Source organism: Bradyrhizobium genomosp. I (2014), from assembly GCF_000261685.1.
GTDB lineage: Bacteria > Pseudomonadota > Alphaproteobacteria > Rhizobiales > Xanthobacteraceae > Bradyrhizobium.
In genome coordinates, this window is the sequence record NZ_AJQE01000026.1 from 1 (window position 1) to 56,332 (window position 56,332).

55 protein-coding genes and 2 pseudogenes (1 of these 57 cut by a window edge) are annotated in these 56,332 nt (G+C 65.1%); 32 read left to right on the plus strand and 25 right to left on the minus strand.

The genetic code is table 11. From position 1 onward, the window contains the following. The 6 genes and pseudogenes from IC50_RS02060 to IC50_RS02085 all read left to right on the plus strand — a co-directional run. A pseudogene (locus IC50_RS02060) lies at positions 1-707 on the plus strand (AAA family ATPase); the annotation flags it as partial. A 112-nt stretch (positions 708-819) separates the two neighbouring features. Further along, positions 820-1,797, plus strand: coding sequence for a small ribosomal subunit Rsm22 family protein (locus tag IC50_RS02065; protein WP_035699865.1), 978 nt, complete (start codon positions 820-822; stop codon positions 1,795-1,797). Positions 1,798-1,935: 138 nt separating this feature from the next. Next, positions 1,936-2,496: a LemA family protein gene (locus IC50_RS02070; protein ID WP_035699866.1), complete on the plus strand. Its 561-nt coding sequence runs from the start codon at positions 1,936-1,938 to the stop codon at positions 2,494-2,496. 129 nt (positions 2,497-2,625) lie between these two features. Further along, complete coding sequence (locus IC50_RS02075) at positions 2,626-3,849, plus strand: M48 family metallopeptidase (protein ID WP_035699868.1); 1,224 nt, start codon at positions 2,626-2,628, stop codon at positions 3,847-3,849. Between the two features lie 208 nt (positions 3,850-4,057). Further along, positions 4,058-4,810 (plus strand): hypothetical protein, encoded by a 753-nt coding sequence (locus tag IC50_RS02080; RefSeq protein ID WP_035699870.1) that lies wholly within the window; start codon positions 4,058-4,060, stop codon positions 4,808-4,810. Between the two features lie 60 nt (positions 4,811-4,870). Beyond that, entirely contained in the window at positions 4,871-5,539 is a 669-nt protein-coding gene (locus IC50_RS02085) for a hypothetical protein (RefSeq protein ID WP_035699876.1), read from the plus strand. A gap of 40 nt (positions 5,540-5,579) precedes the next feature. Here the strand turns inward: IC50_RS02085 and IC50_RS02090 are convergent, their stop codons facing one another. From IC50_RS02090 to petA, 5 genes are all read right to left on the minus strand, one after another. Beyond that, positions 5,580-6,119 carry an adenine phosphoribosyltransferase gene (locus IC50_RS02090; protein WP_018323310.1) on the minus strand — a complete coding sequence of 180 codons (540 nt, stop codon included), beginning with the start codon at positions 6,117-6,119 and terminating at the stop codon, positions 5,580-5,582. Between the two features lie 139 nt (positions 6,120-6,258). Beyond that, on the minus strand, positions 6,259-8,424 hold the full coding sequence (locus IC50_RS02095; RefSeq protein ID WP_035699878.1) for an anthranilate synthase component I: 2,166 nt from the start codon (positions 8,422-8,424) through the stop codon (positions 6,259-6,261). A 386-nt stretch (positions 8,425-8,810) separates the two neighbouring features. Next, the gene (locus tag IC50_RS02100; protein ID WP_035699879.1) at positions 8,811-9,485 is read right to left on the minus strand and encodes a dienelactone hydrolase family protein; all 675 of its coding nucleotides are present in this window, start codon (positions 9,483-9,485) and stop codon (positions 8,811-8,813) included. Positions 9,486-9,712: 227 nt separating this feature from the next. Continuing rightward, positions 9,713-11,785, minus strand: coding sequence for a cytochrome b/c1 (gene fbcH / locus IC50_RS02105; protein ID WP_035699880.1), 2,073 nt, complete (start codon positions 11,783-11,785; stop codon positions 9,713-9,715). 62 nt (positions 11,786-11,847) lie between these two features. Continuing rightward, a complete protein-coding gene (gene petA, locus IC50_RS02110; RefSeq protein ID WP_035699881.1) occupies positions 11,848-12,378 on the minus strand; it encodes a ubiquinol-cytochrome c reductase iron-sulfur subunit in 531 nt (176 codons plus the stop codon). A gap of 290 nt (positions 12,379-12,668) precedes the next feature. Here petA and IC50_RS02115 point away from each other — a divergent pair, with 290 nt between their 5' ends. The 5 genes from IC50_RS02115 to IC50_RS02135 all read left to right on the plus strand — a co-directional run bounded on the left by IC50_RS02115 (position 12,669) and on the right by IC50_RS02135 (position 16,013). Continuing rightward, positions 12,669-13,127: a tRNA (cytidine(34)-2'-O)-methyltransferase gene (locus IC50_RS02115; RefSeq protein ID WP_035699882.1), complete on the plus strand. Its 459-nt coding sequence runs from the start codon at positions 12,669-12,671 to the stop codon at positions 13,125-13,127. A 46-nt stretch (positions 13,128-13,173) separates the two neighbouring features. Beyond that, positions 13,174-13,806: a 7-carboxy-7-deazaguanine synthase gene (queE, locus tag IC50_RS02120; RefSeq protein WP_035699884.1), complete on the plus strand. Its 633-nt coding sequence runs from the start codon at positions 13,174-13,176 to the stop codon at positions 13,804-13,806. A 19-nt stretch (positions 13,807-13,825) separates the two neighbouring features. Continuing rightward, complete coding sequence (gene hemF / locus IC50_RS02125; protein ID WP_035699886.1) at positions 13,826-14,713, plus strand: oxygen-dependent coproporphyrinogen oxidase; 888 nt, start codon at positions 13,826-13,828, stop codon at positions 14,711-14,713. 2 nt (positions 14,714-14,715) lie between these two features. After that, positions 14,716-15,459 (plus strand): HAD family hydrolase, encoded by a 744-nt coding sequence (locus IC50_RS02130; protein WP_440588130.1) that lies wholly within the window; start codon positions 14,716-14,718, stop codon positions 15,457-15,459. 329 nt (positions 15,460-15,788) lie between these two features. After that, a complete protein-coding gene (locus tag IC50_RS02135) occupies positions 15,789-16,013 on the plus strand; it encodes a DUF2158 domain-containing protein (RefSeq protein WP_035699893.1) in 225 nt (74 codons plus the stop codon). A 137-nt stretch (positions 16,014-16,150) separates the two neighbouring features. On the opposite strand, the gene IC50_RS41005 is transcribed toward IC50_RS02135, so the two are convergent. Continuing rightward, entirely contained in the window at positions 16,151-16,405 is a 255-nt protein-coding gene (locus IC50_RS41005) for a hypothetical protein (protein WP_157460791.1), read from the minus strand. 315 nt (positions 16,406-16,720) lie between these two features. On the opposite strand from IC50_RS41005, the gene IC50_RS02140 reads away from it, so the two are divergent. From IC50_RS02140 to IC50_RS02155, 5 genes are all read left to right on the plus strand, one after another. Next, a complete protein-coding gene (locus IC50_RS02140; protein ID WP_035699963.1) occupies positions 16,721-16,936 on the plus strand; it encodes a dodecin family protein in 216 nt (71 codons plus the stop codon). Between the two features lie 153 nt (positions 16,937-17,089). Then, positions 17,090-17,401, plus strand: a complete 312-nt coding sequence (locus IC50_RS02145) for a hypothetical protein (protein WP_035699895.1) — start codon at positions 17,090-17,092, stop codon at positions 17,399-17,401. 140 nt (positions 17,402-17,541) lie between these two features. Beyond that, positions 17,542-17,718, plus strand: coding sequence for a hypothetical protein (locus tag IC50_RS42320; RefSeq protein ID WP_193374079.1), 177 nt, complete (start codon positions 17,542-17,544; stop codon positions 17,716-17,718). A 38-nt stretch (positions 17,719-17,756) separates the two neighbouring features. Then, positions 17,757-18,086 carry a GcrA family cell cycle regulator gene (locus tag IC50_RS02150; protein ID WP_035699897.1) on the plus strand — a complete coding sequence of 110 codons (330 nt, stop codon included), beginning with the start codon at positions 17,757-17,759 and terminating at the stop codon, positions 18,084-18,086. A 189-nt stretch (positions 18,087-18,275) separates the two neighbouring features. Further along, positions 18,276-18,839, plus strand: coding sequence for a hemerythrin domain-containing protein (locus tag IC50_RS02155; protein ID WP_035699898.1), 564 nt, complete (start codon positions 18,276-18,278; stop codon positions 18,837-18,839). A gap of 84 nt (positions 18,840-18,923) precedes the next feature. Here the strand turns inward: IC50_RS02155 and IC50_RS02160 are convergent, their stop codons facing one another. Genes IC50_RS02160 through IC50_RS02165 form a run of 3 tightly spaced genes read right to left on the minus strand, consistent with a single transcriptional unit; the run spans position 18,924 to position 20,766 of the window. After that, on the minus strand, positions 18,924-19,703 hold the full coding sequence (locus IC50_RS02160; RefSeq protein WP_035699901.1) for a sulfite exporter TauE/SafE family protein: 780 nt from the start codon (positions 19,701-19,703) through the stop codon (positions 18,924-18,926). Continuing rightward, a complete protein-coding gene (locus IC50_RS42325; RefSeq protein ID WP_157460793.1) occupies positions 19,700-19,840 on the minus strand; it encodes a hypothetical protein in 141 nt (46 codons plus the stop codon). The genes IC50_RS02160 and IC50_RS42325 overlap by 4 nt, the downstream gene beginning before the upstream one ends. 47 nt (positions 19,841-19,887) lie before the next feature. Next, positions 19,888-20,766, minus strand: coding sequence for an outer membrane protein (locus tag IC50_RS02165; protein ID WP_162131511.1), 879 nt, complete (start codon positions 20,764-20,766; stop codon positions 19,888-19,890). Positions 20,767-21,066: 300 nt separating this feature from the next. On the opposite strand from IC50_RS02165, the gene IC50_RS38295 reads away from it, so the two are divergent. Then, entirely contained in the window at positions 21,067-22,050 is a 984-nt protein-coding gene (locus tag IC50_RS38295; RefSeq protein WP_162131512.1) for an AraC family transcriptional regulator, read from the plus strand. Positions 22,051-22,161: 111 nt separating this feature from the next. Here the strand turns inward: IC50_RS38295 and IC50_RS02175 are convergent, their stop codons facing one another. From IC50_RS02175 to IC50_RS02190, 4 genes are read right to left on the minus strand one after another with little or no spacing between them, the layout of a single operon-like run. Continuing rightward, entirely contained in the window at positions 22,162-23,418 is a 1,257-nt protein-coding gene (locus IC50_RS02175) for a CCA tRNA nucleotidyltransferase (RefSeq protein ID WP_035699904.1), read from the minus strand. A gap of 10 nt (positions 23,419-23,428) precedes the next feature. Further along, on the minus strand, positions 23,429-23,692 hold the full coding sequence (locus IC50_RS02180; RefSeq protein WP_035699907.1) for a DUF6111 family protein: 264 nt from the start codon (positions 23,690-23,692) through the stop codon (positions 23,429-23,431). Beyond that, positions 23,689-24,360, minus strand: coding sequence for a CoA pyrophosphatase (locus IC50_RS02185; RefSeq protein WP_035699908.1), 672 nt, complete (start codon positions 24,358-24,360; stop codon positions 23,689-23,691). The genes IC50_RS02180 and IC50_RS02185 overlap by 4 nt, the downstream gene beginning before the upstream one ends. Positions 24,361-24,362: 2 nt before the next feature. After that, positions 24,363-24,974: a DUF1285 domain-containing protein gene (locus IC50_RS02190; RefSeq protein ID WP_035699910.1), complete on the minus strand. Its 612-nt coding sequence runs from the start codon at positions 24,972-24,974 to the stop codon at positions 24,363-24,365. 266 nt (positions 24,975-25,240) lie between these two features. On the opposite strand from IC50_RS02190, the gene IC50_RS02195 reads away from it, so the two are divergent. The 6 genes from IC50_RS02195 to IC50_RS02220 all read left to right on the plus strand — a co-directional run bounded on the left by IC50_RS02195 (position 25,241) and on the right by IC50_RS02220 (position 35,400). Continuing rightward, on the plus strand, positions 25,241-26,239 hold the full coding sequence (locus tag IC50_RS02195) for an AAA family ATPase (protein ID WP_035699913.1): 999 nt from the start codon (positions 25,241-25,243) through the stop codon (positions 26,237-26,239). After that, positions 26,239-27,183, plus strand: coding sequence for a DUF58 domain-containing protein (locus tag IC50_RS02200; protein WP_035699915.1), 945 nt, complete (start codon positions 26,239-26,241; stop codon positions 27,181-27,183). Before IC50_RS02195 ends, IC50_RS02200 begins: the two co-directional genes overlap by 1 nt. Beyond that, positions 27,180-29,990 (plus strand): DUF4159 domain-containing protein, encoded by a 2,811-nt coding sequence (locus IC50_RS02205; RefSeq protein WP_035699917.1) that lies wholly within the window; start codon positions 27,180-27,182, stop codon positions 29,988-29,990. The genes IC50_RS02200 and IC50_RS02205 overlap by 4 nt, the downstream gene beginning before the upstream one ends. 142 nt (positions 29,991-30,132) lie before the next feature. Next, positions 30,133-32,196: a membrane protein gene (locus IC50_RS02210; RefSeq protein WP_035699918.1), complete on the plus strand. Its 2,064-nt coding sequence runs from the start codon at positions 30,133-30,135 to the stop codon at positions 32,194-32,196. Between the two features lie 272 nt (positions 32,197-32,468). Next, entirely contained in the window at positions 32,469-32,885 is a 417-nt protein-coding gene (locus tag IC50_RS02215; RefSeq protein WP_035699920.1) for a DUF2946 family protein, read from the plus strand. Positions 32,886-33,030: 145 nt separating this feature from the next. Continuing rightward, positions 33,031-35,400 carry a TonB-dependent receptor gene (locus IC50_RS02220; RefSeq protein ID WP_035699923.1) on the plus strand — a complete coding sequence of 790 codons (2,370 nt, stop codon included), beginning with the start codon at positions 33,031-33,033 and terminating at the stop codon, positions 35,398-35,400. A gap of 152 nt (positions 35,401-35,552) precedes the next feature. Here the strand turns inward: IC50_RS02220 and IC50_RS02225 are convergent, their stop codons facing one another. Together IC50_RS02225 and IC50_RS02230 are read right to left on the minus strand one after the other, a co-directional pair. Further along, positions 35,553-36,068, minus strand: a complete 516-nt coding sequence (locus IC50_RS02225) for a GNAT family N-acetyltransferase (protein WP_035699924.1) — start codon at positions 36,066-36,068, stop codon at positions 35,553-35,555. A gap of 242 nt (positions 36,069-36,310) precedes the next feature. Beyond that, positions 36,311-36,802, minus strand: coding sequence for an NUDIX domain-containing protein (locus IC50_RS02230; RefSeq protein ID WP_035699928.1), 492 nt, complete (start codon positions 36,800-36,802; stop codon positions 36,311-36,313). A gap of 92 nt (positions 36,803-36,894) precedes the next feature. Between IC50_RS02230 and IC50_RS02235 the strand changes: the two genes are divergently transcribed. Continuing rightward, positions 36,895-37,776, plus strand: a complete 882-nt coding sequence (locus IC50_RS02235) for a metallophosphoesterase family protein (protein WP_035699930.1) — start codon at positions 36,895-36,897, stop codon at positions 37,774-37,776. A gap of 119 nt (positions 37,777-37,895) precedes the next feature. On the opposite strand, the gene IC50_RS02240 is transcribed toward IC50_RS02235, so the two are convergent. From IC50_RS02240 to IC50_RS02250, 3 genes are all read right to left on the minus strand, one after another. Further along, positions 37,896-38,450, minus strand: coding sequence for a hypothetical protein (locus IC50_RS02240; protein WP_035699931.1), 555 nt, complete (start codon positions 38,448-38,450; stop codon positions 37,896-37,898). A gap of 197 nt (positions 38,451-38,647) precedes the next feature. Then, entirely contained in the window at positions 38,648-38,860 is a 213-nt protein-coding gene (locus tag IC50_RS02245) for a DUF4170 domain-containing protein (protein ID WP_027575539.1), read from the minus strand. Between the two features lie 32 nt (positions 38,861-38,892). Further along, entirely contained in the window at positions 38,893-40,527 is a 1,635-nt protein-coding gene (locus tag IC50_RS02250) for an isocitrate lyase (RefSeq protein WP_035699934.1), read from the minus strand. A 230-nt stretch (positions 40,528-40,757) separates the two neighbouring features. Here IC50_RS02250 and IC50_RS02255 point away from each other — a divergent pair, with 230 nt between their 5' ends. After that, a complete protein-coding gene (locus tag IC50_RS02255; RefSeq protein ID WP_035699936.1) occupies positions 40,758-42,203 on the plus strand; it encodes a helix-turn-helix domain-containing protein in 1,446 nt (481 codons plus the stop codon). Positions 42,204-42,363: 160 nt separating this feature from the next. On the opposite strand, the gene IC50_RS41910 is transcribed toward IC50_RS02255, so the two are convergent. Continuing rightward, positions 42,364-42,657, minus strand: coding sequence for an antibiotic biosynthesis monooxygenase (locus tag IC50_RS41910; protein WP_035699938.1), 294 nt, complete (start codon positions 42,655-42,657; stop codon positions 42,364-42,366). Between the two features lie 229 nt (positions 42,658-42,886). Here IC50_RS41910 and IC50_RS02265 point away from each other — a divergent pair, with 229 nt between their 5' ends. Both IC50_RS02265 and IC50_RS02270 read left to right on the plus strand, forming a co-directional pair. Next, positions 42,887-43,687: a hypothetical protein gene (locus tag IC50_RS02265; protein WP_035699941.1), complete on the plus strand. Its 801-nt coding sequence runs from the start codon at positions 42,887-42,889 to the stop codon at positions 43,685-43,687. Between the two features lie 174 nt (positions 43,688-43,861). After that, on the plus strand, positions 43,862-44,212 hold the full coding sequence (locus IC50_RS02270) for a hypothetical protein (protein WP_035699942.1): 351 nt from the start codon (positions 43,862-43,864) through the stop codon (positions 44,210-44,212). Between the two features lie 5 nt (positions 44,213-44,217). Here the strand turns inward: IC50_RS02270 and IC50_RS02275 are convergent. Continuing rightward, positions 44,218-44,827: pseudogene (locus IC50_RS02275) on the minus strand (tetratricopeptide repeat protein). A gap of 135 nt (positions 44,828-44,962) precedes the next feature. Next, positions 44,963-45,922 (minus strand): zinc metalloprotease HtpX, encoded by a 960-nt coding sequence (gene htpX / locus IC50_RS02280; protein ID WP_035699943.1) that lies wholly within the window; start codon positions 45,920-45,922, stop codon positions 44,963-44,965. Between the two features lie 279 nt (positions 45,923-46,201). On the opposite strand from htpX, the gene IC50_RS02285 reads away from it, so the two are divergent. The 5 genes from IC50_RS02285 (at position 46,202) to IC50_RS02305 (ending at position 52,936) form a co-directional block, all read left to right on the plus strand. Beyond that, on the plus strand, positions 46,202-47,548 hold the full coding sequence (locus tag IC50_RS02285) for an HlyD family secretion protein (protein ID WP_035699966.1): 1,347 nt from the start codon (positions 46,202-46,204) through the stop codon (positions 47,546-47,548). Beyond that, positions 47,545-49,485 carry a glycosyltransferase gene (locus IC50_RS02290; protein WP_035699944.1) on the plus strand — a complete coding sequence of 647 codons (1,941 nt, stop codon included), beginning with the start codon at positions 47,545-47,547 and terminating at the stop codon, positions 49,483-49,485. The genes IC50_RS02285 and IC50_RS02290 overlap by 4 nt, the downstream gene beginning before the upstream one ends. Positions 49,486-49,608: 123 nt before the next feature. Then, positions 49,609-50,907, plus strand: a complete 1,299-nt coding sequence (locus IC50_RS02295) for a lytic murein transglycosylase (RefSeq protein ID WP_035699945.1) — start codon at positions 49,609-49,611, stop codon at positions 50,905-50,907. A 245-nt stretch (positions 50,908-51,152) separates the two neighbouring features. After that, positions 51,153-51,656, plus strand: a complete 504-nt coding sequence (locus tag IC50_RS02300; RefSeq protein WP_035699948.1) for a DUF1993 domain-containing protein — start codon at positions 51,153-51,155, stop codon at positions 51,654-51,656. Positions 51,657-51,835: 179 nt separating this feature from the next. Next, positions 51,836-52,936 carry an alkene reductase gene (locus tag IC50_RS02305; protein ID WP_035699950.1) on the plus strand — a complete coding sequence of 367 codons (1,101 nt, stop codon included), beginning with the start codon at positions 51,836-51,838 and terminating at the stop codon, positions 52,934-52,936. A gap of 324 nt (positions 52,937-53,260) precedes the next feature. Here the strand turns inward: IC50_RS02305 and IC50_RS02310 are convergent, their stop codons facing one another. The 4 genes from IC50_RS02310 to IC50_RS02325 form a co-directional block, all read right to left on the minus strand. Next, a complete protein-coding gene (locus IC50_RS02310) occupies positions 53,261-55,003 on the minus strand; it encodes an ABC transporter substrate-binding protein (protein WP_035699952.1) in 1,743 nt (580 codons plus the stop codon). Positions 55,004-55,134: 131 nt separating this feature from the next. Further along, positions 55,135-55,464 (minus strand): DUF2160 domain-containing protein, encoded by a 330-nt coding sequence (locus IC50_RS02315; protein ID WP_035699953.1) that lies wholly within the window; start codon positions 55,462-55,464, stop codon positions 55,135-55,137. 10 nt (positions 55,465-55,474) lie between these two features. Beyond that, a complete protein-coding gene (locus IC50_RS02320) occupies positions 55,475-56,281 on the minus strand; it encodes a carbohydrate ABC transporter permease (protein WP_035699955.1) in 807 nt (268 codons plus the stop codon). After that, positions 56,281-56,332: the end of a carbohydrate ABC transporter permease gene (locus IC50_RS02325; RefSeq protein WP_035699957.1), read on the minus strand. It continues 923 nt past the right edge of the window; 52 of the gene's 975 nt are visible here — the last part of the coding sequence; its start codon lies off the right edge, out of view; it ends in the stop codon at positions 56,281-56,283. Before IC50_RS02325 ends, IC50_RS02320 begins: the two co-directional genes overlap by 1 nt.

Here is a 56,332-nt window from a genome sequence, read left to right on the forward strand (position 1 = left end):
AGCCCGGCGCCGAGCTGCCGCCGCTGCACGACATCGAGGAAGACCTCGAAAAGATGCGCCGCGACCGCGAGCGCCTCGGCGCGGTGAACCTGCGCGCCGAGGAAGAGCTGCGCGAGGTCGAGACCCAGCACACCGGCCTCGTCACCGAGCGCGACGACCTGGTCGAAGCCATCAAGCGGCTCCGCCAGGGCATCCAGAGCCTCAACAAGGAGGCGCGCGAACGGCTGCTGACCTCGTTCGAGGTCGTCAACAACCACTTCAAGCGCCTGTTCGTCGAGCTGTTCGGCGGCGGCGAGGCCGCGCTGCACCTGATCGAGAGCGACGACCCGCTGGAAGCCGGTCTCGAAATCATCGCCAAGCCGCCGGGCAAGAAGCCGCAGACGCTGTCGTTGCTCTCGGGCGGCGAGCAGGCGCTGACCGCGATGGCGCTGATCTTCGCGGTGTTCCTCACCAACCCCTCGCCGATCTGCGTGCTGGACGAAGTCGACGCGCCGCTCGACGACCACAACGTCGAACGGTACTGCAACCTGCTGCACGAGATGACCGGCTCGACCGACACGCGCTTCATTATCATCACCCACAACCCGATCACGATGGCGCGGATGAACCGCCTGTTCGGCGTCACCATGGCCGAGCGCGGCGTCTCGCAGCTGGTGTCGGTCAGCCTGCAAGAGGCGGTGGAGATCCTCGACCAGAACGTGGCGTGATATCTCCGGCGTCATTCCGGGGCTCGCGCAGCGAGAACCCGGAATCTCGCGCTGCAATCTCGAACTCCCGGGTTCGCGACTTCGTCGCGCCCCGGCATGACGGTGGGCCAACATGATCTCACCCACCCTCCCGGCCGAACTGAAAGCCGTCCTCGACGGCAAGCTCCAGGGCTTCTCGCGTACCGACGCGGCACAGCGCTCCGAGAAGATCTCGACCACCTATCGCGCCGGCGGCGGCTCCGGCACGATCAAGTCCGAAGCTGATGCCCTCGCCTACGCACTTGCGCGCATGCCGGCGACCTACGCGGCCGTGGCCGCGAGCCTGAACGCACTCACCGAGATCGCACCAAGCCTCGCCCCGGAGACGCTGCTCGACGTCGGCGCCGGTCCGGGGACCGCGAGCTGGGCCGCCGCGGAGGCGTTTCCGTCGCTGCAGGACTTTACCCTGCTCGACGCCAACGCCACCCTGAGCCGGCTCGCGCTCGATCTGGCACGCGGCAGCTCGCGCCTCGCGGAGTGCCGCTATCTGCCGGGGGATGCCGGCGGAAATCTCGCCGAGGTGTCACAGGCCGATCTCGTCGTTGCGAGCTACGTCATCGGCGAGCTCAGCGAGGCCGATCAGCGCAAGCTCATAGATGCCATGTGGGCGAAGGCCCGCCACGCGCTGGTCGTGATCGAGCCCGGCACGCCCGCCGGCTACGCCCGCATCATCGCACTGCGCCAGCAGCTGATCGCGGCCGGCGCCTACGTCGCCGCGCCCTGCCCGCATGAGAAGCCCTGCCCGCTCGTCGCGCCCGACTGGTGCCATTTCAGCCAGCGCCTGCCGCGCTCGCAGGCGCACCGCCAGATCAAGGGCGCCGAGGTACCATTCGAGGACGAGCGCTTCATCTACGTCGCCCTGACCCGTACCCCGCCTGCCACGCGCGCGGCGCGCGTGCTGGCGCCGCCCGATATCGGCAAGGCCGAGATCACGGCAAAGCTCTGCACCGAGGAAGGTGTCGCGCTGACGAAGATCCCGCGACGCGACAAGGCCGCCTATGCAAGCGCGCGGCGTTGGCGCTGGGGCGACGCCGTCATTGCCGAAAGTTAACCTCGTCACCCGCTTTTGCCTTGAACTCGGGCAGCTTCCCATTTGACCAAGTCCTACCTCCCCTCTGCGCCGGGCTCTCGCTTCGCGCCAATTTGGTCTACCCTAGCGCCCGCCTTCTTCCCTCTTCAGGAGTCCTCCATGTCGACCGGCTGGATCGTTCTCGGCGTCATCGTCGTCCTCGTGCTGTTCGCCTTCAGCGCCTACAACCGCCTTGTGGCGCTGAGCCAGCGCGTCGGCCAGGCCTTTGCCGATATCGACGTGCAGCTCAAGCAGCGCCACGATCTGGTCCCGAACCTGGTCGAGACCGTGAAGGGCTATGCTTCGCATGAGCGCGGCACGCTCGACGACGTCATCAAGGCACGCAATTCGGCGATGTCGGCACAGGGACCGGCGCAGGTGTCCGCGGCCGAGAACCAGTTGTCCGGCGCGCTCGGCCGGCTGATCGCGTTGTCGGAGGCCTATCCGGATCTCAAGGCCAACGCCAATTTCCAGCAGCTCGCATCCGAGCTCTCCGACCTCGAGAACAAGATCGCGGCGAGCCGCCGTTTCTTCAACAACGCGGTCCAGGAATACAACACCGGCATCCAGCAGATGCCCGCCGCCCTGTTCGCCGGCATGTTCGGCTTCACCAGGAAGGACTTCTTCGATCTCGGCGCCAGCCGTACCGAGGTCGAGGCGGCGCCGCAGGTGAAGTTCTGATTGCTTGACATGCCCATTGTTTTTTTCCGTCATTCCGGGGCGTCGCAAAGCGACGAAACCGGAATCTCGAGGTTCCGGGTTCACGCCTTCGGCGTGCTCCGGAACGACGGACTTTGACGAAGACGCGTCATGGCCGCGTATGGTCTCTACACGCACATCGCCTCGAACAAGTTTCGTTCGATGCTGCTGCTCGCCGGCCTTTTCATGTTGGTCTACGTGCTGGTCTATGCCGGCGCGCTGGTCGCCGAGGTCGTCATCGACGGCAATGGCACGGTCGCCTTCTATCTGAGCCGCGCCTTCGCCGACCTGCTCAAGGCCGCGCCGTTTGCGACAATCGCGGCGGCCCTCTGGATCGTGATCGCCTATTTCTTCCACCAGTCGATGATCGATGCCGTGACCGGCGGCCACGACGTGACCCGGCAGGAGGAGCCGCGGCTCTACAATCTGCTGGAAAACCTCTGCATCTCGCGCGGCATCACCATGCCGAAGCTGAAGATCATGGAGAGCCCGGCGCTGAACGCGTTCGCGACCGGGCTCAATCCGCGGCAATATTCCATCACAGTCACCACCGGTCTCCTCGCCGCGCTGAACGACAAGGAGATCGAGGCGGTGCTGGGCCACGAGCTGACCCACATCAAGAACGGCGACGTGCAGCTCATGGTCGTCGCCGTCATCATCGCCGGCGTGGTCGGCTTCTTCGGCGAATTGTTCTTCCGCCTGTTCACGAACTTCAACTGGAGCTCCGGCTCCGGCGGCTCGTGGTCCTCGGGCCCCTCCTCGTCCCGGTCGTCCTCGTCATCGAGCGACAGCAAGAACTCCGGCGGCGGCGCAGTGATCGTGATCATCATCGCGATCGTGCTGATCGTGGTGGCCTGGCTGCTGTCCCAGGTGGTCAAGCTCGCTTTGTCGCGGTCGCGCGAATTTCTCGCCGACGCCGGCTCCGTCGAGCTGACGAAAGACCCCGACGCCATGATCTCGGCGTTGCGCAAGATCGAGGGCCGCGGCGAGCTGCCGGGCGCGACCTCGGCGGTGATGGAGCTCTGCGTCGACAATCCGCGCGAGGGCTTTGCCGATTTGTTCGCAACCCATCCCTCGGTGCAGGCCCGGGTCGACGCGCTGGTCAAGTTCGCCGGCGGCCACGACCCCGGTCGGCTGCCAGACGCCGTTGGAGAGACGGATCGGCCCGAGACGGAACAACCCGAGGCACAGGCCAACCCGCAGGATGCGCAGCCGCCGCTGCCGCATGGGCCGTGGAACGACGCGGGCAACCCGGCTGGACCGCCGCCCGTGCCGACCCCAGGCCCCTCAGGAGCCCCGGCGGGCAATGCGATGGGACCCTGGGGCCGCCATTGAGCGCGTGATTTACCGCTCCTCGCGGCGGGTTTCCCAGCGATCAGGAAAAACCTCGGGAATTGCCCCAACTGGGGCCCGCGGAATTGAATTCTCCCTTGTTTCTGCCATGTTCGCGCCCAACAGCAGACTTGGGACCATCTTTGGGACATCGATTTGGGGCCCGGCCGATTGCGACCTCGCGATCGGGGGCGCGCGTTAGGGGACAGCAATGGCAAAGCCGGCAGTGGTTGTGGTGGGGGCGGACAAGGGCGGGGTCGGCAAGACCACGGTATCGCGGACCTTGCTCGATTATTTCTCGGCCAACAACGTGCCGACGCGCGCGTTCGACACGGAATCCCCGCGCGGAACCCTGAAGCGCTTCCACCCCGACATCACCGAGATCGTCGACATGACGACGACGGCGGACCAGATGAAGATCTTCGACACGCTCAACGCCGTCAGCCCGTCGGTGACCGTGATCGACGTCCGCGCCGGCCTGCTCTCGCCGGCCCTCGCCTCGCTGCGCGACATCGGTTTCCTCGACGCCGCCAAGGCCGGCCAGATCACCTTTGCGGTGTTCCATATCCTCGGCCCCTCGATCGCCTCGCTGGAGGAGATCGCCGAGACCGCGGGCTTCATGAGCGGCGCGAAATATTTCCTGGTGAAGAACTTCATCAACGACACCCAGTTCTTCCAGTGGGACCAGGCGACCTACAATTCCTACTTCCACCGCATCAAGGACGCGACCGAGCTGACCATCCCCAAGCTCAACGAAATGGCATATGAGCAGGTCGAGGTGTCCTCCGTCCCGTTCCTGAAATTCGTCGCCAACAAGGGCATCAACGACGAAGCCGCGAACTATTCCTTCGTGCTGCGCGGCTATGTCCGGCACTGGCTGGCGAACGTCTGGAGCGAGTTCGACCGCATCCGCCTCACCGACATCGTCGGCTCGAAACCGGTGACCCGCAACAGCGAAAAATAGTTGCGAAGCCCGGGCTGATACGGCTGGATTGGGCGCTGACTTGGCCTGATATAGCTGTCGATGCCCGCAACGCCCGTCTACATCATCTGCTCGCCCCGCCCGCAGGTCGGCAAGACCCTGCTGGCGCGGCTGCTCAGCGAATTCCTGCTGCTCAAGAACGGCAACGTCGCAGCCTTCGACGTCAACCTGAAGGAGCCGTCGCTGCTCGACTATCTGCCGAAGATCACGGAAACCGCGGACGTGATCGACACCTACGGCAAGATGCAGCTGATGGACCGCGTCATCGTCGACGATGGCCTCGCCAAGGTGATCGACCTCGGCTTCCACGCCTTCGACGAGTTCTTCAAGATGACCGACGAGATCGGCCTATTGAAGGAAGCGGCGCGCCGGCACGTCGCACCGCAGATCCTGTTCGTCGCCGACACCGACCGCGTCTCGGCCCGCGCACATGAGATGCTGCGGGGGCAGATCCCGCGGATGAACCTGATCACGGTGGACAACGAATATGTCGTGCGCGGCGAGCTGCCGCCCGCCATGGCCAGCGGCCGGCTGTTCCGCTTGCCCGCGCTGCCCGGTTTCCTCAAGACCTATATCGACCGGCTGAGCTTCTCCTTCACCGGTTATCTGCGCCAGGAAAAGGACTCCTCGACCGAGCTGCACCAGTGGACCCGGCGGAACTATATCGCCTTCCGGGAACTCGAGCTCAGCCTGATCCTGCAACGGTCTTGAGGTGGATGAGGTTCGGGCCGAGCGCCACGCCCGTTGCCGCTCAGTGCCCCTCGAACGTCATCAGCGTGCGCACCGGCACGTCCATGGCGCGCAGCTTGGCGGCGCCGCCGAGCTCGGGCAGGTCGATGATGAAGCAGGCGGCGACGACGTTGGCGCCGATCTGGCGCAGCAGCTTCACAGCGCCTTCCGCGGTGCCGCCGGTGGCGATGAGATCATCGACCAGGATCACGCGCTCGCCGGGCTGGATCGCGTCGACATGCATCTCCATCTCGTCGATGCCATATTCCAGCGAATAGGCGATGCGCACGGTGGTGTGCGGCAACTTGCCCTTCTTCCGGATCGGCACGAAGCCGGCCGAGAGCTGGTGCGCCACAGCGCCGCCGATGATGAAGCCGCGCGCCTCCATGCCGGCAACCTTGTCGATCTTGTTGCCGGCCCAGGGGTTCACGAGCTCGTCCACCGCGCGGCGGAACGCGCGCGCGTCTGCGAGCAGGGTGGTGATGTCGCGGAACATGATGCCCGGCTTGGGATAGTCGGGGATGGTGCGGACGCTCGCCTTGATGTCGTGGTCGAAGGTCATTCGTTTCTCATCTCAGTTGTCATTCCGGGGCGATGCGTCAGCATCGAACTCCGGTGCGCAATGGCGCACCCGAGAATCTCGAGATTCCGGTCTGGTGCTTGCTCACCATCCCGGAATGACGAGGTGAAATATCCTGCACTCAATTCGTCCCCGCATCCAGCCGGAACGCATTCTCGACAATACGCAAGCCCACCTCATTACCGAGCGACATCAGCGATTCCGGGTGGAATTGCACGCCGGCGACCGGCAGGGTCTTGTGCTCCAGCGCCATGGCGACGCCGTCCTCGGTGCTGGCGGTGACGCTCAGCACCTCCGGCATGCTGTCGCGCTCGACGAACAGCGAGTGATAGCGGCCGATGACGATCTCGTTCGGCAGATTGCGCATCAAGCGCCCGCCGCGCACCTGCACCCGCGAGGGCCTTCCGTGGGCGGGATGGGTGAGCTGGCCGAGCTCGCCGCCAAAATATTCGCCGATCGCCTGCACGCCGAGGCAGACGCCGAACACCGGCAGCTTCTTCTCGAGCGCCGCATCGATCGTCTTCTTGATCCCGAAATCCTCGGGACGCCCGGGGCCGGGCGACAGCACCAGCAAATCCCACCTCTTCTGCTTGAGCATGTCGAGCGCATGCACATAGCGGACCACGGTGACGCTGGCGCCGACCTGGCGGAAATAATCGGCGAGCATGTGCACGAAGCTGTCGTCATGGTCGATCAGCAGCACCTGCTTGCCTGAACCAGTCGCGTCGGGCGCGAAAGTCGACAGTGGCTTCGGCGGATCGCCGCGCAGCGCCTGGAACAGGGCTGCGGCCTTGACCTGGCACTCACGGTCTTCCGCGGCGGGATCGGAATCGAACAGGCAGGTGGCGCCGACGCGGACCTCGGCGAGGCCATCCTTCATGCGGATGGTGCGGATGGTGAGGCCGGTGTTGATGCTGCCGTCGAAATTGACCGCGCCGATCGCGCCGGCATACCAGCGGCGCGGCGAGCGCTCGTGATCCTCGACGAACTGCATCGCCCAGAGCTTGGGCGCGCCTGTGACGGTCACCGCCCAGGCATGGGTCAGGAAGGCGTCGAGGGCGTCGAAGCCAGGCCGCAGCACGCCCTCGACGTGATCGACCGTATGGAAAAGCTTTGAATAGGTCTCGATCTGCCGCCGCGCCAGCACCTTGATCGTGCCGGGGACGCAGACGCGCGCCTTGTCATTGCGATCGACGTCGGTGCACATGTTCAGCTCGAACTCGTCCTTCTCCGAGTTCAGGAGCTGGCGGATCTGCTCGGCATCGCCGATCGCATCGGTGCCGCGCGCGATCGTGCCCGAGATCGGGCAGGTCTCGACCCGGCGGCCGTCCGAGCGCACGAACATTTCCGGCGAAGCGGAGACGAGGAATTCGCCCTCGCCGAGATTCATCAGCGCGCCGTAGGGCGAAGGATTGATGACGCAGAGCCGCTGGAAGACCTCCGCAGGCGAGCGGTCACAGGGCTCGGCAAACAGCTGGCCCGGCACGGCTTCGAACAGATCGCCCCGCGCAAAGGCGGCGCGCGCAGTCTCGACAGTCGCTTGATATTCGCCAGGCGCGTGATCGGCAAAGCCCTGGCGCGGTGTCTTCATATACGGGCTGTCGGCGGTCTCGCGCGGCAGGCCCTCGGTGGATTTGCCCTTCCAGGCGAAGTCGTAGGCAAGCACGACGCCGCGGCCGGTGGCACGGTCATAGGCCAGCAGGCGATCCGGCACGTACAACACGATATCGCGCTGGTCGGCCTCGCGCGGGCGCTTCTGCACGAGGTCCTCGATCTGGAACACGAGGTCGTAGGCGAAGGCGCCGAACAGGCCGAGCAGCCCGTCGTCATTGGCGGAGAAAGCGGCGATGATGTCGCGCACCAGCGACATCACGCTGGCGCGCCGCGTGCGCTGATCCTCCTCGACCGGCGCATCGCCACGGACGATGTGGCCGGCAAGGCGCGTCGCCGTCTTCTCGGAGATCACGACGCAGGGCTCGCGCAGGACGTCGCCGAGGAAGGCGATCAGCACCTCTCCTCGCGCGTTGAGCGCTTCGAGCTTGAAATCGACGCCCGTGGTCTCGAGCTTGAGCGGCGGGTCGGAGAAGCCGAGATCGAAACTCTCGTAGCGGCCCGGCACCGTCGTGCCCGAGGACAGCACTACGCCCCGGCGGCGGTCGAGCAGATTGATCAGGTCGTCGAGCCGGCTCGCGCCACCGGTAAACTGCTCCGCCACGCGCGTGATCGCAAGGCCCGCACGGGTCGCGTAGTCGCTTCTGGCCGGGAGAGCAAAGACTGTCCTGTTCATGTCGTCCTCTTACGAAACTTGCCGAGGGAACGCCACACAGGACAAACGATCGGGCCGCCGCACTGCGTTGGCGACCTCAGACGATTTTGGGAAAAGAAATCGCACCGGCCACCTCTTCAGGAGGCGCGCCACCAAAGACGGGCTGGGCGGAGGGCGGTGCTCATGGGGCGATACTCACCATGGCCCGGGGGCGGCGTCAAGGGCGGCCGGGCTGCGGGTCAGAGGCCACACTTCTTCCAGAAGTGCCACCATCTCGGCATCGCTGGCAAACTCGCCGCGCTCAGCTTGATCGAGACCCTCGCGAACGGCCGCCCTGTGCTCCTCCGGGATCGCGAAGACACCTCGCGCTCCCGACGCCTTTGTTCTCGGATCGGTCGGGCACGCCCCTACCCCAGATGCTTCCGGAAAAACTCCGTCGCCCGGCCCCAGGCGAGCTCGGCGGCTTCGCGATCGTGCACGGCCTGGCGCTGCTCGTTGACGAAGGCGTGCTCGGCGTCATAGCGGAACAGCTCCAGCGACTTGCCGGCGGCCTTCATGGCCTTCTCGAAGCCGTTGACCAGCTCCGGCGTGCACCAATCGTCCTTGTTGGCGAAATGGGCCTGGAGCGGGATCCTGACGTCGGCGGGCTTGGCGGCCTGCTCCGGCGGGATGCCGTAGAACACGACGCCGGCCGCAAGCTCCGGGATCTTGGTCGCACCGATGATGGTCACTGCGCCGCCGAGGCAGAAGCCCGTCAGCCCGACCTTGGCGCCGTTGCGCGACAGATATTGCGCGGCGCCGCGCACGGTCTGCGTGGTGGCGTCCATGAAGTCGAGCGAGTTCATCTCCTTGTTGGCGCTCTCCGTGTCGTGATAGGGCACCACCTTGCCCTTGTAGAGATCGGGCGCCAGCGCGTCGAAGCCGGCCAGCGCAAAGCGGTCGCACAGGCCCTTGATCTGGTCCGACAAGCCCCACCATTCCTGGATCACGACCACGCCCGGCGCGTTGCCGCGCGCGGCGTTGGCGAGATAGCCCGAGGCGTCCTTGCCGTCCGGGCGCTTGAAGGTGATGGCGGTTCCCATGGTGTCCTCCGATGAGTTTCTGAGGGAGCGATTGGCGGTATTTTGGCGGGTGGCAGGGGATGACGCAATCCACACTCTCGTCATTCCGGGGCGCACGAAGTGCGAACCCGGAATCTCGAGATTCAGGGTTCGATGCTGACGCATCGCCCCGGAATGACGGAGAGTTAGGCCCGACAAAAAAGCCCCCTCGCGGGGGCTCTTTCATTTCTCGTCTCGGCGCGCGCCGCTCAGTGCGAGTCGGCCCAGACCTTCTTCTTGGTGAAGTACATCAGGCCCGCGAAGATGATCAGGAACACGAAGACCTGGAAGCCGAGGCTCTTGCGCGCTTCCATGTGTGGCTCGGCGGTCCACATCAGGAACGTGGTGACGTCCTTGGCGTACTGCGCGACCGTGGTCGGCGAGCCGTCGTCATAGGTCACCTGGCCGTCGCTCAACGGCTTCGGCATCTTGATGGCGTGGCCCGGGAAGTACCTGTTGTAGTAGGAGCCCTCCGGGATTGTGACGCCCTCCGGCACCTTGTCCTCGAACCCCTGCAGCACGGCCGCCACGTAGTCCGGACCCTGCTCCTGGTACTGGGTAAAGAAGTCGAAGATGAACCAGGGGAAGCCGCGCTTGTAGGAGCGCGCCTTGGTGATCAGCGACAGGTCGGGCGGCGCCGCGCCGCCGTTCGCGGCACGCGCGGCCTGTTCGTTCGGGAATGGCGAGGGGAAATAATCCGCCGGCCGGCCCGGACGCTCGAACATGTCGCCCGCATCGTTCGGACCGTCCTTGATCTTGTAGTCGGAGGCGAACGCCGCCGCCTGCGCCACCGAATAGCCGGGGCCGCCGGCTTCCGCGAGGTTGCGGAAGGCGATGTAGGACAGGCCGTGGCAGCTCGCGCAGACCTCCTTGTAGACCTTCAACCCGCGCTGCAGCGCGCCACGGTCGTACTTACCGAAAGGGCCCGAGAACGACCATTTGTTGCCCGGAGGCGTATCGCTGCCTTCAGACGCTTTCGCGCTGTCGATCGAGCCCACGAACAGCGAACCGGCGAGCGCCAGCACGATCGCGGTCGAGACCATCGGTGTCGACCTGCTGCCGGTCTTGGCCAGGACCGCATCCGAAATCGAGTTCGGGACTGGCCGCGGCTTCTCGATACGCGCGAGCAACGGCAGCACGATCAGGAAGTAGGCGAAGTAGCAGACCGTCAGGACCCGGCCGGCAACGACGTAGATGCCCTCCGGCGGCTGCGCGCCGAGATAGCCGAGCAGGATGCAGACCACGACGAAGATCCAGAAGAACTGCTTGGCGAGCGGACGGTACTTCGACGACCTGGTCCTGGCACTGTCGAGCCAGGGCAGGAAGCACAGGATGATGATCGCTCCGAACATCGCGATGACGCCCGCCAGCTTGTTCGGAATCGAGCGCAGGATCGCGTAGAACGGCAGGTAATACCATTCCGGCACGATGTGCGGCGGCGTCACGCCCGGGTTCGCCGGAATGTAGTTGTCGGCGTCGCCGAGATAGTTCGGCATGTAGAAGATGAACCAGGCGTACAGCAGCATGAAGCAGGTGACGCCGAACATGTCCTTGATGGTGGCATGCGGCGTGAACGGCACCGTGTCCTTTTCCGTCTTCGGCTCGACGCCGTCAGGATTGTTCTGACCCGCGACGTGCAGCGCCCAGACGTGCAGCACGACGACGCCCGCGATCACGAAGGGCAACAGATAATGCAGCGAGAAGAAGCGGTTCAGCGTGGGGTTGCCGACCGAATAGCCGCCCCACAGCAGCGTCACGATGCTCTCGCCAACATAGGGAACGGCGGAGAACAGGTTGGTGATGACGGTAGCACCCCAGAAGCTCATCTGGCCCCACGGCAGCACGTAGCCCATGAAACCGGTCGCCATCATCAGGAGGTAGATGATGACGCCGAGGATCCACAGCACCTCGCGCGGCTCCTTGTACGACCCGTAGTAGAGGCCGCGGAACATATGGACATAGACCGCGACGAAGAACATCGAGGCGCCAACCGCATGCATGTTGCGCAGCAGCCAGCCGTAGTTCACGTCGCGGACGATCAGCTCGACCGACTTGAAGGCGAGATCGGCATTCGGCGTGTAGTGCATCGCCAGGATCACGCCGGTCAGGATCTGCATCCCCAGCATGAAGGAGAGGATGGCGCCGAAGGTCCACCAATAGTTCAGGTTGCGCGGAGTGGGATAGGCGACGAAGGAGGAGTGCATGAGACCAAAGATCGGCAGACGCCGCTCGATCCATTGCAGGGCCGGGTTGCTCGGCTGGTAGTCGGATGGTCCGCTCATGATGCGATCCTGAGGAAATAGTACGACGAGACGGCGCGAAGCTTCGGACGAAAGTCCGAGGCTCAGCCGATCTGGATTTTGGTGTCGGAAACGAACTGGTACGGCGGAACCGGCAGGTTCAAGGGCGCGGGCCCCTGGCGGATGCGGCCGGACGAATCGTACTGCGAACCATGGCAGGGGCAGAAGAACCCGTCGTAATTGCCTTCATGGGCGATCGGGATGCAGCCGAGATGGGTGCAGATGCCGATCACGACGAGCCACTGCTCGTGGCCGGATTTGACGCGGGCTTCGTCGGTCTGCGGATCGGGCAGGCTCGCCACGTTGACGGCGCGCGCCTCGTCGATCTGCTTCTTGGTGCGGTGGCTGATGTAGATCGGCTTGCCGCGCCAGAACACCTTGATGTCCTGGCCCTCTGCGATCGGGCTGAGATCGACCTCGATCGGCGCACCGGCGGCGATGGTCGAGGCATCAGGATTCATCTGGGAGATGAAGGGCCAGAGCGCAGCCGCGCCCCCTACTGCTGCAGCTGCCCCCGTTGCAACGAATAAGAAATCACGGCGTGTCGGATGGTCCGCCGAAGACGCTGTCGTCACGATTCCAACCCTTTCTTCTTGTGCTACCGGTGGAACCGCTCCGAGGGGCGCCCAAGAGGTCCCCGGAAAGGCTGCCGGCGCCCGCGGCCCCCCGCGGCGGCAGAACTTGGCTTGTTCACCTCTAAACGGGTGAAACAGCAGTCCAGAATCGTTCTATTGGCACCCTTGCCGGGCGAGCGCAAGCCCGCTAACGGCGTGGGAGCGTGCCATGCACGAATTCCCGGGCGGGCGATGTTTTATTGAGACATTTCCGGCCCGCCCTGCCCCCCGATACAGCCCTTGCACCGCCCATGCAGATAGCGCTTTTCCAGCCTGACATCGCTCAGAACACCGGCACGATTCTCAGGCTTTGCGCCTGTCTGGACATGGCCGCCCATATCATCGAACCTGCGGGCTTCCCCGTCTCGGACCGCTTGTTCCGCCGGGCGGGAATGGATTACCTCGACCATGTCAGGCTCACCCGCCATGACTCCTGGGCGAGATTCGAGGACTGGCGCGCGGCACAGGGCTGCCGGCTGTTGCTGTTCACCACCAAGGCTGCGACCGACTACCGCGATTTTCGTTACCAGAGGTCGGACATCCTGCTATTCGGGCGCGAGAGCGCCGGCGTCACCGACGCGGTGGTCCAGGCCGCAGATGCGCATCTGGTGATCCCGATCAAGACGGGGCTGCGGTCACTCAACGTGGCGATGAGCGCGGCCATGGCCGCAGGCGAGGCGCTGCGGCAGATCCGGAACCCGCAGGCCTGACAGGTGAAGTCTGACGGGTGAAGTCTGACAGGTTGAGGAGAGACGATTGAGTTACGCGGTCAAGGAAATCTTCCTGACCCTGCAAGGCGAAGGCGCACATGCCGGGCGCGCGTCCGTGTTCTGCCGTTTTGCCGGCTGCAACCTCTGGAGCGGGCGCGAGGCCGACCGTCAGCACGCGACCTGCAGGTTCTGCGATACGGATTTCGTCGGCACCGACGGCACGCTCGGCGGCCGCTACGCCTCGGCCGCGGAACTCGCGGACACCATTGCCGCGCAATGGACCGCCTCAACCGGCAACCGCTACGTGGTGCTGACCGGCGGCGAGCCGCTGCTCCAGGTCGACGCCGAACTGATCGAAGCGCTGCACGCCCGCGGCTTCGAGATCGGCGTCGAGACTAACGGCACGATCGCCGCGCCGGAGGGTCTCGACTGGATCTGCGTCAGCCCCAAGGGCGGCAGCGAACTGGTCCTCCGCCAGGGCCACGAGTTGAAGCTGGTCTATCCCCAGGCGCTGGCCGAGCCCGAAGCCTTCGAAGGCCTCGCCTTCGAGCGCTTCTCGCTGCAGCCGATGGACGGGCCGGAGGTCGCCCAGAACACTGCACGGGCGATCGACTACTGCCTGCGCCATCCGCAATGGCGGCTCAGCGTGCAGACGCACAAATCGCTCGGCATCAGATAGGACGCGACCGGGAATGCAGATGGACGTTACGAAAATCGAAGACCGCAAGACCCGCGCCCGCGCCTGGTTCGAAACCTTGCGCGACGACATCTGCGCAAGCTTCGAGCGGCTCGAGGATGAGGCGCCGCAAGCGCTCCATCCCGGCGAGGCCGGTCGCTTCAAGCGCACGCCCTGGCAGCGCACCGATCATACCGGCGCGGCCGGCGGTGGCGGGATGATGTCGATGATGCATGGCCGTCTGTTCGAGAAGGTCGGCGTGCACTGCTCGACCGTTCACGGCGAGTTCGCGCCCGAGTTTCGCGCGCAGATCCCGGGCGCCGCGGAAGACCCGAATTTCTGGGCCTCCGGCATCTCGCTGATCGCGCATATGCGCAATCCGAACGTGCCCGCCGTGCACATGAACACCCGCTTCGTCGTCACCACCAAGGCCTGGTTCGGTGGCGGCGCCGACCTCACGCCGGTGCTCGACCACAGGCGGACGCAGGAGGACCCCGACACGATCGCCTTCCACGCGGCGATGAAACAGGCCTGCGCGCAGCCGAGCGGCGTTGCCGATTACGACAAGTACAAGAAATGGTGCGACGAGTATTTCTACCTGCCGCACCGGAGAGAGGCGCGCGGCATCGGCGGCATCTTCTACGACTGGCACGACAGCGGCGACTGGGACGCCGACCTCGCCTTCACCCAGGACGTCGGCCGCGCTTTCCTGAGGATCTATCCCGAGATCGTGCGGCGCAACTTCGCGACAAGCTGGACCGCGGAGGATCGCGAGGAGCAGCTGATCCGGCGCGGCCGCTACGTCGAATTCAACCTGCTTTACGACCGTGGCACCATCTTCGGCCTCAAGACCGGCGGCAATGTGGACTCGATCCTGTCGTCGCTGCCGCCGGAGGTGAAGTGGCCATGACAATGAAGCCCGCTGTGAGGCCGCTGCCGCGCGCCATGCTGATCGACATGGACGACACCATCCTGTCGGCCTATGGCCGGCCCGAGATCGCCTGGAACACCATCGCAAACGAGTTTGCCGAGGAGCTGGCGCCGCTGCCGCCGCCGCAGGTCGCCGCCGCGGTGCTGGCTTTCGCGCGAAACTTCTGGGCGAACGCGGAAGCCGCATGGCGAATGAAGCTCGCCGAGGCGCGGCACCTCACGGTCAAGGGCGGCTTTGCGGCGCTCGCGGCGGCCGGCCATCGTGCCCTGCCCGACGACCTCGCCATTCGCCTCGCCGACCGCTTCACCGCCTATCGCGAGGAGGAGATGTTCGTGTTTCCCGGCGCGCATGAGGCGATCGACCGGTTCAAGGCGCTCGGCATCAAGCTCGCGCTGGTCACCAACGGCGCAGCGGACATGCAGCGCGCCAAGGTCGAGCGCTTCGAGCTGGCGCACCGCTTCCACCACATCCAGATCGAGGGCGAGCACGGCTTCGGCAAGCCCGAAGAGCGCGCCTATCTGCATGCGATGGAGGCGCTCGGCGTCACCGCCGAGGACACCTGGATGATCGGCGACAACCTCGAATGGGAAGTCGTGACGCCGCAGCGTCTCGGCATCTACTCGATCTGGATGGACGTGCATGGCGACGGCCTGCCCGAAGGCTCGACGGTCAGGCCCGACCGCATCATCCGCTCGCTCGGCGAGCTGCTGCCGGACCAGGCGTAACCAGGCACAAAGCAAAAACTGCGAAAACAACCCCATGCACAGTAGGGCGCAGCTGCAAAATCAAGGGCTTACGGATTATGCGAAACGGCTTTGACTCGTCGGGCAAAACAGGGGCATGATGTCATCGTCGCGGGGCTTGCGAGGGACAAGCTTCTGCGTGAGCCGCATGCGCAACCAGTGCGGCCGAACCAGCCGATCGCGAGCGAGCGCAGCCAAGACCGTATCGCAACGTGCCGGCGGAATCTCCCGGCACGGCAGCGGGCGTGATCGGCATGTCATGACGGCCTGTTAGCTTCACGGCCGAGTCGATCAACCCGAAAGGACAATCCATGGATCTGAAAGCCGGCGATGTCGTGATGCTGAAATCCGGCGGTCAGCCGCTGACCGTCGCGGAGGTGAAGGAGAACGAGGTGCTCTGCCTGTGGATGGGCATGGAAGGCGACCTATTCCGCGAGACGCTGCCGCTCGCCGTGCTCGTGCAGGTGGAAGAAGAAGAGGAAGAGGACGATGAAGACGAGGATGAGGACGAGGATGAGGATGAGGACGAGGAGTAGGCACGCCTAAGGCCGAATCCTGGTCAGGTCGGAGCGTTCCGCTCCGGCCCGACCGATGTCCGCTTCTCTGCCGATAACGGCGCAATGGCGGACATCGATCTTACTCGATCATGTCGTCGCTGGAGTTCACAGCGGGATCAAGATTTGGCGGGTCTTCGGACCTCGACCTTCTCGCCGACTTCGATGACCATCAGATCTTCACCGAGCTCCACCGGACCGGAATAAGTCTTCCGCGTTGGCGGAATCAGATCCTGCTCGGTCGCATTCGGCAACACGATGTGCGAATACACCGCCAGCCTGGGCTTCGTTCGAGCAAATACGTCGCCCGCTTGCTCTGGCGTGGTGTGATGGGGGGTTGGCTTCGGGCCCGGAGGGCAAAGACGTTGCTGCATCTCTGATCGACGCAGCAATCGGGGTCGTGCAGCGCTCAAGACAGTCCGTGCTCTGACTATCACCGACAGGCCCAACCAGCCTCGCCGGCGAACCGCATGAAGTCGGTGAGAGTCAAACGGGAAAGTGACAGCCGCACAGACCCTTTTCCGTCTACCCGCCATGACGGGCATGAAGGCGCTGGCCCGGTTCGGAGCCAGGAGCCACGCTCCGGCAAGTGCAGTTTGCCCTTCCCGGCTCCGAGGCGTCCCCGAAACGGTATCGGCGTCGAGATCCTGATGCTAGATTTCCCGGATCACGCCGGACAGGAGGACGACATGCCTGATAGCGTCTACAAGGTCATAGAATTGGTCGGTACCAGCAGCGACTCATGGGAAAAGGCGGCCGCCAACGCAGTCGAGCAAGCTGCAAAATCTCTCCGGGATCTTCGCATTGCAGAGGTCGTCAAGCTCGATATGCAACTGGACGACAAGGGAAAAGTCGAGGCCTACCGCGCCAAACTCAATGTATCCTTCAAGTTCGAGGGCTCCTGAGTCTCCCTTTGCGGGGCGAGGATGGTCCATTGGAGAATGACGCGTTGCGCGGTCCTCGCAGCCGGGCGGCGTGATCCAGCTCGGAAGCAGGCCCCGACTTCGACTCGGACCGAATATCCTGATCCGTGAGGGGGCGTGGCGTGTGGTGGCCTCATGTACATGGTCATTCGCAAATACATCAAGCTTCGTTCGGTAGCGGACGCCGCACGCCGCGCCAAGAGCGGCGTCGGTGAGATCCTAAGGCAGTCGCCGGGATTCAGATCTTACTATGTGCTGGATGCGGGCGATGGCGTTGGTATCGCCGTGATGATATTCAACGACCGCGAAAGCGCCAATGCAGCCAACGCCAAGATACTGGCGTTCGTTCAGGCGAGTCTGCATGACCTCGATCTTGGAGTTCCCGAAATCACCACCGGCGAGGTTTTGGTCAACATAGAGCCTGATCGGTCCTCGGGCACAAGGTAGCCGCAAACTCAGCGGCTGGCGCCCGCTGCCATGCAGTCAACCTATCCCGGTCGCGTTTGCGGCAATGGCGCGCCCTGGGCATCAGATGTCGTAAGCAAGGAATACGCGACTGCGCATTCTTTTCGAGGAGTGGCAACAACATGAAGCAACACACATCCGAAACATTTTTCATCGCAGCGATCGGCTGGACGCCGCTCGTGCTCGTGGGCACCGCGATGCCGCCAAGAGATCCCGATGAAGACGACGAGGACGAAGACGACGAAGAGGAAGAGGACGCTGACGAACCGCCGGTCGTGCGCGAGCCGGACGAAGACTAGACTGGTGCGTGTTGGCAGTCGGCGCTATAATATGTCTCATGGGCTGGGATGCGAAGGACATAGCGCTCCTCAATCGGCTCTGGGCCGCGGGACAGAGCGCAGCGCAGATCGCGCGCCGTCTCGGGTGCAGTCGTAACGCGGTCTGCGGCATGCTGACCCGTCTGGGCCTGAAGCGCGGCCGCAAGCCGCCCACAGCAAGGCCCAAGATAAGACCGCCCCCAAAGCCGAGGCCGACGTCGTCGGCAGCCTGTGCCCGTCCGGTCGCACGGAAGGTGTCGCGGAACACTGCGGAGAGGCAGCAGCCCAAGGAATTCAGCAAGCAGCAGCTCTATGCCATTCTGGCTGAGGCGGTCAGAAACACCGGCTGAGAGTTCGCCACGAATGTCGCTGCGCTCCCGTCCTTGCCCGGCCCGGTTCGACGGAGGCGGCCGTCGTATGATTCCCGAGGCTTCGTCTGCTCAGCCCGGCTGACCCGATCCCAGAGTTTGATCCAGCGCAAGATTCCAATTCGCCTTCAGGATATTTTTCGATCATTCAATGGTTCATTGGAGGTTGCAATGATCATTGAGCGTCTATCCCGGGAACACCGCAATATCGAGACGCTGCTTGCCGTGCTCGAGCACGAGCTCGATATTTTCGATCGCGGGGACCACCCCGACTATGAAGTCATTCGCGCAATCATCAGCTATTTCGAACTCTATCCCGAGATCTACCATCATCCCCTGGAGGAGTTGGTCTTTGCCAAACTGGAGCTTCGGGATCCGGCTGCGGCGGCAAGCGTCGGCGACCTGAGACTTGAGCACAAAAAGGGAGCTGAGCGTCTGCACCGCGTTGCGCAGGCGATCGAGAGTGTTCTTTCGGATCGGGAACTCCTTCGGCAAGACGTGGACGATATCGTTCGCGACTTCATAGAGAGCGAGCGGCGTCACATCATGATGGAAGACCGCGATTTCTTCCCTGCCGCTCTCAAGGCTCTAAAGCCTGCAGATTGGAGCGAGATCGCTTCGACCTCGACCAATCATGAGGATCCGCTGTTCAGCGAGGCTGCGGAAGAGACCTTCGGCGCGCTACGAGAGCGCATCCTGCAGATGGAGCACGAATCTGAAGTCGGACGACGCTAGAAGCGCTCCATTGGTGCACGATAGAAGATGGAGACCGCAGCGCCGTCGGCTGGGGATCCGCGCCGTCAATGCCTCGACCGTGTATCAGATCAGCTGCCTCGCCGCCGCCGAGATCATCACCAGCCCGCCAGTGATCACCGCGACGTCCAGGATCGCCGCATGGATGTGCACCGGCATCCGCTCGACGAACGCTTTTGCGAGGAACGCGCCGGGCACCGCCATGCCGCCGATCAGCAGCGCGAAGGCAAGCACCTGCGCGGTGACGGCGCCGGCCAGCCCAAACACCGAGATCTTGATGAGGCCGGTGCCGAGCGAGATCATCGCATCGGTCGCGATCACGGCAGCGCCTTCGAGCCCTGCGGCCATCAAGAGCGAGAGCAGGATCACGCCGGACCCCGACGTGCCGCCGACCAGCACGCCGTAACCCACCGAGCCGGCGGCAAGGCCGGTCTCGCCGATCCTGACCTTGCGGCGGCGGAGCACGCGGCGGAGCACGCGGCGGAGCGGCACGCTCAGGATCAGCATGGTGCCGATCACGAGCGCGGCGCCGGCATTGGTGAGGCGCGTGTAGCCATAGGCTCCGAGCGCCGTGGTCAGCGCGGCGCAGGCGAGCACGATCAGCGCGCGGCGGCGGTCGGCATGGCGGACATAGGCAAGAGCGCGGCTCGCATTGGTCAGCATCGCGGAGATCGCGATGATCGGCACCACGGGCTCGGCGCCGACCAGCGGCACCAGCACCAGCGGCATCAGGGCGCCGGTGCCGTAGCCGGCGAGGCCACCGATGATCGAAGCAAACAACGCCATCGTTGCTACCAGCAGCAGCTGCAGAAGCGAGATGTCGGCGAAGCCTGAAACGATGGTCAATTTTTCTGATCGCGGCTGATGCGCGCCGCAGCTTGATCGGCGATGGCAGCGAGCGCGGCTTCCTCTAGGGGAAAATCCGCCGCGAGCCAAGCGTCCTCGGCGAGCGTCAACGTATGTCCGGCTTCAATTTTTTTCAAGCAGGCGGCCGCCGGACGGAGCACAGCTATCGGTCGCTCCGAGCGGGTCAAAACCGGAAGTTCATCCCCATGCGAACGATGTCGTAAGAGTTGCTGAACTTGACGTTGACGAAGCCATTGCCGGTCGCCGGGCTCTGCACCGTCAGCTTCACGTTCTGGTCGCCGAGGTCGATGTGCAGGTATTCGGACCTGATAGTGACGTTCGGCAGCACTGCATATTCAAGACCGCCACCGGCTGTCCAGCCGACTGAGACCTGTGACGAGGAGCCCGCGAGGCAGGTCGTGAAGCCAGGACAGATGATCCTTGTGACGAATCCGCCGTCGACGCTCCAGCCCAGCGGACCAATGATCGAGATGGCAGCCTGTGACTTCGTTCCACCATAGGCGAGGCCGCCTGTGCCGAAAGCGAGGAGGCGATCGCTCAACAAGTAGCCGATCCGGCCCCGCAGGGTGCCGTACCAGTCGAGTTGATGGGAAGAGGCGGCCGAGAGGGTGACGCCGCCCTCATCGGGCGCCTTAAACAACGTATCGCCCTTGATGTTGGCGTATTGCAGGTCGGCTTCGAAACCCGCGATCCATTTGCGCTCGATCTGCCAATTGTAGCCAATCTGTCCGCCACCGGTGAAGCCGGATGCGCGAGGAGATTGCCGGTAGGTCGGATTGGTCGCCTCTGGGTCCGCTTGCAGCGAACCTATCGCCAGATTATCGGTGAACACAGTGCCCGCACCACGGCCGACACCCGTCACCGGATCGGCAAGGTGATCGCCGGTGAAAGCGGCGCTCTCGTCCTGCCAACCGTAGCCGGCATTCACGCCACCGTACCATCCGGTCCAGCCATAGACGGCGGTCACCCTCCCCGGCAGGTCGTCAGCCAATGCTGGCGGCGACAGCATCATGCTTGAAACGACAACGCCAGCAGCGATCAATCTTCTCATGTTCAATGCACCCAATAAGTCCGTCGTTCGGAATGACTACCGAGTCGCGCTCAGGTCGTCTTGTCCGCGAAGGTGCTGGGGTTGATCGAAACGGTGCGGCAACGGGATCGCTGGCGAATGTGGTTTGGGCGCAACGGTCGGCAGCCGCAGACTTGACCTGTCCGGCGCTGAACTTGACCTGAGATGCACGGCTGTCCGCTCTTGCATCACTTCGGTGGAAAGGTGGGTGAGTGCATTTCGCGCGGCGACCATGTTACGAATAGAACCGGCGCGCGAGGATATTGGACGGATATGCCGAAGATTGAGTTTTCATCGGACCAGCTTCCTTCCCACCTGAATGACAGGGCCCGATTCCGCCTGTGGCACGACATTTGGATGGATCAGCTCGGCAACGCGGACATGAAGCACGCCGAGGATAAGCCATTCTACACTGCGTCGAAGAATGTTCTGCTCGGCGAGCTGAGCGTCAGCCGGTTTGCCACGACGACGGGGCACTACGTGCGCACGCGCAAGCACGTGACCAATGATCGCGACGATATTCTTGTCGGCTTTTATCGCAGCCCTCAGCCGCAATTATGGACGGTGGGAAACCAGGGGGTTGAGCTGAAACAGGGAAGTGTGGTCGCCTTCAACATCGCCCAACCGGTCTCGAGCTTTACGAACGGCCTCACGGCCTGGAATCTGACGTCCATACCTCGTGCGCAAATTCTGAAGCTCGTTCCGCATGCCGACAACCGCTCGGCAATGCTGCTCGACCCGACCAACCCCGCGGTACGACATCTCGATCGCACCATCGATTTTCTCCTTGATGCCGACGAGGTCTGCGAAGACCAGGAGTTGACACGTCACGCGCAGGCCATGCTCGGGGATTTGATCGTGCTGGCGCTCGGCGCGCGCGGTGAGGTCGCGGAGGTTGCGGCGGAACGCGGCTTGCGCGCCGCGCGGCAGCGCGAGCTGATCGCGATCATCGAAAAGCGCTTCGCCGAGCCGTCTCTGTCGGTCACGACCATCGCGGATGCTCTTGATCTGTCGCGTCGCTATGTCAGCGATTTGCTGCTCGAAAGCGGCGCGACATTCTCGGAGCGCGTACTTGAACTGCGCCTGCAGAAGGCACGGGCGATGCTGTCGGACGTTCGCTACGACGACACGAAGGTGAGTGACATCGCCTTCGCCTGCGGTTTCAATGAAGTGACTTACTTCAATCGCCGCTTCCGCGCTCACTTCGGCTGCTCACCGACGCAATACCGCATGGGAACGAACCACAGCGATACATGACTCGGTTTGCAGTCGGGCGCCACCGCGCCGGTTTCGCCAAGTTGGTAAGCAACGCCATCATTGCGACCAGCAGCTGCAGAAGCGAGATGTCGGCGAAGCCCGAAACGACGGTCAATTTTTCTGATCGCGACTGACGCGTGCCGCAGCTTGATCGGCGATGGCAGCGAGCGCGGCTTCCTCGAGGGGAAAATCCGCCGCAAGCCAAGCGTCCTCGGCGAGCGCCAACACATGTCCGAGCGCGGGTCCTTCGGCGAGACCGCGTGCAATGAAGTCGGCGGCCTTCAGCGGAAATTTCGGCGCGGTCCAGCGCTGCGGCAGCTCGGCGAGCGCACGCCAGCGCGGCGAGCCGACGTCGCCGCCGTTTCTCGCCCAGCCCAGCAACACGCGATCGTGATAGCGCTCGGCACCGAGCCGGTAGAGCAGCCGCCGCGCATTGGCTTCGTCCTTGGTGGCGAAGCGCCACCAGCGATGCCCCATCGAATCCAGCGCCTTGGCCTCGGCATTGGAAAGCCGCAAGCGCGCGGCGACGCGCTTGGCGTCTTCGGTGACGGCGACCGACAGTGCCGCCAGGCGTCGCGTGCTGCTCGCGGGCAGGCCGAGCTCGCGCTCGATCGCGATCATCGCCGCCAAGGGGCCCGCATAGACCACGCCGCCGATCAGGACTTGAAGCAATCCACCCTCGGCCATGGCCAGCACGGCCGCGGCCGCGCCGCGGGCCACCAGCAGCTTCAGCATCTCCATGCGCACCCGCTCGGCCGAGAGGCTAGCCAGGCCCGCACGTCCCCGGATGCAGGCGAGATAGCCGTCGCGGTCGGGCTCGCCGGCACCGAAGGCGGCGTGAATGCGGAAGAAGCGCAGGATACGCAAATAATCCTCGGCGATGCGCTGGTCGGGATCGCCGATGAAGCGCACGCGGCCGGCTCTCGCATCCGCGATGCCGCCGACATAGTCGTGGACGACACCGCTCGCATCGACCGACAAGCCGTTCATGGTGAAGTCGCGCCGCTCGGCATCCTTCACCCAGTCGCGGCCGAATGCGACCCTGGCCTTGCGGCCGAAGGTCTCGGTGTCCTCGCGCAGCGTCGTGACTTCGTAGGGGTGCCCGTCGATGACCAGCGTGACGGTACCGTGGTCGATGCCGGTTGGTACGCCCTTGATGCCGGCGGCCTTGGCGCGCCGCATCACCTCCTCCGGCAGCGCCGTGGTCGCGATGTCGATGTCGCCGGGCTTGAGACCGAGCAGCGCATTGCGGACGGCGCCGCCGACCACCCGCGCCTCCTCGCCATCAGTGCTGAGCAGTTCCAGGACACGCGCGGTCCCACCTGCGGTCAGCCAGGGCGCATGGGCAAGCAACGGCTCCGCACTCATCGATCAGCCCCTATTTTTCCACGCCCGGCACCAGCTTGCCGTTCTCGACATGGGCGGGAACGTAGGTCGAATCCGGCGGCGCGCCGGAGAAATGCGCGAGGCCGATCAGGCCCGCGATGACCAGCACGATCGCCGCCAGCGCAAGGCGCGCGACGACCGCCACCGGCCAGGAGGATCGCGCGAACAGTCCGGACCGCGTGGCGGCCAGGAACAGCGCATAAACGGCAAAGGGGATGAGGAAGATTCCGATCTCGGTCAGAACCGTCCGGATCATGATGAATAGATCCGCTCATACAGCACACGCAGCATCCCGGCCGTCGCCCCCCAGATGTAGCGCTCCGCGAACGGCATCGCGTAGTAGGACCGCGCCATGCCGCGGAATTCCTTGCTGTGCACCTGGTGGTTCACCGGGTTCATCAGGAAGGATAGCGGCACCTCGAACGCGTCATCAACCTCGGAATGGTTGATGGTGAGCGAAAAGCCCGGCCTGACCCTCGCCACCGTCGGCAAGATGCGGAAGCCGAAGGCGGTGCCGTAGAGATCGAGATAGCCGATCGGCTCGACGAAGTCTCTGGACAGCCCGACCTCCTCCTCGGCCTCGCGCAGCGCCGCATCGAGCGGCGAGAAATCGGTCGCATCGATCTTGCCGCCGGGAAACGCGATCTGGCCGGCATGGTCGTTGAGATGCGCAGAGCGCTGCGTCAGCAGGATGGTCGGCTCGGGATGGTCGACCACCGCGATCAGGACCGCCGCGGGGCGCACCGGCTGTTCGCGCGCGATGATCTCGAGCATCTTGTCGGTGCCGGGATCGCCCGAGGCCGGGATGATGTTGGGATCGTAGAGGCCGGGCGGGACGTCGAAGCCGAGCTTCGCCCTGGAGCGGGCGAAGAAATCCGCAGCTCCCATCGCGACGGGCTCGTTCGTCAGGATAGGCTTGTTCAAATTCAAAGCGCGGCCCTCACCTGCTCCGCATCGGCCATGGCGAAGAATTGGCCGGCCGACTCGACACCGAACATCGGCTGACCATCGACCATCCGCTCCTCACCCATGTCAACCAGATCGTAGTAGAGCGCCCTCGTGACCTTGGCCCAGAGATCGGCGCGGACGTGCAAGTAAGGCGTCAGCCCGCCATCCTGCGCCTGCTCGAAACGCAGCCGGTGCGCGGCATCGCAGGTGATCCAATCGTCGACATTGGTGCGGAAGCGCAGCACGCGATGATTGCACTCACCGTTCTTCTGCATCTCGACCGCCATGAACGGCGCATCATCGACGCGGATGCCGACCTTCTCCACCGGCGTGACCAGGAAGTGCTTGTCGCCCTCGCGCTTGAGGATGGTCGAAAACAGGCGGACCAGGGCAGGACGCCCGATTGGCGTCCCCAGATAGAACCAAGTACCATCGGACGCGATTCGGATGTCGAGATCGCCGCAAAACGGTGGATTCCACAGATGCACCGGAGGCAGGCCCTTTTTGGCGCCTTCGGCATTGGCAGCGCTTTTGGCGGCGGCAGTCAGTCCCTCAAGACCGCGATCCGCACTCTGCCCTTGGTTCGCCATGGTTTGCCCTGACTCTGTGATTGGCACGATTGGTGCAGGTCTACGTTGTACTCGGGTGCGTGGTTCCATCCGGAATAGTCCGGTGTGGAGGTCGCCACTTCGTGATGCCGTACATAACCCGAAGCCGATAAGGTGGGGATAGGTTAATTCAACGAATACATGGCCTTCCTGCAAGTCTAGCATAGGGCCCATGACTCGACGTGATGACGTGACGTGCTGACGTGACGATGCAAGCAAGCCGCGTGGCAGGCTGAAGGAGCGAGCGAATGGCGGAGAGTGTCGAGAAACTCGAGGACGGGATCGTCCGTTCGGCCGAGCAGGTGTCGAGCCAGATTCGCGCCGCCAAGGATGCGATCGCGTCGGTCATCTTCGGCCAGGATCGCGTGATCGAGAACACGCTGGTCACCATCCTCTCCGGCGGCCATGCGCTCCTGATCGGCGTGCCGGGCCTCGCCAAGACCAAGCTGGTCGAAACGCTCGGCGTCACGCTCGGTCTCGATGCCAAGCGCATCCAGTTCACGCCCGATCTGATGCCCTCGGACATCCTCGGCGCCGAGGTGCTGGATGAGAGCACCGCGGGCAGGCGCGCCTTCCGCTTTATCGCGGGTCCGGTGTTCGCGCAGCTCCTGATGGCGGACGAGATCAACCGCGCCAGCCCGCGCACGCAGTCGGCGCTGCTGCAGGCGATGCAGGAGCAACACATCACGGTTGCCGGCGCGCGCCACGATCTGCCGAAGCCATTCCACGTGCTCGCGACGCAGAACCCGCTGGAGCAGGAAGGCACCTATCCGCTGCCCGAAGCCCAGCTCGACCGCTTCCTGATGGAGATCGACGTCGACTACCCCGATCGTGACGCCGAGCGCCGCATCCTGTTCGAGACCACCGGCGCCGAGGAGACGCTGGCCAGGGGCTCGATGACCGCGGATGCGCTGATCACCGCGCAGCGGCTGATCCGGCGCCTGCCGGTTGGCGATTCCGTCGTGGAGGCGATCCTGTCGCTGGTGCGCTCGGCCCGCCCGGGTCCGGACGCCGGCGAAGCCGGCAAGTTCATTGCCTGGGGTCCCGGCCCGCGCGCGAGCCAATCGCTGATGCTGGCGGTGCGCGCGCGTGCGCTGATCGACGGGCGCCTGGCGCCCTCGATCGACGACGTGCTGGACCTCGCCGAGCCGGTGCTGAAGCACCGCATGGCGCTGACGTTCCAGGCGCGCGCCGAAGGCCGCACGATTCCGGACGTGATCCGGCAGTTGAAGACACGGATCGGTTGATGGCAGCAGAGAACGGGCACGCAGCGAAGGAGACACTGGCGATCCGACGTGCCGATGGCGAAAGCCGCACGCTCGCCGCTTCGCTGCCGCGCCTGGTGCTCGAGGCCCGCCGCATTGCCGCCAACGTCATCCACGGCCTGCATGGAAGGCGCCGCGCCGGCTCCGGCGAAAATTTCTGGCAATCCCGCCGCTTCGTCTCGGGCGAACCGTCGCAGAATGTCGACTGGCGCCGCTCGGCGCGTGACGACCATCTCTATGTCCGCGAGCTCGAATGGGAAGCCGCGCACACGGTCTGGATCTGGCCGGACCGCTCGCCCTCGATGGCATTCGCCTCGAAGACCGCGCGCGAGTCCAAGCTCGAGCGGACGCTGATCGTCGCCTTCGCGCTCGCCGAGCTGCTCGTCTCCGGCGGCGAGCGCGTCGGCATTCCCGGGCTGATGGCGCCGACCGCAAGCCGCAGCGTGATCGACAAGATGGCGCAGGCGATGCTGCATGACGATGCCGACCGGCCGAGCCTGCCGCCGTCCTTCGTGCCCGCGGCACTGGCCGAGATCATCGTGCTGTCGGATTTCTGGTCGCCGATCTCCGAGATCAGGATGACGCTCGCGGGGCTCTCCGGCTCCGGCGCGCACGGCACGATGGTGCAGGTCGTCGATCCCGCCGAGGAGTCGTTTCCCTATTCCGGCCGCGTCGAATTCGTCGAGCCGGAAGGCTTTGGCGTGATCACCGCCGGCCGCGCCGAGAGCTGGGCGCAGGACTATACCGCGCGGCTCGCGCTGCATCGCGACCAGATCCGCGCCGAGACCAACAAGCTGGACTGGCTGTTCACGACGCACGCGACCGACCGCTCCGCCGCGGAGCTGCTGCTGTTCCTGCATGCCGGCATGCAGGTGAGCAAGTCGGGCGCCCGCACCACGACGATCAAGGCGGGGCCGGCCGCATGATGGGATTGCCTCTCGCCTTCACGCAACCGCTGCTCCTGATCGGCCTCGTCAGCCTGCCGGTGCTGTGGTGGCTGCTCCGCGTGATGCCGCCGCGGCCGCGCCGCATCGAGTTTCCGCCGACCCGCCTGCTGTTCGACATCGCGCCCAGGGAAGAGACGCCGTCGCGGACGCCGTGGTGGCTGACCGCGTTGCGGCTGCTGGCTGCGGCGCTCGTCATTTTCGCCGCCGCCGGCCCGATCTGGAATCCGCAAACAGGCCTCGCCGGCAGCAAGGCGCCGCTGATGATCATGTTCGACGACGGCTGGAGCGCCGCATCGCACTGGGACGTCAGGATCAGGACCGCGGACGAGCTGATCGCGAACGCCGACAATGACCGCCGTGCCATCGCGCTGGTGCCGCTGTCGGAGCCGAACCGCGACATCACCCTGATGCCGGCGGGCGCGGCGCGCGTCGCGCTGCGGCAACTCACGCCGAAGCCCTATTCGATCGATCGCGTCGAGACGCTGGCTGCGGTCGACCGTTTCCTCAAAGTCACCGGCGACTGCGAGATCGCCTGGCTCTCCGACGGCGTCGACACCGGCCGCGGCGAGGATTTCGTGCAGGGCCTCGGCAAGACCATCGGCGATCGCAGCCTGACCGTGTTCGAAGGCGGCACTTCCTCGCCGCTGGCGCTGGTCGCGGCCGAGAACGCTGCGGCGAAGATGACGGTGAAGGTGCTGCGCACCGACAGCGGCATCGCGGTCGGCACCGTACGCGCGCTCGACCAGAAGGCTTCGCCGATCGGCGAAGCCCGCTATTCGTTCGGCCCGCAGGACAAGGAAACCGAAGCCGCGTTCGACCTGCCGGTCGAACTGCGCAACGACATCACCCGGCTCGAAATATCCGGCGAGCGCTCTGCCGGCGCGGTGCAGCTGCTCGACAAGCGCTGGCGCCGCCGCGCGATCGGCATCGTCTCGGGCTCGACCAGCGAGACCGCACAGCCGCTGCTGGCGCCGACCTTCTATCTCACCCGCGCACTGGCGCCGTTCGCCGACGTCCGGCTCGCCGACAAGGGCTCGCCACAGCAGGGCATCACACAATTTCTGGACCAGAAGCTGCCGATGATCATCCTCGCCGATATCGGCACCATCGCCCCTGAGCTCCGCGAGCGCCTCAATGCCTGGATCGACCAGGGCGGCGTGCTGGTGCGGTTCGCAGGGCCAAGGCTGGCGCAGGCCGAGGACGATCTCGTCCCGGTCAAGCTGCGCAAGGGCGGCCGCACGCTCGGCGGCAGCCTGACCTGGGAGAAGCCGCAGCATCTGGCTTCCTTCGCGGCCGACGGCCCGTTTGCGGGCGTCGCGGTGCCCAAGGACGTCACCGTGAGCCGCCAGGTGCTGGCCGAGCCCGACGCCGTGCTCGCCACCAAGAGCTGGGCCTCGCTGGAAGACGGCACGCCGCTCGTGACCGGCGAGCATCGCGGCAAGGGCCTCGTCAGCCTGTTCCACGTCAGCGCCGACATGCGCTGGTCGGACCTGCCGATGTCGGGCACCTTCGTCGAAATGCTGCGGCGGGTGGTCGACATGTCCGGCTACACGTCCAAGCCGGGCGCGGGTGTTGCCAGCGAAGCGACTGCCGAGACGGTCGCGCCGCTGCACATCCTCGACGGCTTCGGCGCCTTCGGCCCGCCGCCTGCAACCGCAAAACCGCTGCCTGCGGATTACCGCGACCGCGCCACCCCCGATCATCCGCCCGGCTTCTATGGTCCGGCCGAAGGACCGCTCGCCGTGAACACGCTTGCTAGCGCCGACCGCATCGCTGCCCTGAACACCGCGGGCCTGCGTGCCCGGCACGCCACCTACACCAATGCCGAGCCGCGCGACCTGCGCGGCTGGCTGCTGTCCACCGCGCTTGCGCTGTTCCTGATCGACGCCATCATCGTCGCGGTGCTCGGCGGCGGCCTTGCCGCGCTGCTGCGCCGCCGCGCCGCGCCCGCAATGATCGTGCTCGCCTTGCTCGCAGGATTCGCGTCGCTCTCGCCCGCGCCGTCGCGCGCCGATAGCGCATCCGACGAGTTCGCGATGAAGGCGGTGTCGCAGACCCGGCTCGCCTATGTCGTGACCGGCAATGCCGACGTCGACTCCATCGTCAAGGCGGGGATGAACGGGCTGACGCTGTTCCTGGCCCAGCGCACTGCGCTCGAGGCCGGCGATCCCGTCGGCGTCGATCCGGCGCGCGACGAGCTCGCCTTCTTCCCGTTGATCTACTGGCCGATCGTGCCGGGCACGCCGAAGCCGCCGCAGGATGCCATCAACAAGATCGACGCCTACATGAAGCAGGGCGGCACCGTGCTGTTCGACACCCGCGACGCGATCGAGGCACCGCCCGGCGCGAAGGGCGCGTCGCAGACGCCGGGCATGCAGACGTTGCGCGACATCCTGTCGTCGCTCGACGTGCCCGAACTCGAGCCGGTGCCGCGCGAGCACGTGCTGACCAAGACCTTCTATCTGCTGCGCGACTTCCCCGGCCGCTTCACGGCCGGCCAGACCTGGGTCGAGACCCTGCCGCGCGACGACGACGAGGACAGCGCGCAGCGGCCGGCACGCGGCGGCGACGGCGTCTCGCCGATCATCATCACCTCGAACGATCTTGCCGGCGCCTGGGCCGTGCGGCCCGACGGACAGGCCATGCTGCCGGTGACCGGCGGCGACCCCCGCCAGCGCGAATTCGCCTACCGCGCCGGCGCCAACATCGTGATGTACACGCTGACCGGCAACTACAAGGCGGACCAGGTGCACGCACCGGCGCTGATCGAACGGCTGGGGCAATGATGCGGGTTTCAAAGCTGAATGCCCGCCAAACCGAAGCCGTCATGCCCGGGCTTGTCCCGGGCATCCACGTTCTTCTTGTCCTGCGGCAAGGCGTGGATGGCCGGGACAGGCCCGGCCATGACGATGCCGAGAGAGTAACGCTATGAACTACGGCATCGCATTCACGCCGCTTGTCCCCGCGATCGTGCTGTGGCTCGCGCTCGCCGCGATCGTCATCGTCGCGCTCGTGCTGCTGGTTGCTCGCGCACGCGGCGCCGCGGTGCGCGTGGCCGCGCTGGCGCTGTTCCTGCTGGCGCTCGCCAATCCCTCCTTCACCCGCGAGGATCGCGATCCCCTCACCTCGGTCGCCGCAGTCGTCGTCGACAAGAGTCCGAGCCAGAATTTCGGCAACCGCAACCGTGAGGCCGCAGCTGCGCAGGAAGCGCTGGTCGACAGCCTGAAGAAGATCAAGGGACTGGAGGTCCGCGTCGTCGAGGCCGGACAGGCCGATGGCGAGACCGACGGCACCAAGCTGTTCGGCGCCCTCGCCTCGGCATTGTCGGATGTCCCGGTCGACCGCGTCGCCGGCGCGTTCCTGATCACCGACGGCCGCGTCCACGACATCCCGGCGAACGCCGCCGCGCTCGGTTTCCAGGCGCCGGTGCACGCGCTGATCACCGGGCAGAAGGACGAGCGCGACCGTCGCATCGCGGTCACGGCGGCGCCGCGCTTCGGCATCGTCGGCCAGACCCAGACCATCAGCTACCGCCTCGACGACCAGGGCGTCTCGGGTGAGCGCGCAAAGGTTACGATCCGCAGGGACGGCGAGGTCATCAACGAGCGCACGCTGGGAAGCGGCCAGAGCGCGAGCGTCGACGTCGACATCAAGCACGCCGGCCCGAACATCGTGGAGATCGAGGCCTCGCCGCTCGAACGAGAATTGACGCCGGTGAATAACCGCGCGGTCGTCGCCATCGACGGCGTGCGCGACAAGCTGCGCGTGCTCCTGGTCTCGGGCGAGCCGCATTCCGGCGAGCGCACCTGGCGCAATCTGCTCAAATCCGACGCCAGCGTCGACCTCGTGCATTTCACCATCCTGCGTCCGCCGGAAAAACAGGACGGCACGCCGATCAACGAATTGTCGCTGATCGCGTTTCCGACGCGCGAGCTGTTCCAGCAGAAGATCAACGAATTCCAGCTGATCATCTTCGACCGCTACGCCCGTCAGGGCGTGCTGCCGATCGCCTATTTCGACAACATCACGCGCTATGTCCGCTCGGGCGGCGCGGTGCTGGTCTCGGCCGGGCCCGACTACGCCTCCAACACCAGCATCTGGCGCACGCCGCTGGATTCGGTGCTGCCGGCCGAGCCGGTCGGCGTGACCGAAAAGCCGTTCTATGCGCATCTGTCGGACATCGGCAAACGCCATCCCGTCACACGCGGGCTGGAAGGCTCGGCGAGCGAACCGCCGCACTGGAGCCGGTTCTTCCGCACCGTCGACACCCGCAATGCCGTGAACCCGCCTGTCATGACCGGCGCCGACGGCAAGCCGCTGTTGTTCCTGTCGCGCTTCGGCGAGGGCCGCGTCGCGCTGCTGCTATCCGACCACATCTGGCTGTGGGCGCGCGGCTATGAAGGCGGCGGGCCGCATCTCGACCTGCTCAGGCGGATGTCGCACTGGCTGATGAAGCAGCCGGACCTCGACGAGGAAGCGCTGCGGCTCCAGGTGCAGGGCAAGGACCTCGTCGTGGTGCGCCAGACCATGGCGGACAGCGTCCAGCCGGTGCGCGTCATCTCGCCATCTGGCGTGTCGCACGATTTGACGCTGAGCGCCGGCGAGCCCGGCGAATGGCGCGCCAGCCTGCCGGCGAGCGAGCTCGGCCTGTGGCAGGCCACCGACGGCACGCTGAAGGCGCTGATCAATGTCGGCCCGACCAATCCGAAGGAGTTCTCGGAAGTCACCTCCATCGTCGACACCCTGAAGCCGCTGACGCAGGCGACCGGTGGCGACGCCGTGCGCGTGGCCAGTGGCAACAGCGTCGAGCTGCCGCGCATCCTGCCGGTGCGCTCCACCAGCGTCTTCCACGGCGACGGCTGGATGGGCGTGCGCATGCGCGATGCCAGCGTGGTGAAGGGCGTCGGCGTGCTGCCGATCTTCGCCGGCCTGATCGGCCTGTTGCTGCTGCTCGGCGCGTTCGCGGCGACCTGGATGCGCGAGGGGCGGTGATCTCCCGAGGCGTGATGGCCTTGAGTTAAGTCGACGGCCTCCAGGGCTCGTTCGAACCTCTCCCGCTTGCTTGCGGGAGAGGGAGCGCACCTGCTTCGTGCTACATCAGGCCTGGTCTCATCGTGCTGGAGTTGCCCGAACGACACATCGGCTGAGCGGCCTGCGCGGGCCCATCCGTCCGCCGTTGACATCAGCTGATCGATCGGGCGATGTTACACTATAACATCGCGGCGTCCTGGGATTGACGCCCCGATGTGAGGGTGGCTTTCCAGATGAAGTGGTTCCGGTCGAATATCAGGCACGGCGCCCGGCTCGCGTTGTTCGCGATGCTGGTGCAGTTCGGGCTGACGTTCGGCCATAGCCATTGGTTCGCCCAAGCCGCTCCACTTGCCCAAGCCACGCTCCAGCAGACCGATGGCGCCAAAGAGGGCGCCAAGGATCAGGCCACGGTCGACCGCGCAGCGGTTCACAAGCAATCGCCGGCGAGTCCCGACCGCGAGCATCCGGGCGAGGACAATTGCGCGATCTGCGCCGTCGTCGCGATGGCGGGCACGATCCTGTTCGCCACGCCGCCCCTGCTGCAACTGCCGCAGGCGATCGATCTGCTCTACCGCACCACCGATGCCGAGTTTCTCCATCTGAAATCGGCCGGCACGGCGTTCCAGCCGCGCGCCCCTCCCGCGTCCTGACTTCCAACGCTTGATCACGCCCAGCCTCGCCGGACGCCGGCGAATGCCTGGGAGAAGTTGAAGTCGAATTCCGTCGCGCCGCGACGGCAGGCCGCCTCCGATCAGCAGACCATCATCTGGACGGCGCCTGACTGGAATCAGGACCATGTCATTTCAATCGCGACGCGCGCAGCGTCTTGGCGGAGCCAGCCTGCTCCTGCTAGGTGCCGCCGCCACGCCCGCTTTCGCTCAAGAGCCGGCGCAAGACAAATCGTCGACCGAGATCCCCGCCGTCACCGTGACGGCGCCGAGCCCCATCGTGCGCAGAGCGGTGGTGCCGTCGCGCAACGCGGGCCGCGGCACGCGGACCGCACGGGTGCGCAGCCGCCAACAGACGGCAGAAGCGGCGCCGGCAGCCCCAGTGCCTGCCGCACCTCAGCAGGGCGTGCTGCCAATCGTGACCAACCAGTTCGCCACCGTCACCGTGGTGCCGAACGAGGAGATCCGCCGCGAGGGCGGCGGCCAGCTCGGCGACCTCCTGTTCTCCAAGCCCGGCATCACCGGGTCGAGCTTCGCGCCGGGCGCATCCAGCCGGCCGATCATCAGGGGTCTCGACGTCAATCGTGTCGGCATCCTCGAGAACGGCACCAATGGCGGCGGCGCCTCCGACCTCGGCGAGGATCATTTCGTCCCGATCGATACGCTCGCGACCAACCAGGTCGAAGTGATCCGCGGACCCGCCGCGCTTCGCTACGGCTCGACCTCGATCGGCGGCGTCGTCGCCGCCACCAACAACCGGATTCCGGATGCGTTGCCTGCTTGCGCGCCGTCGTTCCAGAGCTACGGGCTGCCGACGAAGGCGCCGCTCGCGACTGCCGCGACTTCGCCCTGCGTCACCGCCGAGACGCGTACCGCGTTCGACTCGGTCAACCGCGGCGTCGAAGGCGGCATTCTGCTCGACGGCGGCGGCAACAACTTCGCCGTCCACGCCGATGCGTACGGCCGCAACACCTCCGACTACTACATCCCGGGTTACCCCTACCGCTTCGACGACACGCGGCCGGTCGGCAACCATCAGCCGAATTCGGCAACGCGATCGGACGGCGCCTCGATCGGCGGCTCGTACTTCTTCACGGGCGGCTTCATCGGCGCGGCGATCACGCAGAACGATTCGCTCTACCACATCCCCGGCATCGACGGGGCCGATCACCAGACCCGTATCGATGCGCACCAGACCAAGATCACCATGAAGGGCGAGTACCGGCCCGACGCGGCGGCGATCGATGCGATCCGCTTCTGGGCAGGTGCCACCAACTACCGCCACAACGAGATTGGCCTCGCCGACCCTGCAGATCTGACGACCCTGGGCGTCCGGCAGACCTTCACGAACAGGGAAGAGGAGATCCGGGTCGAAACGCAACTGATGCCGTTCAATGCGCGATTTGCCGAGATCACGACCGCGTTCGGTTTTCAGGCCGCACATCAGGAGCTGACCGCGCCGAGCCCTGACGATCCCGGCGCGCTCTTCAACGGCCTGTGGAATCCGAACCGCAACATGCGTGAAGCGGGTTACGTCTTCAACGAGCTGAAATTCACCGACACGACCAAGGCCCAGATTGCCGGCCGGATCGAGCATGTCGACCTGAGCGGATCGACGCCCGATTTTCCCGCCGATTTCCTGCCGAACGGCGATCCTCAGACCAGCATCGCTCGCAATCTGCATTTCACGCCGAAGAGCGGCAGCGTCGGCCTGATCCAGAACCTGCCGTACGACCTCGTCGGCAGCATCACCGCACAATATGTCGAGCGCGCACCGAAACCAGCCGAGTTGTTCTCCCGCGGCCCGCACGATGCGACCGCCACCTTCGATATCGGCAACCCTAACCTGACGCTCGAGACCGCCAAGACGGTCGAGGTCGGCCTGCGCCGCGCAACAGGGCCGCTCCGGTTCGAGGCCACCGCCTACTACACCCGCTTCGACAATTTCATCTTTCGGCGGCTGACCGGCGTAATGTGCGATGAAGATTTTGCGTCCTGCGGCGCGCCTGATGCAGAGCTCAACCAGGCCGTCTACTCGCAGAGGAATGCGATCTTCCGTGGCGGTGAATTCCAGAGCCAGATCGACGTCGGCCCGCTTTATGGCGGCATCTGGGGTTTTGAGGATCAGTTCGACATCGTCCGCGCCACCTTCACCGATGGCACCAACGTTCCCCGGATTCCGCCGGCGCGCATCGGTGCCGGCCTGTTCTGGCGCGACTCCAACTGGCTGGCACGCATCAATCTTCTGCACGCCTTCCCGCAAAGCAACGTTGCGGAGATCGCCGAGACGCCCACGCCCGGCTACAACCTCCTGAAGGCAGAGGTCAGCTACAAGACCAAGCTCGGCGCAAACTGGCTCGGCGCGCGGGAGATGTATGCAGGCCTGGTCGGCAACAATCTTCTCAACGAGAAGATCCGCAACTCAGTATCCTACACCAAGGACGAGGTGTTGATGCCCGGCATCGGCGTGCGGGCGTTCGCGAACTTCAAGTTCTGATCTTGAGCCAGTCGGGCCCACGGGCCCCGACACACCTCGCGCCTCGGATTGCGCTTTCAGCGAAATCCGGGCTGCACGGCTGTCTCCACAGCAACGACGGAGTATGAAGCACGGCCACGGCGCTTCCAATTCACAGCGCCGTAGCCCCTACCCTACCCCCGCGCCTTGCTCCAGTCCGGACCGACCGGCCCCGCCACCCCCTCGAACGCGCCGTCGACGAGTTCGAACACCAGGATGCGGGCGGCATCGACAGGGCCCGGCATGGTGACGCGGCCCTTGGGGACCGGCTTGAAGCCGACGCGGCTGTAATATGGTTCGTCGCCGACCAGCAGCACGAGGCGGTGACCTTTCGCCTTCGCGTCCTTCAGCGCGCGCTCCATCAACAGACGGCCGACGCCGCGACCGCGGAACGGCGGCTCGACGGTGAGCGGCCCGAGCAGCAGCGCGGGCGTCTCACCGATCAGGATCGGCAACTGCCTGACCGAGCCGACCAGCAGCGTGCCGATGCGGGCGGTGAAGGACAGTTCGAGCACATGGTCGACGTGCTCGCGAATCCGGTAGGCGCTCAGCACGAAGCGGCCGGGACCAAAGGTACGTTCGTGCAGCCGCTCGATCGCCTGAGCGTCGCCGGCGGCCTCCGGAAGGATGGTCAGTGAGAGGTCGGTCATGTCAATTCGCGGAGTAGCACTTGCGCATGCGAAGGTCCATGGGCGGTGGCCGTGGACGGGCTTCGTCTCTCCCCAGCCGGAAGAGTGAACTGCATTGCCTCCGTGATCGAGATATTCCCTGCGTCGAGAAAGCCTCCACACCCGGCGCTTCGCGCCGACCTCCCCGCAAGCGGGAGAGGTCGAGCGAGCCCGCGGTCCGATCGATTCAACCAAGATCCATCTCGCTTCAGCACAGGCCGCCCTCAGCGCCACGTCGCAATCAAGGGCCGGTCATCGAGCACCTCCGCGATCCGCAGCCGCGTGCCGGGCGTGGTGCCCTCGGGCAGCGCGGTGGCGTCGAAGAACCCGCATTCGACGATCTCGTGATTGGGCGCGGGCAGGCGGACCTGGCTGAACTGCCTGACCACATAGACCGCGACATGGTCGCGGCGGGAGACGTGGCTGTTGAGGAAGATGCCGTGCAGGACCGCCTCGCCGGTAAGATCGATATCGCCCTCCTCCTTGAGCTCACGCCGCAGCGCCTCTTCCATGGTCTCGCCGAAATCGACGCCGCCGCCCGGCAAGTACCAGCCGCTGACGTAGCTGTGCTTGACCAGGAACACCCTCCCGTCCGTATCCAGCACCACGGCGCGGACGCCGAGCGTCATGCCGCGGACAACGAGAAAATAGGCGTGCAAGAATCGCCGCAGCAGCGGCTCCGCTTTCCGTCGGACACGATTCAGTCGTTCTCCCATCAGGCTTCCTCGACGCCCCGTTTCAGGCCCTGCTTGCGCGCTGTCTGCGACCTTGCCATTACAGGGGAGCAATAGCGAGGCAATCGCGCGCCATGGTCCCCTTCAAGCTCGCCCATCTGTCCGATCCGCATCTGCCGCCTCTGCCGAAGCCGCGGCTGATCGAGCTCGCGGGCAAGCGAGCGCTAGGCTACGTCAACTGGACGCGCAACCGCCACAAGTACCAGCGCCGCGAGATTCTCGACGCACTCGTCGCCGATATGAGGGCGCAGGCGCCCGACCACATCGCGGTGACGGGCGATCTCGTCAACCTGGCTCTGGAGGCGGAATTCGCGCCGGCCCTGCACTGGCTCGAGAGCGTCGGCCCGCCCGAACGCGTGACCGCGATTCCCGGCAACCACGACGCCTATGTCCGTGCCACCTCTCATCGTTTCGGCGAGACGTTTGCGCCCTATCTCGCCGGCGACGACGGCCGCATCGGCTTTCCGTCGGTGCGCCGGCGCGGGCCGCTCGCGCTGATCAGCCTGTCCACGGCGGTACCGACCCTGCCGCTGATGGCCACGGGCTCGCTCGGACCCGATCAGCTCGCGGCGCTCGAAGGGGTCCTCGAACGGCTCGCGGCCGAGGACGTCTTCCGCGTGCTGCTAGTGCATCATCCGCTGAAATCCGACGCCCGCCACAAGCGGATGACCGATGCGCCCGCTCTGCTGGCGCTGCTCAAGCGCCACGGCGTCGAGCTGATCCTGCACGGGCACGACCATATTCATTCGACGGTGTGGTTCGAGGGCCCCAACGGCAACATTCCCGCGCTCGGCGTGCCCTCGGCCTCAGCGCTCGCGCACGGACGCTACCCGGCGGCGGCGTATAATCTGCTCACCATCGAGAAGGACAATGCCGGCTGGCGCTGCGAGCAGACGGTGCGGAGCCTGGGAGCTGGATTTCAAATCGGGCAGATCAAGCATGCGAGGCTGATTTGAGAGCGGCGTCATTCCGGAGCGCGCGAAGCGCGAGCCCGGAATCCATCGGGCGGCAATGTGCGGCGATGAATGGATTCCGGGTTCATGCTTCGCATGCCCCGGAACGACGAAGCAACTGATCACCAGCTCCGCAAGACCGCCAGCACGGCGACGCCGAACAAGGCGGCCGCACCGAGGATGAAGCCGAACACGAACGGCCAGACGCGCGAGCGGCGCGGCGGCTCGGTTGTGGCTGGCTGCGGCTCGGGCGGGACCACCATCGCGCGCTCGCGCTCGACCATGCGGCGCGCGACATAGTCGGTGACGGCCTCGACGATCACAGCCGTGTCGTGCGATTCGGCGAGCACGATGCGGCCGAAGCGGGTGTCCTGGACGAAGCGGTACATCCGCTTGTCGCGCCCCATCACGATGTGAGCGACGACGTCGATCCAGAGTCTCGGCGTATCGCCCTGGCTGATGCCGCGGTCGAACAGGTCGATCTGATCGGGCACCTGCGCGAACAGGGGATCGAGCGCGTCGTTGAGGATCTCGAGCCGCGCGACCTCGGCGTCCCTGAGATCGACGACGACGCCGGTCCGGTCGGCGGCCTCGATCCGCGCGCGCAGCAGTGCATCGCGCAGCCGCACCGGGCGCGGCTGGCCGGGATGGGTCCCGCTGGTCTCGGGCTCTGACATTGTCGGCCTCGTCCTCGACTTTCCGTCATTAACCTATCAGCAACCACATCCTCCGCAAAGCCCCACAATTCCAGATACTTACAGCGCCCCACAGCCTTTCCACCTGTGCCAAAAACAGACGATCCCACCCAGGCTAGGGCCTGGATGGGACCATCCGTCCTTGGACGTCTTCTTAGGTGAGCTCGGCTGCCGCCCGATCAGGCTGCCGGGGCGCGCTGCGGCTCTTCCACGATCGAGAAGCGGACGCCGGCCTTGTGGCGGCTCTCTTCCGACACCTCGCGCCAGCAGTCCTCGGCTTCCTTGCGGGACTTGAACGGACCTTTGACCTGGGCCGAGCCTTCCACGAGCTTGTGGAAGTTCATCGAACCGAACTCGCCGCCGATCACCCAGAAATTGCTGCCTTTGGTCATTGTCAGTCTCCTTTCGAGAGTAGCGTGGTTCGTTAGCCGAACTGGTTCATCGTGTTGTGGGCGCCGCCAGCCTTCAGGGCCGCCTCGCCGGCGAAGTACTCCTTGTGGTCGTCACCGATGTCGGAGCCGGCCATGTTCTGGTGCTTCACGCAGGCGATGCCCTGACGAATCTCGGCGCGCTGGACATTCTTCACGTAGCCGAGCATGCCCTGCTCGCCGAAATACTCCCGCGCCAGATTGTCGGTCGAGAGCGCCGCCGTGTGGTAGGTCGGCAACGTGATCAGGTGGTGGAAGATGCCGGCGCGCTTGGCCGAATCCGCCTGGAAAGTGCGGATGCGTTCGTCGGCCTCCTTCGCCAGCGGCGTGTCGTCGTATTCCGCCTTCATCAGCTCGGCACGGTTGTACTTGCTGACGTCCTGGCCGGCCTCCTTCATCGCGTCGTAGACCTGCCAACGGAAGTTGAGGGTCCAGTTGAACGACGGCGAGTTGTTGTAGGCGAGCTTCGCGTTCGGCACGACCTCGCGGATGCGGTCGACCATGCTGGCGATCTGCTCGATATGCGGCTTCTCGGTCTCGATCCAGAGCAGATCGGCGCCGTTCTGGAGCGAGGTGATGCAATCGAGCACGCAGCGGTCTGCACCGGTGCCGGGGCGGAACTGGTAGAGGTTGGAGGGCAGCCGCTTCGGACGCATCATCTTGCCGTTGCGGTTGATGATGACGTCGCCGTTGCGAGCGTTCTCCGCCGTCACTTCCTCGCAATCGAGGAAGCTGTTGTACTGGTCGCCGATGTCGCCGGGCTTGTGGCTGACGGCGATCTGCTGCGTCAGACCGGCCCCGAGCGAGTCGGTGCGGGTCACGACGATGCCGTCTTCGACGCCGAGCTCGAGGAAGGCGTGGCGGCAGGCGCGGATCTTGGCGAGGAAGACGTCGTGCGGCACGGTGACCTTGCCGTCCTGGTGACCGCACTGCTTCTCGTCCGAGACCTGGTTCTCGATCTGCAGCGCGCAGGCGCCCGCCTCGATCATCTTCTTGGCGAGCAGATAGGTCGCCTCCGCGTTGCCGAAACCGGCGTCGATGTCGGCGATGACGGGCACGACATGGGTCTGGAAGTTGTCGATCTTCTCGATCAGCTCCTTCTCGCGGGTCTTGTCGCCTTCCTTGCGGGCCTTGTCGAGCAGGCGGAAGATGTCGTTGAGCTCACGGGAGTCCGCCTGACGCAGGAAGGTGTAGAGCTCCTCGATCAGCGCCGGCACCGAGGTCTTCTCGTGCATCGACTGGTCGGGCAGCGGACCGAACTCGGAGCGCAGCGCCGCGATCATCCAGCCCGAGAGGTACAGATAGGTGCGATCGGTCTTGCCGCCGAAGTGCTTCTTGACCGAGATCAGCTTCTGCTGGGCGATGAAGCCGTGCCAGCAGCCGAGCGACTGGGTGTACTTGGTCGGGTCCTTGTCATAGGCCGCCATGTCGGCCCGCATCAGGGCCGCCGTGTAGCGGGCAACGTCGAGGCCGGTCTTGAAGCGGTTCTGCAGGCGCATGCGGGCGACGGCCTCGGCCGACACGCCGTTCCAGGTCGGCTGGGTCTCGAGGAGCGCCTGGGCCGCCTTGACCTCGTCCTGATACGAGGACGGGCCCTGGAGGGTGCTGATGCCGCGGGGCTGGTAATTCATGTGCCTGATCCTTTCGCTGACGATGGCGATGGCTGGCCATCGACATTCTTGACACTGCATTGCGAGATGCGTGTCAGGAGCTAAACGCCAAAACAGAAACTTCGTATAGGTGGCTTGTATTTTATTGGTGATGTCATGTAACATCAGAACATGTAATAGATGTTATTTTGTAAAGTTTGTAAAATATAGGTCAGCAAGACTGTCCTTGATGCAGGTGGAGATCTCAAGCCATGGCCGCCGAGTCCGGCAAGAAACTGTTCGTCGGCCCGCGCTTCCGCCGGATCCGGCAGCAATTGGGGCTGTCTCAGACCCAGATCGCCGAGGGGCTCGGGATCTCGCCGAGCTATGTCAACCTGATCGAGCGCAACCAGCGCCCGGTGACGGCGCAGATCCTGCTGCGCCTGGCCGAGACCTATGACCTCGACCTGCGCGACCTCGCCACCGCCGACGAGGACCGCTTCTTCGCCGAGCTCAACGAGATCTTCTCCGATCCCCTGTTCCGTCAGATCGACGTTCCCAAGCAGGAGCTGCGCGACCTCGCCGAGCTCTGCCCCGGCGTCACCCACGCGCTGCAGCGGCTCTACGCCGCCTATACCGAGGCGCGCCAGGGTGAGACGCTGGCTGCCGCGCAAATGGCCGACCGCGACGTCGGCACGCGATATGAGGCCAATCCGGTCGAGCGTGTGCGCGAGCTGATCGAGGCCAACCGCAATTATTTTCCGGAACTGGAGCAAGCCGCGGAAAATCTGCGCGACGAGCTGAACGTGCCGGCTGAGGGGCTTTACGCGGCGCTCGCGGCGCGCTTGCGCGAAAAGCATTCGATCCAGACCCGCATCATGCCTGTCGATGTGATGCGCGAGACGCTGCGGCGCTTCGACCGCCATCGCCGCCAGCTCTTGATCTCCGAGCTGGTCGACCCGCCCGGCCGCGCCTTCCAGCTTGCCTTCCAGCTCGGCCTCGGCGAATGCGCGCAAGCCCTGGAGACCATCATCGGCCGCGCCGGCCCGCTCGACGACGCGCCGCGCCGGCTGTTCCGCATCACCCTCGGCAATTACTTCGCAGCCGCTGTCATGATGCCCTATCCTGCGTTCCTGGCGGCAGCGGAAGCGCTCAATTACGACATCCACGTGCTGGCGCAGCGCTTCAATTCCGGCTTCGAGCAGGTCTGCCATCGCCTCACCACCCTGCAGCGGCCGAACGCGCGCGGCATTCCGTTCTTCCTCCTGCGTGTCGACAACGCCGGCAACGTCTCCAAGCGCTTCTCCTCCGGCACCTTCCCGTTCTCGAAATTCGGCGGCACGTGCCCGTTGTGGAACGTGCACTCGACCTTCGACACGCCGGATCGTCTGTTGAAGCAGGTAATCGAGCTGCCTGACGGCACGCGCTACTTCTCGATCGCGCAGATGGTGCGCCGCCCGGTCGCGCCGCACCCGCTGCCGCAGCCGCGCTTCGCCATCGGCCTCGGCTGCGAGATCCGTCACGCCGCGCGCCTGACCTATGCCGCCGGCATGGACCTGGAGAAGACCGAGGGCACGCCGATCGGCGTCAACTGCCGCCTCTGCGAACGCGAGAACTGCGCCCAGCGCGCCGAGCCCCCGATCACGCGCACGCTGATCCTGGACGAGACGACGAGAAGGGTGAGTTCGTTCGCGTTCTCGAATGCACGGGAGTTGTGAGGGTATTCAGCTCTCGTGTCCCGGACGCGCTGCGGCGCTCTTGCGCTGCTGCGCAGAGCCGGGACCCAGCGAGCCACGCACGCCGCACCATGGGCCCCGGCTCTGCAGCGCACCGCCGAAGAGGCGCTGCGCTGCGTCCGGGGCACGAGACTGCCGCACTTCACGCCAGCGTGTGCACGATCACCGGCCCCGCGGCGGCACTCGCATGCCCTGCCAGCAGCGGGCCCAAATCCTTCTCGATCCAGGCGATGGCGCGCTTGTTCGCCTCCTCGGCCTGCTCGAACTTGTCGAAGATCGAGATCGCCGTGACCGTGTCGTCGCCGGCATAGACGACGTAGTAGGCGCGAAAACCGTCGACGTTGCTGATGATCGGAACGGCGCCGTCCTTGATACGGCGCGCCAGCTCCTCCGCGCTCCCGCTTTTCGCCTTGGCCTGACGGATGGCGGCATACATGGCATCCTCCCTTCCGGCTGTCTGCACTTTGGGCCTGTCACCCGGAGCGAATGATACGCCGAAGCGCACCGCCAATCCACGCTTGGTTAACCCGATCCTAATCCGCCTCCGCGATCTGCAACCAGGGATTAAGCACGCCTCAACATCGCTGCCCTAGTCTTGCCCCACTCACTTTTCGCAAACAACGGCGGCCTATTCTGCCGGGCGAGGTGACATCAGGGGGTTTATCATGCGCATTGCGTTGCTGCTGACCGCAACCATCGTCGGCGCGCTCTTCGCCAATCCATCTCATGCCGGGTCGCTCGACGCCGAGGCAGCGCAGTCGCTGCCGCCGGGCTTCCAGAGCTACCGCGGTTACATGTTCGACCTGTCGGAGAACTCCGACCGCAAGGACGTCGACAAGCTCACCGACAACGTAAAGCAACAGATCGACGCCGTCGAAGCGGCCGGCCTGTCGCCGCGTGTGCTGCGCTTCTTCCGCACCGTGCCAATCATCGCGAGCGAGCTCGCCTGCCTCGACGAAGGCGCCGCAACCGCCTGCTACGGCCGCGTCGCTCCCAACGTCGAGCGCCGCGTGCCGCGGACGCTGACGGTGTGGGACCACGACAAGCAGCGCTGGACCAATCCGAACGCCGTCGACCTCGCGGTCGACTCGGGGCTCGGCGTGATCATGCTGCGGCCGGACATGATGCGCTACGAAAAGGAGGCGGTGCTGCTGCACGAGCTGCTCCACGCCTATCACGCGCGGCTGCTGCCGGACGGCTACGCCAACAAGGGCGTGATCGCCTATTACGCGCTGGCCAAGTCCAAGGACATGCTGCCCAAGGAATCCTACGCGATGAAGAATCCCATGGAATTCTTTGCCGTGACCGCGAGCATCTTCCTGGCCGGAAAAAGCGAATTCCACGATCCGAAGTCGCGCGAGGCGCTCAAGGAGAAGATGCCGGACTATTACAAATACCTGGTCGGCGTGTTCGGCTTCGATCCCGAGCCGACGGCCTCGAACGGCCCGGTGGCCTCGCTGAAGTGAGGCAGACATAGCATCTTCTCAATCCAGCCAGCCGGAGAGCCGCGCAAATTGCGCGGCTTTTTTGTATCGCGAGCCGGAAGCTGCGGATGACGCGCCAGCGGGAATTGCCAAGGCGGGGCCCGATCTGCATAGTCCCGCCGCATCGATACCGTTTTTCGAAGAGGATGAGAGAACATGGCGGACGCCGACCTGGATGTCGTGATCCGGCAACTGGCCAGACAGCTGCATACGGGCCTGATGACCCGCGCCAAGGAGCGGCGGGATCGCTTCAACGGCCTTGCGGCCAAGGCCAAGGGCAAGGAGACCGGCGAGCGCTTCAAGATGATGGCCAAGGCCACCATGGAGCAGGCCACCGCCGCCGCCAAGCGCCTCCAGATGTCGGCCGACAACGTCGCCGACAGCTACGCGCGATCGATGCGTCTGGCCGCCAGCACGCCGGTTGCCGTGAAGATGGAAAAGAAGGCGAAGGAAAAGCCGGAGAAGAAGGCCAAGGCGAAGAAGGCGAATGCCAAGAAGGCAAAATAACCCACTTACCGCCGCGGCGCGGCGACCCGGGTCAGCTCGGCGCCGGCGAGCTCGGCGAGCCTGGCACGCGCTGCCTCTCGCGCGGCGCCGTTCTTGCCGGCGGGCATCGTCGGCCTGGCCGTGGGCGAGGAACGCGAGGCCACGATCGAGGCGGGCCTGCGCATCGGAGGGTTCGAGGCGGACCGCCGTATTGTAGCTCAGGATGGCGCGATCGAGATCGCCCATGGCGGCGAGCGCAAGACCGCGCTGGTGATAGGGTGCGGCAAGCTTGGGATCATGCGCGATCGCCTCGTCATAGTCCGCAATGGCACGCTCCAGATCGCCGTTCTTTCGGTGCGCCAGCGCCCGGTCGCGATAGAACGAGGCGCGGTTGGGATTGAGATGGATGGCCTCGTCGAAATCGGCGATCGCCCGTCTGAAGTCGCCGTGACGCAGCGCGATCCGTCCGCGCCCCTCATAGGCGAAGGCGATCAGCGAGCCGCGGAGCGGCGAGAAGCCGATCACGGCCGAGCAGATGTCGGGATCGTCCCCGTCGCCGCAATAGACGACCATGTGCGTGGACAGGCCGAAGAGCACGCAAAGAACGATCAGCAAGGGTACGGCAGCTCTGGTCATCTTCGACGGTGACCGGCAGCGGGCCGGCCACGCATCCCCTTTCGAAGGATTGCTCACGTCGAGGTGTTACCACCGGTCGGGACGACCCTGTGTGCGCCAGGTCACAAAGACGGACGCAAATCCTCACCGGTTCCTCTAGCCCCAAGGACCACGCGAAGGACCACGCGAAGGACCACGTGACGAGGAGCGGCCCCAAGGGCCGCGCGGCGGGTAGTTCTCGTTGGCGCCAACCGAGGGCGCCGCCTGCCTGCCGAACTCGGAGGCGAGCTGCTGAAGGGCGGCGACGCGGTTCTGCGTCGAGGGATGGGTGGCGAACAGATTGTCCACGCCATGGCCCGAGAGCGGATTGATGATGAACATGTGCGCTGTCGCGGGGTTTCGCTCGGCCTCGTAGTTCGGCACCTGGTGCGCGGCACCCTCGATCTTCACCAGCGCGGAGGCCAGCCACATCGGCTGTCCCGCAATGCGCGCACCGAGATTGTCCGCAGCATATTCACGGGTGCGGCTGATTGCCATCTGCACCAGCATGGCGCCGAGCGGGGCGAGGATCATCATCAGGATCGAGCCGACGATGCCGAGACCATTGTTGTTGTCGCGATTGCCGCCGAAGAACATGCCGAACTGAGCCAGCATCGAGATCGCGCCGGCGATGGTCGCGGTGATCGTCATCAGAAGCGTGTCGTGATTCTTGATATGGGCGAGCTCATGCGCGATCACGCCGGCGAGCTCCTCGCGGCTGAGCTGGCGCATCAGGCCGGTGGTGACGGCGACGGCGGCATTCTCCGGGTTTCGTCCGGTCGCGAACGCGTTGGGCTGCGGCTCATCCATCAGGAACACCCGCGGCATCGGCAGGCCCGCACGGCCCGCGAGTTCGGCGACGAGCCCGACCAGTTCCGGCGCGCTGGCGCGGTCGACCTCATGGGCGCCGTACATCGAGAGCACCATGCGGTCGGAGTTCCAGTAGGTAAAAAGATTCGTCGCGGCGGCAATGACGAGCGCGATCATGGCGCCGGAAGCACCACCGATCAGATAGCCCACGCCCATGAACAGGGCGGTGAGGCCTGCGAGCAGAATTGCGGTACGAAGATAGTTCATGGCCGTCTCCTGAGGCGGCCGCGGGCAAACCTCCGGCCGCCGTTCCCGAGGTATGAATGCTGTTGGATCCCGCAAGGTTCATGCGGCGCCCGGCCGCAGATCGATGGCGCGCCAGCCTTGCTCGCGCCGCTAAATCTTGACCGGGATTTGCTCAAAAACACGCGCCGATGCTTAGCAATCTGGAAAGCGCAATCTCCCTTAAGTCGTGGCAACCCGGCACACCCGGGGGTTGTTGCGCATTGACCAGTTCCGTCGACACCCGTCAGCAAGGTGACCGTCATGATGGACCGCTCGCACGCCGCTTCCGTCGATCCCGCATCCGCTCCCTCCCCTCAGGACACCAGGGCTGACGCAAAGGGATTGCAGGAGGCGCTGCACGAGCAGATGTTCGCCAATGACGAGCCTGGCCACGCCGTCGATGCGCAGGCCGCGCCGGACACGCAGCGGCGCTGGCCACGGCTGCGGCGCGGCGCGAAGATCGCGATCGGGCTTGCCATCATCGCGATTTTCGGCTGGCTGCCTCTGCGCGCGATGTGGGAGAATTCGAGTGTCGAGGCGGTGCTCAATTCGCGGCTCGTCACCTTACGAAGCCCGATTGGCGGCCGTGTGGCAGCCGCGCAGCGGCTGACCGATCAGGCGAGGTTGGACGCAGGCACCGTGGTCTTGCGCGTGGTCAATTCGCGCAGCGATCGCACCCGGCTCGACGATCTCCGCCGGCAGAAATCGCGCCTGGAGAACGAGCGGCCGAGCTTGGCGACGAAGCTCGCCGCGGCCCAGGCGGCGCAGAAGGACCTGGCGCGGCAGGCCGCGCAATTCCGTGACGGGCGCGTGCTCCAGCTGGAGGCCCGTATTGCGGAAATCCAGACCTCGATCGAAGCGGCGGTGGCACGACGGGAGGAGGCCGGCGCCGCCGTCGAGCGCGCTTCCTCGCTGGCAAAATCCGGCAACGTCTCGAGCGTCGAACTGACGCGGCTCACACGCGAGCTCTCGGTGTCGCAGCAAACCGAACTCGGTGCGCGCAAGCGGCTGGACGCGGCGAAGGTCGAGCTCGCCGCGGCACGGAACGGCTCGTTCCTCGGCGACAGCTACAACGATCGGCCCAGCTCGGTGCAGCGCGAGGAGGAGATGCGCCAGCGCGCCGGCGACCTCGAGGCCGACCTCGCACGCACCGATACCGAGATCGCCTGGCTCGCCAACGAGATCAAAGTCGAAGAGATCCGATTTGCGGATCTGTCGGAAGCCAACATCACGACACCCGTTGCAGGGCGGGTCTGGGAGATGATGACGTCGCCCGGCGAGGACGTGCAGGCCGGCCAGCCTCTGCTCAAGGTGCTCGATTGCAGCGGCGCCGTCATCACGGCCAACGTCACCGAGAGCGTCTACAACCGCCTGCAACTCGGCGATCTCGCGACGTTCGAGCCGAACGACGGCGGCGAGCTGATCTCCGGCACTGTGGTCAATCTGACCGGCGCCGCCGGCGCGCCCGCCAATCTCGCCATCAATCCGGATGCGCTGAGCAAGGAGCCTTACCGCGTGACCGTGGCATTGCGCGATGCCGCGGCCCGCGCCTGCACGGTAGGGCGCACCGGTCGCGTCGTGTTTGCACGGCACGAGACCGCACCGTGACGACGGCGCTGACGCCCGGCCTGATTGCGCTCGGCGCCTTCATGGCGATCGTGCCGCTGCTCCGGCGCGACAGCACGATGGCGCGCTCGTTCCTGGCCATCGTGTCGATGGCCTTGCTGCTACGCTATCTGCATTGGCGCGTTACCTCGACGCTCCCCCCGCCGCATCTGACCGCCGATGCCGCAATCGGCTATCCCTTCATGCTGCTGGAAGCAGCCTCGCTCGTCGCGATCGCGTTGTCGCTGCTGTTCCTGAGCCGGACGCGCGACCGCACCAAGGCAGCGAGGCTCGACGGCCGCGCCACCGACCCGCGCGCGCCGCTGATCGACGTCTTCATCTGCACCTACAACGAGGAGCGATCGATCCTCGAGCGCACGATCATCGGCGCTACCGGCTTGGACTACGGCAATTATCGCGTCTGGGTGCTCGACGACGGAAGGCGGCCCTGGCTGCGGCGACTCGCCGGCGAGCTCGGTTGCCATTATCTGATGCGGCCCGACAACCGGCACGCCAAGGCCGGCAACATCAATCACGCACTCCGCCATGTCGGCGCGTCGACCGAGCCGCCGGATTTCGTCGCCATCCTCGATGCGGACTTCGTGCCCCGGCCCGACTTCCTTGCGCGAACAGTCTCGCTAATGGACGACGCCTCGGTCGGCGTGGTGCAGACGCCGCAGCACTTCATCAATCCCGACCCGATCCAGACGAACCTTGCAGCAACGGACGTCTGGCCGGACGAGCAGCGCTTCTTCTTCGACATCCTGCTGCCGGCCAAGGACGCCTGGGGCGTCGCGTTCTGCTGCGGCACCTCATCCCTCATTCGCTATTCCGGGCTGATGCAGATCGGCGGGTTTCCGACCGATTCGGTCACGGAAGACTATCTCCTTACGCTGCGCCTGAAGGAACACGGCCTCACCACCATCTATCTCAACGAGCGGTTGACGATCGGGCTCGCCCCGGAGGGGCTGAAGGAATACATCACCCAGCGGGCCCGCTGGTGCCTCGGCTTCATGCAGATCATCCGCGGCCGCAGCGGCCCCCTCTCGCGAGAGTCGAAGCTTTCCTTCATTGACCGGCTCTCGCTGGTCGATGCCTTCATGAGCTGGTCCGCGGTCTACGCGTCGAAGACGGCGGGCCTGATGGTGCCGTGGCTGTTCCTGCTGTTCGGCATCAAGGCAGTGCAGGCGGACCTGACCGAGCTGTTGCGGTTCTTCCTGCCGTTCTACGTCTGGCATGGTCTCATCATGGCCTGGCTATCCCACGGCCGCTCGCTCGCGATGATGACGGACGTCTCGCAGCTCATCGCCGCGCCCGCGGTGCTGAAGGCGGCGGCTGCCGGCCTGCTGAAGCCGAAAGGACACAGATTCAAGGTCACCGCGAAAGGCGGCGACCGCGACAACAGGTTCGTCGAATGGCCGCTGCTGCGGATCTACGGAAGCGCGCTCCTCATCACGCTCGTCTCCATCGCCTATGCCTTCATCCTGCATTTGCGCGGCGAGAACATCGCCTATGGCGGGCTGGCGCTGGCCTGGAGCCTGTACAACGCGTTCATCCTCACCGTGGTCTGCTTCGTCTGCATCGAGCAGCCGCGTCGGCGCAAGGCGGAGCGCTTCGAGCGCAACGAGCCCGTGCTGCTGCGCCAGGACGGCAAGTCACATCTGGCGCGGCTCGCCGACATCTCGATCACCGGCGCGCGCCTGATCGATCCCGATCCCCCGCTCCCCGGAAGCACCATCGAGTGCCGGATCTATGGCCGCGCGATCGCGGCCATCGTGGTGCGGCGAACCGCGGATGGATTTGCGGTGCGATTCGCGGAAGGCATGGACACGCGCGTGCATGCGATCAGGGCGTTCTATGCCGGCGAATATGTGCGTGCCTACCGCGGCGTCAGGGCGCTGCCGGTGGGGAAAGCCCTGCTGATGCGGCTGTTCGGCTAACCTGGGGCCACGCCCAGCGACTCGCATTCCGTGAACCGCCATGGCATGGAAAGGATGGCCTGAGACCGTCACTTCACTTAAGATTTGGGCGAATCCACGCCTGCCCTGCCCGCCGGAACCCCTATGCTCCAGATCCGATTTGCGATCGCGGCCGCCGCGCTCCTCGCATGCTCCAGCGCCTCCGCCCAGCTTCAGCCGCCGCCTGCCAAGCCCGCGGCCCCCAGGGCGACGGTGCCCTCGCCGCGCGCCGCGTCGTGCCACAACGGCGCGAGCTTCGATCGCTTCCTGGCCGGCGTGAAGAGCCAAGCGGTCGCGGCCGGCGTATCGCAGCGGACGATCGCGGAGGCTTCGCCGTATCTCGTCTACGACCAGGGCATCGTCAACCGCGACCGCGGCCAGCGCGTGTTCGGCCAGCTCTTCACCGAATTCGCCGGCCGCATGGCCGCGCCCTATCGCATGCAGAACGGCCAGCAGCACATCAAGCGATACGCCGCCGCATTCGCGCGCGCGGAGAAGGAATATGGCGTGCCGCCGGCGGTGATCGCCGCATTCTGGGGCCTGGAGAGCGATTTCGGCGCCAACATGGGCAATCTGCCGACACTGAAATCGCTGGTGTCGCTGGCGTATGACTGCCGCCGCTCCGAGATGTTCGTGAACGAGACCATCGCCGCGCTGAAGATCATCGACCGCGGCGATCTGCATCCCGACGAGATGATCGGCTCCTGGGCCGGCGAACTCGGGCAGACCCAGTTCCTGCCCGTGCATTACGTCAACTACGCCGTCGACTATGACGGCGACGGACGGCGCGACCTGTTGCGCTCGCCAGCCGACGTGATCGGCTCGACCGCGAACTACATCGCCAACGGATTGAAGTGGCGGCGCGGCGAGCCGTGGCTGGAGGAGATCAAGTTGCCGCCGAACCTGCCGTGGGAGAAGACCGATCTCGCGGTGCGCGAGCCGCGCTCGACATGGGCGCAGCTGGGGGTCACCTATCCCGACGGCCGTTCCCTCCCGAACGACAATCTCGCGGCGTCCGTGCTGCTGCCGATGGGACGCTTTGGTCCCGCCTTCCTGGCCTATCCGAATTTCGCCGCCTACACCGAGTGGAACAACTCGCTGATCTATTCGACCACCGCAGGCTATCTCGCCACCCGCATCGCGGGCGCGGCGCCGATGCGCAAGCCGGCTGCACCCGTCGCGCAATTGCCGTTCCACGAGCTCAAGGAATTGCAGCAGCTCCTGGTGCGTGCCGGCTTGAATGTCGGCAAGGTCGACGGTGTGCTCGGCCAGCAGAGCCGCACTGCGGTGAAGGCGATGCAGATCAAATACGGCCTGCCGGCCGATTCCTGGCCAACGCCCGAACTGCTCGCTCGCATGCGCGGCGGCACGGCGCAGGCGCAGCCGGCGGGGACGGTGCGGTAGATCGTCTATCCGTGGTCATGCCCCGCGCAGGCGGGGCATCCAGTACGCCGCGGCCTGTCGGTTCAATCACAGCTGCCCCGGAGTACTGGATCGTCCGCCTGCGCGGACGATGACAGCGAGCTTGTGGGACAGATAGAATTTTCGCACTGCAAACGCCGCTTTGCACGATTGTATTTTTCCATGAGGCTCCCATGTGAGTGGCTCAGGTTTTCTCCTGAAATTTTCCATTCACAAGCGAGCATCACATGTCCTTCCACGACGCCGTCGTCCCCGCCTATCTGCAAATGCTGAACAGCCTCACCGGCCTGCTCACCAAGGCCGAGGCGCATTGCGCGGCGAAGAAGATCGATCCGAGCGTCCTGCTCGGCTCGCGCCTGTTCCCGGACATGCTGCCGCTGTCCAGGCAGATCCAGCTGGTCAGCGATTTCGCCGCCAAGGGCTGTGCCCGGCTGACCCATAGCGACGTGCCGTCGACGCCCGACACGGAGACCAGCTTCGCGGAATTGAAGCAGCGGCTGGCGAAGACGATCGACTACGTGAAGTCGTTCAAGCCCGAGCAGTTCGAAGGCGCCGATGCCAGGGACGTCACCTTCCCGGCCGGCCCCGACAAATCCATCACCATGAAGGGCCAGCAATTCCTGAGCTCGTTCTCGCTGCCGAACTTCTACTTCCACGCCGCCATTGCCCACGGCATTTTGCGTCACAACGGCGTCGAGGTCGGCAAACGCGATTTCATGGGCGCAAACTGATTGCGAAATCGCACGACCGCGACGGTCGTAATCCACTGCCGCGGCTAAAATTGCGCAAGAATTATGCTACGCGGCCCTTGCCGCGTAGCTCGCCTGCACTTTCCGTATGGCTCATCCCTTGCGCCCGATGTCGCGATGCACAAGTGTTCGGGACCTCTCACCGCCTGGAAGCATTTCCCATGAGCCGTTCGACGAAATTGTTCGAGACCTACAAGCTCGGCCCCATCACGCTGGCCAACCGCCTGGTGATGGCGCCGCTGACGCGTAACCGTGCCGTGCCCGGCACTTTTGTGCCGAGCCCGCTTGCGGCCGATTATTACGGTCAGCGGGCCTCCGCAGGGCTCCTGGTCACCGAAGCGAGCCAGATCTCGCAGCAGGGTCAAGGCTATCAGGACACCCCCGGCATCTACAGCAAGGATCAGGTCGCCGGCTGGCGCAACGTCACCGACCGCGTCCACGAGCGCGGCGGCAAGATCTTCATCCAGCTCTGGCATGTCGGCCGCATCTCGCATGTCGATCTCCAGGCAAATGGCGCGGCCCCGGTGGCGCCGAGCGCGATCCGCGCCAAGGGCAAGACTTTTGTGAATGGCACCTTCGCCGACGTGTCCGAGCCGCGCGCGCTCGAACTCTCCGAAATCCCTGGCATCATCGACGACTTCAAGCGTGCGACGAAGAACGCGCTCGAGGCCGGCTTCGACGGCGTCGAGATTCACGGCGCCAACGGCTATCTGCTCGACCAGTTCGCCAGGGACGGCGCCAACAAGCGCACCGATGCCTATGGCGGCTCCATCGAGAACCGCGCCAGGCTGATGCTGGAAGTCGCCAAGGCCGTCGCCACTGAGGCCGGCAGCGATCGCACCGGCATCCGCATTTCGCCGGTGACGCCGGCCAACGACCTCTCCGACAGCAACCCGCAACCGTTGTTCGATCACATCGTCGATGGACTCAGTGCACTCAAGCTGGTCTATCTCCACGTCGTCGAGGGTGCTACCGGCGGCCCACGCGATATTGCGCCGTTCGACTACGCGTCCTTGCGCAAGCGTTTCGCCGGCGCCTACGTCGCCAACAACGGATACGATTTCGATCTCGCCACCAAGGTGCTGGACGCGAACGCGGCCGACCTCATCGCCTTCGGCAAGCCGTTCATCTCCAACCCCGATCTGGTCGAACGGCTGAAGCAGGGCGCGGCGCTGAACGACTGGGACAAGAACACCTTCTACGGGGGTAGCGCGAAGGGGTATACGGATTACCCGACGCTGGCGGCCGAGCCGGCGGAATAAGCCGCCATCCACACGACAACCGTCAAGCCCCGCGAAGGCGGGGCTTCCAGTACGCCGCGGCCTCTCGATCCAATCACGACGGTCTCTGGAACACTGGATTGCCCGCCTTCGCGGGCAATGACACCGAATGTGGGGACGAGCGTGCCACACACTCGTCCTTGCGAGGAGCCCTTGCGACGAAGCAATCCAGACGGCCTCCGTGGAAAGACTCTGGATTGCTTCGCCGCGCTCGCAATAGCGGTGTGGAGACAGCGCAGTGACTCACCAAAACAAAAAGGCCGGGATCGCTCCCGGCCTTTCGCATTTGGTGACGCCACGCGCCGCTTACTTCGCTTCCGCGCGCTTCGGGGGAGTCGCCGGCCACGACTTGATCAGCGTGTCATAGTCGACGGTCTCGCCCTTCGGCTTCTCGTTCGCGAGCTTGCGCTGGGGCGCGATGGTGCCGTCCTTCTCGGCCTTCGCGAACCAGTACTCCGGCTTCTCCTTCTTGTGGAGCTTTGGACCGCAGGCGCCCTGCACGCCGGACTTCTCCAGGCGCTCCATCACCGAGTCCTGGGCGGCCGCAAGGGCATCCATCGCGGCCTGCGGCGTCTTCGCACCGGACGACGCATCGCCGATGTTCTGCCACCACAGCTGCGCGAGCTTCGGATAGTCGGGCACGTTGTTGCCGGTCGGGGTCCACTGCACGCGGGCGGGCGAGCGGTAGAACTCGATCAGGCCGCCGAGCTTCGGCGCACGCTCGGTGAACGACTTGTCCCAGATGTCGGATTCACGGATGAAGGTGAGACCGACATGGCTCTTCTTCAAGCTCACCGACTTGGAGACGATGAACTGGAGATAGAGCCACGCTGCCTTGCGGCGATCCGGCGGCGTCGACTTCAGCAAGGTCGCTGAGCCGGCGTCCTGATAGCCGAGCTTCATGCCTTCCTTCCAGTAGGCGCCGTGCGGCGACGGAGCCATACGCCATTTCGGCGTACCGTCCGCGTTCATCACGGCGATGCCCGGCTTCACCATGTCGGCGGTGAAGGCGGTGTACCAGAAGATCTGCTGGGCGATGTTGCCCTGCGCCGGCACCGGGCCTGCTTCGGAGAAGGTCATGCCCTGCGCTTGAGGCGGCGCGTACTTCTTCAGCCAGTCGAGGTATTTGGTGATCGAGTAGACCGCGGCCGGACCGTTGGTGTCGCCGCCGCGCTCGATCGAGGAGCCGACCGGACGGCAGCCTTCCATGCGGATGCCCCATTCGTCGACCGGCAGACCGTTGGGAATACCCTTGTCACCGTTGCCGGCCATCGACAGCCAGGCGTCGGTGAAGCGCCAACCGAGCGACGGGTCCTTCTTGCCATAGTCCATATGGCCGTAGACTTTGACGCCGTTGATCTCCTTGATGTCGTTGGTGAAGAACTCGGCGATGTCCTCGTAGGCGGACCAGTTCACGGGCACGCCGAGCTCGTAGCCATACTTCGCCTTGAACTTGGCCTTGTAGTCGGGGTTGGTGAACCAGTCGTAGCGGAACCAATAGAGGTTGGCGAACTGCTGGTCAGGCAGCTGATAAAGCTTGCCGTCCGGCGCGGTCGTGAACGACTTGCCAATGAAGTCGTTGACGTCGAGCATGGGATCGGTGACGTCCTTGCCCTCGCCGGTCATATAGTCCGAGAGAACGACGGTCTGACCGTAACGGAAGTGCGTGCCGATCAGGTCGCTATCGTTGATCCAGCCGTCATAGACGTTCTTTCCGGACTGCATCTGGGTCTGCAGCTTCTCGACGACGTCACCTTCCTGGATGAGGTCGTGCTTGAGCTTGATGCCGGTGATCTCGGAGAACGCCTTGGCCAGCGTCTGCGATTCATATTCGTGAGTGGTGATGGTTTCGGAGACGACGTTGATCTCCATACCCTTGAAGGGCTCGGCCGCCTTGGCGAACCACTCCAGCTCCTTCTTCTGATCTTCCTTCGACAGCGTCGAGGGCTGGAATTCCGCGATCCACTTCTGGATCACGGCGTCGTCGGCGGCGCGCACCGGCGCCGAGACGGCGATCGACACTGCGAGGATCGCAGCGGCGCTGGACATGGTCAGAAAACTGCTCTTGGTCAATGGACCTTTCCTTCTCCTAAACTGTCGCATGTTGTTCCTCCGTTGCAGCGACAAACTTTTATACAGGCCCGGGTTGCCCCCCGGATCTGGCCGTCCCTTCGCGGGCTTCAGACCGTGCGGAAAATGAGCGCGGCCGTGACCAGCGAAATTCCACTTGCGAGCCACAGGCTCGGAATCTCAAAACCCTCCTCGCCGATCGGCAGCGTGGCGATCGGGTCGGTGCCGACGAGACCGATCCACGCGAGGTGGATGACGGCGGCCGCGATCAGCGAGATGAACAGGCGATCACCGCGCGTGGTCGGGATGCGCAGCACGCCGACCCGCTCGGCTTCGGGATAGACCGCCGCGAGCCATGTCATCACGGCAAGCGTGCAGGCGAGCGCGGCGAAGAAGATCGCGGTCGGCAGCGTCCAGGCCATCCACGCGATAGATCCCATGATTGCCTCCTTACACGCGGCCGAGCGCGAAACCGCGCGCGATGTAGTTGCGGACGAACCAGATCACCAGCGCGCCCGGAATGATGGTGAGCACCCCGGCGGCGGCCAGCAGGCCCCAGTCCATGCCGGCGGCCGATACCGTGCGCGTCATGATCGCCGCGATCGGCTTTGTCTGCACCGAGGTCAGTGTGCGCGCGAGCAGGAGCTCGACCCAGGAGAACATGAAGCAGAAGAAGGCGGCCACGCCGATGCCGCTCGCGATCAGCGGCACCAGGATCTTGATGAAGAAGCGCGGGAAGGAATAGCCGTCGAGGAAGGCGGTCTCGTCGATCTCGCGCGGCACGCCGGAGACGAAGCCTTCGAGGATCCAGACCGCCAGCGGCACGTTGAAGATGCAGTGCGCGAGCGCGACGGCCCATGGCGTGTCGAACAGCCCGATTGCCGAATAGAGGTTGAAGAACGGCAGAGCGTAGACCGCGGCTGGCGCCATGCGGTTCGACAAGAGCCAGAAGAACAGGTGCTTGTCGCCGAGGAAGCGGTAGCGCGAGAACGCGTAGGCCGCCGGCAGCGCCACCGAGATCGAGATGATGGTGTTGAGGACGACGTATTCCAGGGAATTGATGTAGCCGGAATACCAGCTCTCGTCGGTGAAGATGCGTTTGTAGTGCTGCAGCGTCGGGGTGTGCGGCCACAGCGTCATCGTCGAGACGATCTCGCTGTTGGTCTTGAAGCTCATGTTGACGAGCCAGTAGATCGGCAGCAGCAGGAAGACCAGGAACAGCCCCATGATGAGGCGGCGGCCGGGGATCGAATGCATCAGGCCACTCCTTCCTTCGGCTTGAGCGCGGGCACGGGCTTGAGCCCGGGC

Coding starts and splice junctions, on each gene's coding strand:
- IC50_RS02065 (WP_035699865.1), top strand. CDS start 820: ATGATCTCACCCACCCTCCCGGCCGAACTGAAAGCCGTCCTCGACGGC.
- IC50_RS02070 (WP_035699866.1), top strand. CDS start 1,936: ATGTCGACCGGCTGGATCGTTCTCGGCGTCATCGTCGTCCTCGTGCTG.
- IC50_RS02075 (WP_035699868.1), top strand. CDS start 2,626: ATGGCCGCGTATGGTCTCTACACGCACATCGCCTCGAACAAGTTTCGT.
- IC50_RS02080 (WP_035699870.1), top strand. CDS start 4,058: ATGGCAAAGCCGGCAGTGGTTGTGGTGGGGGCGGACAAGGGCGGGGTC.
- IC50_RS02085 (WP_035699876.1), top strand. CDS start 4,871: ATGCCCGCAACGCCCGTCTACATCATCTGCTCGCCCCGCCCGCAGGTC.
- IC50_RS02090 (WP_018323310.1), bottom strand. CDS start 6,119: ATGACCTTCGACCACGACATCAAGGCGAGCGTCCGCACCATCCCCGAC.
- IC50_RS02095 (WP_035699878.1), bottom strand. CDS start 8,424: ATGAACAGGACAGTCTTTGCTCTCCCGGCCAGAAGCGACTACGCGACC.
- IC50_RS02100 (WP_035699879.1), bottom strand. CDS start 9,485: ATGGGAACCGCCATCACCTTCAAGCGCCCGGACGGCAAGGACGCCTCG.
- fbcH (WP_035699880.1), bottom strand. CDS start 11,785: ATGAGCGGACCATCCGACTACCAGCCGAGCAACCCGGCCCTGCAATGG.
- IC50_RS02115 (WP_035699882.1), top strand. CDS start 12,669: ATGCAGATAGCGCTTTTCCAGCCTGACATCGCTCAGAACACCGGCACG.
- hemF (WP_035699886.1), top strand. CDS start 13,826: ATGGACGTTACGAAAATCGAAGACCGCAAGACCCGCGCCCGCGCCTGG.
- IC50_RS02130 (WP_440588130.1), top strand. CDS start 14,716: ATGAAGCCCGCTGTGAGGCCGCTGCCGCGCGCCATGCTGATCGACATG.
- IC50_RS02135 (WP_035699893.1), top strand. CDS start 15,789: ATGGATCTGAAAGCCGGCGATGTCGTGATGCTGAAATCCGGCGGTCAG.
- IC50_RS41005 (WP_157460791.1), bottom strand. CDS start 16,405: ATGCAGCAACGTCTTTGCCCTCCGGGCCCGAAGCCAACCCCCCATCAC.
- IC50_RS02140 (WP_035699963.1), top strand. CDS start 16,721: ATGCCTGATAGCGTCTACAAGGTCATAGAATTGGTCGGTACCAGCAGC.
- IC50_RS02145 (WP_035699895.1), top strand. CDS start 17,090: ATGTACATGGTCATTCGCAAATACATCAAGCTTCGTTCGGTAGCGGAC.
- IC50_RS42320 (WP_193374079.1), top strand. CDS start 17,542: ATGAAGCAACACACATCCGAAACATTTTTCATCGCAGCGATCGGCTGG.
- IC50_RS02150 (WP_035699897.1), top strand. CDS start 17,757: ATGGGCTGGGATGCGAAGGACATAGCGCTCCTCAATCGGCTCTGGGCC.
- IC50_RS02155 (WP_035699898.1), top strand. CDS start 18,276: ATGATCATTGAGCGTCTATCCCGGGAACACCGCAATATCGAGACGCTG.
- IC50_RS38295 (WP_162131512.1), top strand. CDS start 21,067: ATGCCGAAGATTGAGTTTTCATCGGACCAGCTTCCTTCCCACCTGAAT.
- IC50_RS02175 (WP_035699904.1), bottom strand. CDS start 23,418: ATGAGTGCGGAGCCGTTGCTTGCCCATGCGCCCTGGCTGACCGCAGGT.
- IC50_RS02180 (WP_035699907.1), bottom strand. CDS start 23,692: ATGATCCGGACGGTTCTGACCGAGATCGGAATCTTCCTCATCCCCTTT.
- IC50_RS02190 (WP_035699910.1), bottom strand. CDS start 24,974: ATGGCGAACCAAGGGCAGAGTGCGGATCGCGGTCTTGAGGGACTGACT.
- IC50_RS02195 (WP_035699913.1), top strand. CDS start 25,241: ATGGCGGAGAGTGTCGAGAAACTCGAGGACGGGATCGTCCGTTCGGCC.
- IC50_RS02200 (WP_035699915.1), top strand. CDS start 26,239: ATGGCAGCAGAGAACGGGCACGCAGCGAAGGAGACACTGGCGATCCGA.
- IC50_RS02205 (WP_035699917.1), top strand. CDS start 27,180: ATGATGGGATTGCCTCTCGCCTTCACGCAACCGCTGCTCCTGATCGGC.
- IC50_RS02210 (WP_035699918.1), top strand. CDS start 30,133: ATGAACTACGGCATCGCATTCACGCCGCTTGTCCCCGCGATCGTGCTG.
- IC50_RS02215 (WP_035699920.1), top strand. CDS start 32,469: ATGAAGTGGTTCCGGTCGAATATCAGGCACGGCGCCCGGCTCGCGTTG.
- IC50_RS02220 (WP_035699923.1), top strand. CDS start 33,031: ATGTCATTTCAATCGCGACGCGCGCAGCGTCTTGGCGGAGCCAGCCTG.
- IC50_RS02225 (WP_035699924.1), bottom strand. CDS start 36,068: ATGACCGACCTCTCACTGACCATCCTTCCGGAGGCCGCCGGCGACGCT.
- IC50_RS02230 (WP_035699928.1), bottom strand. CDS start 36,802: ATGGGAGAACGACTGAATCGTGTCCGACGGAAAGCGGAGCCGCTGCTG.
- IC50_RS02235 (WP_035699930.1), top strand. CDS start 36,895: ATGGTCCCCTTCAAGCTCGCCCATCTGTCCGATCCGCATCTGCCGCCT.
- IC50_RS02240 (WP_035699931.1), bottom strand. CDS start 38,450: ATGTCAGAGCCCGAGACCAGCGGGACCCATCCCGGCCAGCCGCGCCCG.
- IC50_RS02245 (WP_027575539.1), bottom strand. CDS start 38,860: ATGACCAAAGGCAGCAATTTCTGGGTGATCGGCGGCGAGTTCGGTTCG.
- IC50_RS02250 (WP_035699934.1), bottom strand. CDS start 40,527: ATGAATTACCAGCCCCGCGGCATCAGCACCCTCCAGGGCCCGTCCTCG.
- IC50_RS02255 (WP_035699936.1), top strand. CDS start 40,758: ATGGCCGCCGAGTCCGGCAAGAAACTGTTCGTCGGCCCGCGCTTCCGC.
- IC50_RS41910 (WP_035699938.1), bottom strand. CDS start 42,657: ATGTATGCCGCCATCCGTCAGGCCAAGGCGAAAAGCGGGAGCGCGGAG.
- IC50_RS02265 (WP_035699941.1), top strand. CDS start 42,887: ATGCGCATTGCGTTGCTGCTGACCGCAACCATCGTCGGCGCGCTCTTC.
- IC50_RS02270 (WP_035699942.1), top strand. CDS start 43,862: ATGGCGGACGCCGACCTGGATGTCGTGATCCGGCAACTGGCCAGACAG.
- htpX (WP_035699943.1), bottom strand. CDS start 45,922: ATGAACTATCTTCGTACCGCAATTCTGCTCGCAGGCCTCACCGCCCTG.
- IC50_RS02285 (WP_035699966.1), top strand. CDS start 46,202: ATGATGGACCGCTCGCACGCCGCTTCCGTCGATCCCGCATCCGCTCCC.
- IC50_RS02295 (WP_035699945.1), top strand. CDS start 49,609: ATGCTCCAGATCCGATTTGCGATCGCGGCCGCCGCGCTCCTCGCATGC.
- IC50_RS02300 (WP_035699948.1), top strand. CDS start 51,153: ATGTCCTTCCACGACGCCGTCGTCCCCGCCTATCTGCAAATGCTGAAC.
- IC50_RS02305 (WP_035699950.1), top strand. CDS start 51,836: ATGAGCCGTTCGACGAAATTGTTCGAGACCTACAAGCTCGGCCCCATC.
- IC50_RS02310 (WP_035699952.1), bottom strand. CDS start 55,003: ATGTCCAGCGCCGCTGCGATCCTCGCAGTGTCGATCGCCGTCTCGGCG.
- IC50_RS02315 (WP_035699953.1), bottom strand. CDS start 55,464: ATGGGATCTATCGCGTGGATGGCCTGGACGCTGCCGACCGCGATCTTC.
- IC50_RS02320 (WP_035699955.1), bottom strand. CDS start 56,281: ATGCATTCGATCCCCGGCCGCCGCCTCATCATGGGGCTGTTCCTGGTC.